General features: G+C 44.3%; 53 protein-coding genes and 2 tRNA genes (1 of these 55 running past the window's edge). 38 read left to right on the top strand and 17 right to left on the bottom strand.

Going from position 1 to position 57,671, the window contains the following annotated elements; genetic code table 11:
* Positions 1-268: 268 nt before the first annotated feature.
* The 11 genes from L1D37_RS21455 to L1D37_RS21505 all read left to right on the top strand — a co-directional run bounded on the left by L1D37_RS21455 (position 269) and on the right by L1D37_RS21505 (position 14,089).
* Entirely contained in the window at positions 269-1,081 is an 813-nt protein-coding gene (locus tag L1D37_RS21455; RefSeq protein ID WP_239849116.1) for a crotonase/enoyl-CoA hydratase family protein, read from the top strand.
* 93 nt (positions 1,082-1,174) lie between these two features.
* Positions 1,175-2,338: an outer membrane protein transport protein gene (locus L1D37_RS21460; RefSeq protein WP_239849117.1), complete on the top strand. Its 1,164-nt coding sequence runs from the start codon at positions 1,175-1,177 to the stop codon at positions 2,336-2,338.
* Positions 2,338-3,027 carry a hypothetical protein gene (locus tag L1D37_RS21465; RefSeq protein ID WP_239849118.1) on the top strand — a complete coding sequence of 230 codons (690 nt, stop codon included), beginning with the start codon at positions 2,338-2,340 and terminating at the stop codon, positions 3,025-3,027. Before L1D37_RS21460 ends, L1D37_RS21465 begins: the two co-directional genes overlap by 1 nt.
* Before the next feature lie 273 nt (positions 3,028-3,300).
* Positions 3,301-3,936, top strand: coding sequence for an SDR family NAD(P)-dependent oxidoreductase (locus tag L1D37_RS21470; protein ID WP_239849119.1), 636 nt, complete (start codon positions 3,301-3,303; stop codon positions 3,934-3,936).
* A gap of 261 nt (positions 3,937-4,197) precedes the next feature.
* Positions 4,198-5,310 (top strand): NADH:flavin oxidoreductase, encoded by a 1,113-nt coding sequence (locus tag L1D37_RS21475; protein ID WP_275665554.1) that lies wholly within the window; start codon positions 4,198-4,200, stop codon positions 5,308-5,310.
* A gap of 378 nt (positions 5,311-5,688) precedes the next feature.
* A complete protein-coding gene (locus L1D37_RS21480) occupies positions 5,689-6,336 on the top strand; it encodes a CatB-related O-acetyltransferase (protein ID WP_239849120.1) in 648 nt (215 codons plus the stop codon).
* Between the two features lie 157 nt (positions 6,337-6,493).
* On the top strand, positions 6,494-6,958 hold the full coding sequence (locus tag L1D37_RS21485; RefSeq protein WP_239849121.1) for a hypothetical protein: 465 nt from the start codon (positions 6,494-6,496) through the stop codon (positions 6,956-6,958).
* Positions 6,959-7,057: 99 nt separating this feature from the next.
* Positions 7,058-8,500: a TolC family protein gene (locus L1D37_RS21490; protein WP_239849162.1), complete on the top strand. Its 1,443-nt coding sequence runs from the start codon at positions 7,058-7,060 to the stop codon at positions 8,498-8,500.
* Between the two features lie 10 nt (positions 8,501-8,510).
* Positions 8,511-10,238, top strand: coding sequence for an efflux RND transporter periplasmic adaptor subunit (locus L1D37_RS21495; protein WP_239849122.1), 1,728 nt, complete (start codon positions 8,511-8,513; stop codon positions 10,236-10,238).
* Positions 10,235-13,378, top strand: coding sequence for an efflux RND transporter permease subunit (locus L1D37_RS21500; RefSeq protein ID WP_239849123.1), 3,144 nt, complete (start codon positions 10,235-10,237; stop codon positions 13,376-13,378). Before L1D37_RS21495 ends, L1D37_RS21500 begins: the two co-directional genes overlap by 4 nt.
* Before the next feature lie 105 nt (positions 13,379-13,483).
* Positions 13,484-14,089, top strand: coding sequence for a cupredoxin family protein (locus L1D37_RS21505; protein ID WP_239849124.1), 606 nt, complete (start codon positions 13,484-13,486; stop codon positions 14,087-14,089).
* A gap of 101 nt (positions 14,090-14,190) precedes the next feature.
* Here L1D37_RS21505 and L1D37_RS21510 read toward each other — a convergent pair whose 3' ends face one another.
* On the bottom strand, positions 14,191-14,448 hold the full coding sequence (locus tag L1D37_RS21510; RefSeq protein ID WP_176679532.1) for a hypothetical protein: 258 nt from the start codon (positions 14,446-14,448) through the stop codon (positions 14,191-14,193).
* 299 nt (positions 14,449-14,747) lie between these two features.
* Here L1D37_RS21510 and L1D37_RS21515 point away from each other — a divergent pair, with 299 nt between their 5' ends.
* Positions 14,748-17,033, top strand: a complete 2,286-nt coding sequence (locus tag L1D37_RS21515; protein ID WP_239849125.1) for a glycoside hydrolase family 9 protein — start codon at positions 14,748-14,750, stop codon at positions 17,031-17,033.
* A 177-nt stretch (positions 17,034-17,210) separates the two neighbouring features.
* Here L1D37_RS21515 and L1D37_RS21520 read toward each other — a convergent pair.
* Positions 17,211-17,285, bottom strand: a tRNA-Gly gene (locus tag L1D37_RS21520).
* 38 nt (positions 17,286-17,323) lie between these two features.
* Positions 17,324-17,398: transfer RNA gene (locus tag L1D37_RS21525), tRNA-Gly, on the bottom strand.
* Between the two features lie 520 nt (positions 17,399-17,918).
* On the opposite strand from L1D37_RS21525, the gene L1D37_RS21530 reads away from it, so the two are divergent.
* From L1D37_RS21530 to L1D37_RS21560, 7 genes are all read left to right on the top strand, one after another.
* Entirely contained in the window at positions 17,919-19,082 is a 1,164-nt protein-coding gene (locus L1D37_RS21530; protein ID WP_076654024.1) for a threonine/serine exporter family protein, read from the top strand.
* Between the two features lie 198 nt (positions 19,083-19,280).
* Complete coding sequence (locus L1D37_RS21535; RefSeq protein ID WP_132745611.1) at positions 19,281-19,619, top strand: zinc ribbon domain-containing protein YjdM; 339 nt, start codon at positions 19,281-19,283, stop codon at positions 19,617-19,619.
* Between the two features lie 101 nt (positions 19,620-19,720).
* Positions 19,721-20,143: an N-acetyltransferase gene (locus tag L1D37_RS21540; RefSeq protein ID WP_239849126.1), complete on the top strand. Its 423-nt coding sequence runs from the start codon at positions 19,721-19,723 to the stop codon at positions 20,141-20,143.
* Positions 20,144-20,194: 51 nt separating this feature from the next.
* On the top strand, positions 20,195-20,689 hold the full coding sequence (locus L1D37_RS21545; RefSeq protein WP_239849127.1) for a GNAT family N-acetyltransferase: 495 nt from the start codon (positions 20,195-20,197) through the stop codon (positions 20,687-20,689).
* Positions 20,690-20,810: 121 nt separating this feature from the next.
* Positions 20,811-21,242 carry a GNAT family N-acetyltransferase gene (locus tag L1D37_RS21550; protein ID WP_239849128.1) on the top strand — a complete coding sequence of 144 codons (432 nt, stop codon included), beginning with the start codon at positions 20,811-20,813 and terminating at the stop codon, positions 21,240-21,242.
* Positions 21,243-21,382: 140 nt separating this feature from the next.
* Positions 21,383-22,744: a DUF1800 domain-containing protein gene (locus L1D37_RS21555; RefSeq protein WP_239849129.1), complete on the top strand. Its 1,362-nt coding sequence runs from the start codon at positions 21,383-21,385 to the stop codon at positions 22,742-22,744.
* Between the two features lie 8 nt (positions 22,745-22,752).
* Positions 22,753-23,991: a DUF1501 domain-containing protein gene (locus tag L1D37_RS21560; protein WP_239849130.1), complete on the top strand. Its 1,239-nt coding sequence runs from the start codon at positions 22,753-22,755 to the stop codon at positions 23,989-23,991.
* A gap of 20 nt (positions 23,992-24,011) precedes the next feature.
* On the opposite strand, the gene L1D37_RS21565 is transcribed toward L1D37_RS21560, so the two are convergent.
* Positions 24,012-24,941 carry a VirK/YbjX family protein gene (locus tag L1D37_RS21565; RefSeq protein ID WP_239849131.1) on the bottom strand — a complete coding sequence of 310 codons (930 nt, stop codon included), beginning with the start codon at positions 24,939-24,941 and terminating at the stop codon, positions 24,012-24,014.
* 294 nt (positions 24,942-25,235) lie between these two features.
* On the opposite strand from L1D37_RS21565, the gene L1D37_RS21570 reads away from it, so the two are divergent.
* On the top strand, positions 25,236-25,793 hold the full coding sequence (locus tag L1D37_RS21570) for a hypothetical protein (protein ID WP_239849132.1): 558 nt from the start codon (positions 25,236-25,238) through the stop codon (positions 25,791-25,793).
* Positions 25,794-25,850: 57 nt separating this feature from the next.
* Here the strand turns inward: L1D37_RS21570 and L1D37_RS21575 are convergent, their stop codons facing one another.
* A complete protein-coding gene (locus tag L1D37_RS21575; RefSeq protein WP_239849133.1) occupies positions 25,851-26,459 on the bottom strand; it encodes a LysE family translocator in 609 nt (202 codons plus the stop codon).
* A gap of 101 nt (positions 26,460-26,560) precedes the next feature.
* Between L1D37_RS21575 and L1D37_RS21580 the strand changes: the two genes are divergently transcribed.
* Positions 26,561-27,448: a LysR family transcriptional regulator gene (locus tag L1D37_RS21580; protein ID WP_239849134.1), complete on the top strand. Its 888-nt coding sequence runs from the start codon at positions 26,561-26,563 to the stop codon at positions 27,446-27,448.
* Positions 27,449-27,468: 20 nt separating this feature from the next.
* Here L1D37_RS21580 and L1D37_RS21585 read toward each other — a convergent pair whose 3' ends face one another.
* Positions 27,469-28,635, bottom strand: coding sequence for an AraC family transcriptional regulator (locus tag L1D37_RS21585; RefSeq protein WP_239849135.1), 1,167 nt, complete (start codon positions 28,633-28,635; stop codon positions 27,469-27,471).
* A gap of 79 nt (positions 28,636-28,714) precedes the next feature.
* Between L1D37_RS21585 and L1D37_RS21590 the strand changes: the two genes are divergently transcribed.
* Positions 28,715-30,721 (top strand): TonB-dependent siderophore receptor, encoded by a 2,007-nt coding sequence (locus L1D37_RS21590; protein WP_239849136.1) that lies wholly within the window; start codon positions 28,715-28,717, stop codon positions 30,719-30,721.
* A 193-nt stretch (positions 30,722-30,914) separates the two neighbouring features.
* On the opposite strand, the gene L1D37_RS21595 is transcribed toward L1D37_RS21590, so the two are convergent.
* From L1D37_RS21595 to L1D37_RS21620, 6 genes are all read right to left on the bottom strand, one after another.
* Positions 30,915-31,859, bottom strand: coding sequence for an ADP-ribosylglycohydrolase family protein (locus L1D37_RS21595; protein WP_239849137.1), 945 nt, complete (start codon positions 31,857-31,859; stop codon positions 30,915-30,917).
* 218 nt (positions 31,860-32,077) lie between these two features.
* Complete coding sequence (locus tag L1D37_RS21600; RefSeq protein WP_239849138.1) at positions 32,078-33,001, bottom strand: amino acid ABC transporter permease; 924 nt, start codon at positions 32,999-33,001, stop codon at positions 32,078-32,080.
* A gap of 139 nt (positions 33,002-33,140) precedes the next feature.
* Positions 33,141-33,950, bottom strand: coding sequence for a transporter substrate-binding domain-containing protein (locus tag L1D37_RS21605; protein ID WP_176679545.1), 810 nt, complete (start codon positions 33,948-33,950; stop codon positions 33,141-33,143).
* A 12-nt stretch (positions 33,951-33,962) separates the two neighbouring features.
* Positions 33,963-34,760, bottom strand: coding sequence for an amino acid ABC transporter permease (locus tag L1D37_RS21610; RefSeq protein ID WP_239849139.1), 798 nt, complete (start codon positions 34,758-34,760; stop codon positions 33,963-33,965).
* A complete protein-coding gene (locus tag L1D37_RS21615) occupies positions 34,760-35,506 on the bottom strand; it encodes an amino acid ABC transporter ATP-binding protein (protein ID WP_017631248.1) in 747 nt (248 codons plus the stop codon). Before L1D37_RS21615 ends, L1D37_RS21610 begins: the two co-directional genes overlap by 1 nt.
* A 253-nt stretch (positions 35,507-35,759) precedes the next feature.
* Positions 35,760-36,908, bottom strand: a complete 1,149-nt coding sequence (locus L1D37_RS21620) for an iron-containing alcohol dehydrogenase (protein WP_239849140.1) — start codon at positions 36,906-36,908, stop codon at positions 35,760-35,762.
* 193 nt (positions 36,909-37,101) lie between these two features.
* On the opposite strand from L1D37_RS21620, the gene L1D37_RS21625 reads away from it, so the two are divergent.
* The 9 genes from L1D37_RS21625 to L1D37_RS21665 all read left to right on the top strand — a co-directional run bounded on the left by L1D37_RS21625 (position 37,102) and on the right by L1D37_RS21665 (position 43,273).
* Positions 37,102-37,986 (top strand): AraC family transcriptional regulator, encoded by an 885-nt coding sequence (locus tag L1D37_RS21625; protein WP_239849141.1) that lies wholly within the window; start codon positions 37,102-37,104, stop codon positions 37,984-37,986.
* Positions 37,987-38,152: 166 nt separating this feature from the next.
* The gene (locus L1D37_RS21630) at positions 38,153-38,503 is read left to right on the top strand and encodes a hypothetical protein (RefSeq protein WP_239849142.1); all 351 of its coding nucleotides are present in this window, start codon (positions 38,153-38,155) and stop codon (positions 38,501-38,503) included.
* 622 nt (positions 38,504-39,125) lie between these two features.
* The gene (locus L1D37_RS21635; RefSeq protein WP_239849143.1) at positions 39,126-40,373 is read left to right on the top strand and encodes a RidA family protein; all 1,248 of its coding nucleotides are present in this window, start codon (positions 39,126-39,128) and stop codon (positions 40,371-40,373) included.
* 224 nt (positions 40,374-40,597) lie between these two features.
* The gene (locus L1D37_RS21640; protein ID WP_176679551.1) at positions 40,598-40,954 is read left to right on the top strand and encodes a hypothetical protein; all 357 of its coding nucleotides are present in this window, start codon (positions 40,598-40,600) and stop codon (positions 40,952-40,954) included.
* Positions 40,955-41,047: 93 nt separating this feature from the next.
* A complete protein-coding gene (locus tag L1D37_RS21645) occupies positions 41,048-41,197 on the top strand; it encodes a hypothetical protein (protein ID WP_165886753.1) in 150 nt (49 codons plus the stop codon).
* A gap of 113 nt (positions 41,198-41,310) precedes the next feature.
* Positions 41,311-41,775 carry an acyltransferase gene (locus tag L1D37_RS21650; protein ID WP_239849144.1) on the top strand — a complete coding sequence of 155 codons (465 nt, stop codon included), beginning with the start codon at positions 41,311-41,313 and terminating at the stop codon, positions 41,773-41,775.
* 70 nt (positions 41,776-41,845) lie between these two features.
* The gene (locus L1D37_RS21655) at positions 41,846-42,364 is read left to right on the top strand and encodes a GNAT family protein (protein ID WP_239849145.1); all 519 of its coding nucleotides are present in this window, start codon (positions 41,846-41,848) and stop codon (positions 42,362-42,364) included.
* Positions 42,365-42,408: 44 nt separating this feature from the next.
* On the top strand, positions 42,409-42,696 hold the full coding sequence (locus tag L1D37_RS21660; protein WP_239849146.1) for a YciI family protein: 288 nt from the start codon (positions 42,409-42,411) through the stop codon (positions 42,694-42,696).
* A gap of 100 nt (positions 42,697-42,796) precedes the next feature.
* A complete protein-coding gene (locus L1D37_RS21665; protein ID WP_132936138.1) occupies positions 42,797-43,273 on the top strand; it encodes a hypothetical protein in 477 nt (158 codons plus the stop codon).
* 104 nt (positions 43,274-43,377) lie between these two features.
* Here the strand turns inward: L1D37_RS21665 and L1D37_RS21670 are convergent, their stop codons facing one another.
* Positions 43,378-43,824, bottom strand: coding sequence for a DUF417 family protein (locus L1D37_RS21670; protein WP_239849147.1), 447 nt, complete (start codon positions 43,822-43,824; stop codon positions 43,378-43,380).
* A 250-nt stretch (positions 43,825-44,074) separates the two neighbouring features.
* On the opposite strand from L1D37_RS21670, the gene L1D37_RS21675 reads away from it, so the two are divergent.
* A complete protein-coding gene (locus L1D37_RS21675; RefSeq protein WP_239849148.1) occupies positions 44,075-44,437 on the top strand; it encodes a RidA family protein in 363 nt (120 codons plus the stop codon).
* Positions 44,438-44,589: 152 nt separating this feature from the next.
* Here L1D37_RS21675 and L1D37_RS21680 read toward each other — a convergent pair whose 3' ends face one another.
* On the bottom strand, positions 44,590-46,176 hold the full coding sequence (locus tag L1D37_RS21680) for a BCCT family transporter (RefSeq protein WP_239849149.1): 1,587 nt from the start codon (positions 46,174-46,176) through the stop codon (positions 44,590-44,592).
* Positions 46,177-46,627: 451 nt separating this feature from the next.
* Between L1D37_RS21680 and L1D37_RS21685 the strand changes: the two genes are divergently transcribed.
* The gene (locus tag L1D37_RS21685) at positions 46,628-49,795 is read left to right on the top strand and encodes a glycosyl hydrolase family 18 protein (protein WP_239849150.1); all 3,168 of its coding nucleotides are present in this window, start codon (positions 46,628-46,630) and stop codon (positions 49,793-49,795) included.
* Between the two features lie 373 nt (positions 49,796-50,168).
* Positions 50,169-51,632, top strand: coding sequence for a sensor domain-containing diguanylate cyclase (locus L1D37_RS21690; protein ID WP_239849151.1), 1,464 nt, complete (start codon positions 50,169-50,171; stop codon positions 51,630-51,632).
* 161 nt (positions 51,633-51,793) lie between these two features.
* On the opposite strand, the gene L1D37_RS21695 is transcribed toward L1D37_RS21690, so the two are convergent.
* Positions 51,794-52,048 carry a YgjV family protein gene (locus L1D37_RS21695; RefSeq protein WP_017068159.1) on the bottom strand — a complete coding sequence of 85 codons (255 nt, stop codon included), beginning with the start codon at positions 52,046-52,048 and terminating at the stop codon, positions 51,794-51,796.
* 268 nt (positions 52,049-52,316) lie between these two features.
* Here L1D37_RS21695 and L1D37_RS21700 point away from each other — a divergent pair, with 268 nt between their 5' ends.
* From L1D37_RS21700 to L1D37_RS21710, 3 genes are all read left to right on the top strand, one after another.
* Positions 52,317-52,913 (top strand): DUF4136 domain-containing protein, encoded by a 597-nt coding sequence (locus L1D37_RS21700; protein WP_239849152.1) that lies wholly within the window; start codon positions 52,317-52,319, stop codon positions 52,911-52,913.
* Between the two features lie 172 nt (positions 52,914-53,085).
* Positions 53,086-54,270, top strand: a complete 1,185-nt coding sequence (locus L1D37_RS21705; protein WP_239849153.1) for a D-alanyl-D-alanine carboxypeptidase family protein — start codon at positions 53,086-53,088, stop codon at positions 54,268-54,270.
* 165 nt (positions 54,271-54,435) lie between these two features.
* On the top strand, positions 54,436-54,729 hold the full coding sequence (locus L1D37_RS21710) for a YkgJ family cysteine cluster protein (protein ID WP_123300761.1): 294 nt from the start codon (positions 54,436-54,438) through the stop codon (positions 54,727-54,729).
* 54 nt (positions 54,730-54,783) lie between these two features.
* On the opposite strand, the gene L1D37_RS21715 is transcribed toward L1D37_RS21710, so the two are convergent.
* Positions 54,784-55,680, bottom strand: coding sequence for a LysR family transcriptional regulator (locus L1D37_RS21715; RefSeq protein WP_239849154.1), 897 nt, complete (start codon positions 55,678-55,680; stop codon positions 54,784-54,786).
* A 129-nt stretch (positions 55,681-55,809) separates the two neighbouring features.
* Between L1D37_RS21715 and L1D37_RS21720 the strand changes: the two genes are divergently transcribed.
* A complete protein-coding gene (locus L1D37_RS21720; protein ID WP_239849155.1) occupies positions 55,810-56,169 on the top strand; it encodes a DoxX family protein in 360 nt (119 codons plus the stop codon).
* Between the two features lie 95 nt (positions 56,170-56,264).
* Here L1D37_RS21720 and L1D37_RS21725 read toward each other — a convergent pair whose 3' ends face one another.
* Positions 56,265-57,671 carry the 3' portion of an RluA family pseudouridine synthase gene (locus L1D37_RS21725; RefSeq protein WP_239849156.1) on the bottom strand. The gene runs 276 nt beyond the window's last position, so only the last 1,407 of its 1,683 coding nucleotides appear in the window; the start codon falls outside the window, past its right edge — the gene reads right to left on this strand; it ends in the stop codon at positions 56,265-56,267.

Below are 57,671 nucleotides of genomic sequence, written 5' to 3' on the forward strand. Positions count from 1 at the left end.
GAAGTCATTCGACGATATGTACGGCACCAAGACAAGCAGGACATAGAGTATGAACAACAACTGCAGTTATTGAAGAACTGATAGCGCGGACGCCCCCTTCTAGGGGGTTATAAAGCAAAACCGCCTTCTAAGAAGGCGGATATTTTTTGGGCTCTGTGTTTCCTAGACCAAGTGTTAGCCAACACAGCTCTCGCTTCTAAAGCGTTAATTTTGCATATGTGATTAAGATGGCTACGCTAAAGGTCTGACCACTTTATTGGATAGCCAAATGCCTGAACTTGAACGCCTTACATGCTCTATTGATGAAAACCAGATCGCAACGGTTGTACTGAATCGCCCTGACAAGCTGAATGCCATTGATATGGCGATGTTTCAAGGGGTGAACAACATGGTCAGTCAGTTGAAAAAGAACACCGAGATTCGCGCGGTGATCGTAACAGGCAGTGGGACAGACTTTTGTTCGGGGCTTGATGTGAAGTCCTTGCTTACCAGTAAATCTGGCGCAATGAAGTTGTTGTTCAAATGGCTCCCAACATTACCAAACGCCGCCCAACGCTTTTCTTTAGGTTGGCGAGATATTCCATGCCCCGTGATTTTTGCGATTCACGGACGTTGCTGGGGAGGTGGCCTGCAATTGGTCAGTGGTGGTGACTTTAGAATCGCCAGTCCTGACGCCAACTTCTCTATCTTAGAAGCTAAATGGGGGCTGATCCCTGACATGGGTGGCGCGATTGCCTTTCGAGAGTTGATGCGAAAAGATCACACCCTAGAAATGGCGATGACTGCCAAGGTGATCGACAGTGAGACTGCCAAAGAATATGGGCTGGTCACAAAAATAGCCGAAGATCCGTACGCTGAAGCTTATGCCTTGGCACTGGAGTGTGCGAATCGATCGCCAGATGTGGTCGCCGCCAATAAGAAGCTTTATAACAAAACTTGGTGGTCTAGCCCCGGTATCGCCTTGTTTTATGAGACTTGGTATCAGATTAAAGTTGCCCTAGGTAAGAACCGAGCGATAGCCGCTCAGCGTGAAATCCACAGTGATAAACCACGCGCTTATGTGGTTAGGAAGTTTAAATAGTGTTTGTACAGGAATAATCGATATTCCCTTTGTTTATCGGGCTTTGCGGTAACCTTAGCGCAATTTAATGTCTAAGGCTGAATGAGCACTCTGATGAACAAAACTTTTACCTACTCTCTAGCTGCCACCGCAATATTTACAAGTTTGAACGCTTTCGCAAGTGGTCTGTTTTTACAAGAGGCCGTTGTTGCCAACGCTGGTACTACTGGCGCTGGTGACGGTGTTTACACGCGATCTGCTGCTGCGATGTGGACGAACCCTGCCACCATGTCTCATATGGGCGAAAGCAAAACGACCATCAACACCATGGCGTTTGATCTTGAGATGAAATATCAAGACAACCTAGATTCAAGTGATAACGGCAAAGCTCATTCTGTAATGCCGTCATTTGGTGCCTTTCACGCTCACCAAGTGACTGACAAATTACACCTTGGTATTGCGCTGGGTGCAGTAGGTGGTTCTAGCCTTGATTACGGTAGTGAGTGGGCGGGAAGTCCTTTACTTGAAGATATTACCCTCACAGCGATGCAAGTGAACCCGTCACTGAGTTACCAACTTAATGATCAGTGGTCAGTGGGTGCAGGTATTCAATTAAGTTGGGCTGCGTTGCAACAAACAACGTCTGCATTAACGATAAAGCAGGATACTGACTGGGCTTATGGTTATAACCTAGGTGTCATGTACACACCGACGGACAAACTAAAATTAGGCGCAAGCTATCGCTCTAAACTGGAGCATGAATTCAATAATGATGTAAATGGCCCTACAGATTTTGGCGTACTCAACTCTTTGGCTACCGATATAGCGCTTCCTGAAATTGTAGATGTGAGTGCGAGCTATGCATTGAATTCTCAGTTAGATCTACTGGCAAGTGTTCAATTACACCGTTGGAGTGAGTGGGATACGACAGTTTTAGATTTTGGCTCTCAAATTGGTGGGATTCCAATCGAGCGCGATTGGGATGATGTGTGGAAGTTTGCAGTAGGTGCGGACTACCAATTGAACTCTGATTGGCGTTTAAAGGCGGGCTTCTCTTATGAAACTTCTCCGCAAGATGATCCGACACTGCAGTATGTTGATTTACCTGTTGGTGAACAGTACCGCTACTCAGTGGGTGCATCTACCTACTGGGACGACATCTTAATTGATGTGTTCTATGAATACGCAGATTTAGGCTCAGTTGATATGGACCGATTTATGGTTGATGGCTCGTTCGACGGTCGTATCCACTTTATCGGTGTTAGCGCGACCTTCTAATGACATTACGTAATCTATTAATCGTTAGTTCGGTAATACTAGGCTCAACAGGTGCTTTGGCTGAAGAGAAGCATCCAGATGATCCGACTAAGATCGTAACCAAAGCGGGCGTTGCTTATAACGAAGAGCTAAAGTTTTCGGGCTCTATCGGGCTTGATGAAGCACGAATGATCAACGCTCGTGTCAATGCTGATGGCGAAGAGTGGCGAGTGGGTGGTTCATGGCTATTGCCTTTGGGCATCGTCAATTTCAACTTTAGCCGCTCTGAATACGACAACGATGCTTATAAGAATAACTACAGTATCGGGACATTTGTTCCTCTGAGCTATTTTGATATCGAGCCGTTCGGATGGCAAATATTCCCTATGGCTGGGTACAGCTATAACGATGGTGAAGTGGCGGTGTTCGATGATCAGAATGTGGGTTCTGATTATGTGCTGATGCCAAGTTCAACGCATGGCGGTTATATTGGTGCGTTTGGCCTAAAAACGATTACCGATGAGTGGTCGATCATGGGCTTTGGTGGCGGTTCAATGGGCTCTGATGATTATTCTGGCTATTGGACAGGTGTCGGCGCGAGCTACAAATTGAGTGACGCCCAGTCGTTCAATTTCTTCACTATTTTTGCCGAGGATGATTTCGGCGAGAACAACAGTGTCGGCGCGTCTTATACCTACGAGTTCAACTAAGCTTCAACCCATCTCCCCATAAATAAAAAGCTGAGTGTAGGTTGCCTGTTTAGGCAGACTTACACCCAGCGCTTGTTGTGTTTCTGCTGCATCACTTCCATCTCGAGATATTTCTATTCTCTGTTAAGGTTTCTACTGAATCTCGTTAAACATTAGTTGGTTTATGGATGAACTTTTAATATTGAGACTTATTCGCATTTATTGATCTAAACGAAAGAACCGATTAGATTGTGTCGTTAATATTAGGAACAACATGATTTTTTTGAGGTATTTATGAATACAGTCGTTGTATGGGGAGCAGGTAGCGGTTTGGGTGCAGCAATGGTCGAGCACTTTCATCAGCAAGGTTTTGAAGTGATTGCGATTGCTAGAAATCCAGAGAAGAACCCGCGCTTAGCAATTCTTGGCGTAACTTCACTTAGCTGTGATGCGACCGACAAGCAACAAGTGGAAAAGACGGTGGCTGAGTTACCGAAATCGGCATTGGTTGTTTCAAGCATGGGCAGTTTTAGAGCGGATGTTCCGGTTGACTACATCGGTCACCGATATGTGATTGATGCTCTAGAAACCAATGAAATTAAACGCTTTGTGCTGGTGACGTCTTTAGGTTGTGGTGATTCATGGCAGTACCTATCAGAGCGTTCTAGAAAAGGGTTCGGTGCTGCAGTTCGTGAAAAATCATTGGCGGAAGCTTGGTTAATGTCGAGCTCCCTTGATTATACGATTCTTCGCCCAGGTGGCTTGCTAGACGGTGAAGTGACTGGTAATGGTGAGCTTTCTCAACAAGTGGAAGTGCATGGTGTGATTTACCGACAAGAAGTAGCACGCCTTATCGAAACCCTATTGGCGAACGAAGCGAGTATCGGCCAAGTGTACCAATGTATCGACCCTACGGTTAAATACGGCTAACTCTTTTGAAGCGTTAATCTGAGGTATATCTACCTTGTCATAAACTTCTAAAGCCGTTTAGCCTGACTGAACGGCTTTTTGCTTCCTTCCTATATTTTCTCTACCTCCTCTCTTTTGAATTCATTTATTGCCTGTTTCTTATATTAGAGTGCCGCTCTCTTAATCTAGATTAAGTTTTGCCAGCCATATTCTCTGTAGTATCCGCGTCAATCAGCCCCGTTAGATGGGCACTTGCGTAACACGATTGAGTGAGGAATAGATTTGAGTACTTTGTTTGCAGAAACCCGCATTGGCACCATGACGCTTAAAAACCGCTTTATGAGAAGTGCGACGTGGGAAAATATGGCGACCGAAGATGGCCATATGACAGATAAACTTTACGCTATCTATGAAGAGTTGGCTCAAGGTGAGGTTGGCTTGATCGTCACGGGTTACGCGAACATCGTTGAAGAAGAAAAGCCGAATGCTGGCATGATGGGTATGTATAACGACTCGTTTATCGAGGAGTATAAAAAGCTAACTCAACAGGTCCATGACAACGATTCTAAAATCGTAATGCAATTAGCTTATGGCGGTACGAAAACCACGTATGAACTTGGTGAGCGAGTGATCTTTGCACCGAGTGAGGTTCCAGAAAAAGGGACTCAAACACTGGGTAAAGCGATGACCAAAGAGGAAATTGATTACATTGTTGATGCTTTTGCCAAAGCGTCACTAAGAGCGCAACAATCGGGTTTTGATGGTGTTGAGATTCATGCGGCACACACATACTTGATCAATCAGTTCTTGAGCCCTTATTACAACCAGCGTGAAGATGAATACGGCGGTAGCTTAGAAAATCGCATGAGATTCTTGCTTGAGATCTACACGGCAACACGCAAGCTGGTGGGTGAGGATTTCCCTATCTTGGTTAAGTTAACCGCCTCTGAATTTTTTGAGGGCGGCGTGACCTTTGATGAAACACGCTTAGTGTGTAAAAAGCTCGAAGAAATTGGCGTTAATGGCATTGTGGTTTCTGGCAACATTCACGGCAAAGCCGACACCATGATTGGCGAGTCTCACGACGGGTTTACCATCCAAGAGGAAGGCTACTTCCATGAGTATGGCCATGCAATTAGCCAAGATGTCGACATTCCTGTTATCACGGTGGGCGGCTTAACCGATTTTGATGCCATTGAAGCTATCGCGAACAATACGGGCATTGAGTACTTCGCGCTTTCACGTCCACTACTTTCTGAACCGCATCTAGTGAAGCGTTGGAAAGAGGGTGACCGAAGCCCAGTAGAGTGTGAGAGATGTTCTAAGTGTCGTACTAAGCGCGGTAACTTCTGTGTGGTAAACAAAGACAGAAAAGTACAGCTGGCGCGCATGTAGTCGCTGTACCCAGATTCAAGCCTGAGCCTGTGTAATATTGCAGGCTCATGTCTTTATGGATATCCATGAACCGATATTTGAAACCTAATTAATCACATGTCCATGTCAAATTAGTGCGATTAAACAGATACAGTTCAACTGTAAATCTTCCAACCGAGTTATCGTTACTATACTGAGCACCACGTGAAATTACTTCCTCTCTTAAAGCAACCTCGAATCCACTGACGCCTTTTCGTTTTAGCGACATTGCTGTGATTTAAGCGTGATACTGACTATTTCCCCCTTAACTTCTGTGTATATGGGGCACTCGTTTGTGCACCTTAGATCAACATTGTCGATTTTTTGATATTAAAACGAATAAGTTAATCAGAGGTAGAAATGCAAAGTAAGCATTGGTCTAAATTCGAACTGCTCCATGAAGTCGTTACCAACCCCAACATTCACATCAAAGGTCAACACAGTTATTACAGCGATTGTTGGGATAACGGGTTTGAGCGCTCAGTCGTCCGTTATCTACATGGGGACGAAGTCAGTCGTCAGTGGGAGCCACGTTGGGAAATCGACGAACTGTATATCGGTGATTACGTCTGCATAGGTGCCGAGGTCGTGATTTTAATGGGTGGCAACCATACCCACCGCGTTGATTGGTTTTCGTTGTATCCATTTATGGATGTGATCGAAGAAGCTTACATTGGCAAAGGTGACACGCATATCAAAGATGGCGCTTGGTTAGGTATGCGTGCCATGATCATGCCAGGCGTAACCATTGGAGAAGGGGCGGTTGTCGCCGCAAACAGCGTGGTAACCAAAGACGTAGAACCATACAGCATTGTAGCTGGCTCGCCTGCGAAAGTCGTTAAACAACGCTTTGATAAGTCTGTTATCGAAGAGTTGATCTCGATGAAAATATACGAGTGGCCAGAAGAGAAGTTTGACGCGTTGAGGAAGCACTTGTGTGATTCTGATTTAACGGCACTTAAGAATGCGATGGCTGAGTATGATACTCATAAGTCGTTGAATACTTAATCGTACTCAAGAGAAGGAGCACTCTGTTGGTTGTGGAGTGCTCCTTTTGTTCATCTATGCAGCAATCAGTATCAATTTCAGCAAATATTTGTCCTTCATCGTTGACCTTACCCTAAGGGGAACCTTTATAGTTACTCTATAAATTTAAAGGTTAGCTATGACAAACACATTCCGAACAACTTGGATTACTGTTTTCAGCATCATCGCGATGTTGATGTCTAGCTATGCCTCAAGCTCATCAGCCATGATGACTGAAGTAATGATGATGGAAATGAGTTCGAGCAAATCGGCTTGTTACCACAGCGATACGTCGGTTAATGATTCCATGGCGGGATGTCATGTGACGAGTGAACAAGCACACGCTGAACACTCTAATATGAGTGCTCATGATTTGATGGCTCAATGCGATATGTCTTCAATGAGCGAAGACGGCGGCCACATGATGGGTAACCATTGTTCGAGTGCCGATTGCTGCGCCTCAGTGTGTTCTGCAACTTCTTATCCAATTCAGGCTGTTCAAGCCGTCAATCTATATGTCTCTTCTTTAGCTCGTTTTCAATCTGTCATTATTGGGCAGAAAGTCGCACGCGCTCAATCTTTGTTGCGCCCACCCACCGCATAAATCTATATCTAAAAACATAGCGATATCAGAGTCATAAATCTGATACGCCAATCTTTTATATGCGTTATTTAACGCTAGATATGGACATTCATTGTGAATATAAAACCAACAACCTCCGTGTTTGGAATAAACGCGAGTGTCGTGGTCGCTGCTGCCTTTGTTTCGAGTGCTGCTTTTATTTCAGCCAGTGCTTTAGCTGCTGCGTCTGCTTCAACACAAGCTGATCAACAGAGCTCAACACAGCAACTCAATACATTGATTGAGATAGCATTGAGCCAAGATAGTAATCGCAAGCAGTACTTTGCTCACTCGCAAGCGATGAGGGAAACCGGTATTGCGAGCGCAACCTTAATGGATCCGAAACTCAAAGTCGGGTTCGGTGGATTGCCAGTCGATAGCTTTCAATTCGACGAAGACCCGATGACCAATATCTCGGTCGGTCTGATGCAGCAATTTGAGCGTGGCGATACGTTAGACCTCCAGCAGAAAAAGGCGGGTCAGCAAGCGGATGGATTAGCGCTTCAAGTTCAGGCTCGTGAACTTACCGTTGCCAATAGCATGACGCAGTTATGGCTTGAATTGGGTTATCAACAAGTCGCTGAAGGTGTGATGCGTGAAAACCGACGCCTTTTGGTTGAGTTAGAGAACTATGTGCAAACCAATTACTCGATAGGTAAAAGCGAAGCGCAAGATCTACTCAATGCTCAGCTTCAAGTCAGTAAGCTTGATGAAAAACTGCAAGCCAACCAACAAGTTCAACGCCGTCTCATCTCTCAACTGTCTGAGTGGTTAGGATCAGACTGGTTAGGGACTCAAGCGATTAGCTCTCAGGGTGTTGATTCACAGACTCTTGATCCTCAAGAGAGACTTCATGCGACTAATCAAATTGATTGGTCGTTATTAGAAAGTAAGTTAGCGACCAACAACGATGCAACCAAGCACTATCAACTGTTGATTGAGCATCCGCTCGTTAAGATCACGGACGCGACTATTTCATCTAATCAAACTCAAGTAGAACTCGCTGAGCAAGCTTATACGCCGCAGTTTGGTGTAGAAGTGATGTACGCCCATCGACAAGCGAACAATATGGCGGGCGAGCCTGCTTCTGATCTTGTGAGTGCTTATCTAACGGTTGATATCCCTCTATTTACGGGTAACCGACAAGACAAGAACTTGTCAGCAGCTCAGTACCAAGTTGGCGCGGCTAAATCCCAAAAAGACACCTTACTTGCCCAAATGAACGCGCAAGTGAATGCGTTATTGGTAGATAAGGCGAACCTCACCCAACGTTTAGAACGTTACCAAAATTCCTTATTACCTCAGACGACGGCACGGATCAGTGCAGTTGAAAGAGGTTATCAAAACAACACCGCACAATTCAACGATGTGATTTCTGCAACAGCAGACGAGCTTGCTTTGAAACTAGAGCAACAGCGTTTGATTACCGATCTCAATATCGTGAATAGCAAGCTCGCGTCACTCGTCAGTGGCTTTGATTATCAAGTTGAACAACCACAACTTACCGCGACAAACCATCAATAAGGAACAGACAATGAAATCAGTAAAAGTAGCAACAATCGCTTTATTGGTCGGTGGCGCATTAGGTTTTGGTGCAAATCACTTTCTCTTTAATTCAACTCACGATATGTCGGCTATGGCTGCTTCTAGCGAGACAAGTTCAGCGGCCAGTTCAAGTGATGACCCACTTTATTGGGTTGCACCAATGGACCCAAATTATCAGCGTGACAAGCCGGGTAAATCACCGATGGGTATGGAGCTAATTCCTGTTTATGCCGATGACTTAACTGGAGGTTCAGACAAAGCAGGAACTGTGTTTATCGACGCCTCTGTGGAAAACAACCTTGGCGTTAAAACAGCAAAGGTAGGGTTAGAAGCTTTGTCGCCACGTATTGAAACGGTCGGTTATGTGGCGTTCGATGAAAGTACATTGTGGCAAACCAACGTCCGCGCTGCGGGCTGGGTGGAGAAGCTGTATATCAATGCGGTTGGCGAGAAAGTGAATAAAGGCGATGTCCTCTTCACGCTTTACTCTCCAGAGCTGGTTAAGGCACAAGAAGAGCTGCTGAGTGCATACAAAACGGGTCGCAAAGGATTGATAAAAGGATCGACTGAACGCTTGGTGACCTTGGGCGTCGATAAAGCGCAGATTCACTCGATTACTCGTCAAGGTAAGGCATCGCAAACCATAGAAATCAAAGCGCCTGCAGATGGCGTTATTGCTAGCCTCAACATTCGTGAGGGTGGTTATCTTTCGCCTGCTCAAGCAGTCATCAGTGCAGGGCCATTAGATGAAGTTTGGGTCGATGCAGAAGTGTTTGAGCGCCAAGCACACTGGATCTCATCAGGCAGTAATGCAGAGATGACACTTGATGCGATTCCGGGAAAAGAGTGGCAAGGCAATGTGGATTACGTATATCCGATTCTTGACCCTAAAACTCGAACCTTACGCGTTCGTTTGAAGTTCTCTAACCCTAATGACGAGCTCAAACCGAACATGTTCGCCAATATCGCACTGAAACCAATCAGTGATGATCAAGTTCTTACCATTCCTAGATCTTCGGTTATCCATTCCGGTGGCATGACTCGTGTTGTGTTGTCTGAAGGTGAAGGTAAATACCGTTCAGCACGGATTGAAGTAGGGCGTGAAGCGGGCGACAAGATCGAGGTGTTGCGAGGGCTTACACAAGGCGAACAGATCGTCACTTCAGCGCACTTCATGCTCGACTCGGAATCTAGTCAATCAGCGGATTTGTCACGAATCAATGGTGTGGAAGAGCAAGCAGAAACAGCTTGGGCAAAAGGTGAAATTGCAGATGTTATGCAAGGCAGTCGTATGGCGACCATCAATCATCAACCTGTTCCTGAGTGGGATTGGCCGGGCATGGTGATGAACTTTACCTTCGTTGAAGGTTTGGACATTAGCCAGCTTAAGCGCGGACAAGTTGTTGATTTTGAAATGATGAAAACGGAGTCAGGCCAGTATGAAGTTGTTGATTACAAGGTCAGCGAGCATCAAATGGCAGGTGAAGTGTGGGTGAAGGGCGACATCACCATGCTAATGCCGGATTTCGGAATGATTACTGTAAACCACAAGCCAGTACCTGAGTGGGATTGGAAAGCGGGTGAAATGAACTTCCAAGCCAGTGACGACCTTGATTTATCCGAGTTTGCCGAGGGTCAAACCATCCGGTTTCTAGTGGTAAAGCAAGGTTCAGATTATGTGCTCAAATCTTTAGAAGCGGGTGAGGGCACATTATGATCAATGCAATTATCCGTTGGTCCATCAGTAACCGATTCTTGGTTCTGGTCGCAACCGTCGCCATCGTGTTTGGTGGGTTATACAGCGTGAAAAATACGCCCGTTGATGCAATTCCTGATCTGTCTGATGTACAGGTGATCATCAAAACCAGCTATCCGGGTCAAGCACCGCAAGTGGTTGAAGACCAAGTAACGTATCCACTCACCACTGCGATGTTAGCAGTACCGGGTGCCGAAACGGTTCGTGGTTACTCGTTCTTTGGTGATTCTTACGTCTATATCATCTTCAAAGATGATACTGATATGTATTGGGCGCGCTCTCGCGTGTTGGAATACCTGAGCCAAGTAGCACCTAACTTGCCATCAAGTGCTAAGCCAACATTAGGGCCAGATGCAACTGGGGTGGGCTGGGTTTACAGTTATGTACTGCAAGACAAAACTGGTAAGCACGACTTAGCGGATCTTCGTAGCCTGCAAGACTGGTTCTTGAAGTATGAGCTGCAAACCGTTGATGGCGTGTCTGAAGTCGCGACGGTAGGTGGCATGGTGAAGCAGTATCAAGTACAGATTGATCCTGCCAAATTACGTGCTTATGACCTAACACTTCAACAGGTCAATAAGGCGATCCAAGATGGCAACCAAGAAACCGGTGCTTCAGTGGTTGAGATTGCTGAAGCGGAGCACATGGTTCGCACTACGGGTTACCTCACAAGCATTGAAGATATTCAATCACTGCCACTAAAAGTGACCGACAAAGGTACACCGCTGTTATTGGGCGATATTGCTGACATTAACCTTGGTCCTCAGATGCGTCGCGGTATCTCAGAGCTCAATGGTGAAGGCGAAGCGGTTGGTGGTGTTATCGTGATGCGCTTTGGTGAAAATGCCAGTGAAGTGATTGATTCTGTTAAGAGTAAACTCGCAGAGCTACAAGCGGGATTACCAGACGGGGTCGAAATTGTCGCGACCTATGACCGTTCAACCTTGATTGATTCTGCGGTTGAAAACCTATGGAAGAAGCTGGCTGAAGAGTTCATCGTGGTTGCGATCGTGTGTGCATTGTTCTTGTTCCATATTCGTTCATCACTGGTTATCGCGCTTAGCTTGCCTGTCGGTATTTTAGGTGCGTTTATCGTGATGCATTGGCAGGGTATTAACGCCAATATCATGTCTCTCGGCGGTATCGCGATAGCGATTGGTGCGATGGTCGATGGTGCGATCGTAATGATAGAGAACGTTCATAAGCACATAGAGCGAACGCCTCTGACCGATAAAAACCGTTGGCAAGTAATAGGCAAAGCGGCAGAAGAGGTGGGTGCACCGCTGTTCTTCTCGCTGATCATTATTACCTTAAGCTTTGTTCCGGTATTCGCATTAGAAGGCCAAGAGGGCAAGATGTTCTCGCCACTCGCGTTTACCAAAACGTATGCAATGGCAGCGGCTGCAGGCTTGGCTATCACGCTTGTGCCAGTGCTAATGGGTTACTTCATTCGTGGCAACGTGTTACCTGAACATAAGAATCCAGTGAACCGCAGCTTAGTGGCTATGTATAAGCCATTGCTTAATCTAAGCCTCAAGTATCCGAAAGTCATGATTGTGATTGCATTGGGTTTGATGGCTTCAGCGTATTACCCAACCAGTAAGCTTGGCAGTGAGTTCATTCCTCCTTTGGATGAAGGTGACTTGATGTACATGCCGACTACTTATCCGGGGATCTCGATAGGTAAAGCGCGTGAGCTGCTGCAGCAAACCAACAAGTTAATCAAAACCATCCCAGAAGTTGAAACCACATGGGGCAAGATTGGGCGTGCGGAAACGGCGACCGATCCTGCACCACTCACCATGATTGAAACGGTTATTCAGCTAAAACCTCGCGACGAATGGCGTGACGGTGTCACTACGGAGTCGTTGCGTAAAGAGTTCGATGATCTGATTCAGTTCCCCGGTTTGACTAACGCATGGGTTATGCCAATCAAGACTCGCATCGACATGCTAGCGACCGGTATTAAAACGCCAATCGGAATCAAGATAGCAGGGCCAGATCTGAGTGTTATTGAGGATATTGGTTCTCAGCTTGAGCCTATCTTGAACGGTGTCAGCGGCACGGCTTCTGTGTATGCCGAACGTGTGGCTGGTGGTCGTTATGTGACGATAGACATCAAGCGCCGCTCCGCTGCTCGTTACGGGTTAAGCATCAAAGAAGTTCAACAGGTTATTTCGACTGCGGTTGGTGGGATGAATGTCGGCGAAACGGTAGAAGGGCTAGAGCGTTACCCAATCAACGTTCGATACCCGCAAGATTACCGTGATTCTGTGGTGAAGTTGCAGAACTTGCCACTCGTTACGCCAAACGGTGCTCGTATTGCTTTGTCTGATGTCGCTGACATTCGTTATGAAGATGGCCCACCAATGATCAAAACAGAGAATGCACGCCCCAACGGTTGGGTATTTGTGGATATTGATGGTCGTGACCTTGGTTCTTACGTGGCAAAAGCGCAGCAAGTGGTTGCCGAGCAAATCGTATTGCCTGCGGGCTACTCACTCGCATGGTCAGGTCAATACGAATACATGGAACGCGCCAAAGATCGCCTAAGTGTGGTTGTGCCTATCACCATCGCCATCATCATGTTGCTGTTGTATCTGAGCTTCCGCCGTGTCGGTGAAGTGATGATGATCATGCTGACATTGCCGTTAGCCATGGTCGGTGGTTTGTGGTTGATGCATTACCTCAATTACAACTTCTCCATTGCGGTTGGAGTTGGCTTCATCGCGCTAGCGGGCGTTGCGGTTGAGATAGGTGTGATCATGTTGGTGTACCTCAACCAAGCGTGGCATTACAAAAAGCTCGATGCAGAGCAGAACCAACAAACACTTCAACAAGCTGATCTCACAGATGCCATTCGTGAAGGGGCAGGGCTGCGTGTGCGTCCAGTCATGATGACAGTGCTTACCGTGATCATTGGTCTAATTCCAATCATGTATGGCGAAGGTACTGGTTCGGAAGTGATGCAACGAATTGCCGCGCCAATGATTGGGGGAATGGCGTCTGCACTGCTGCTTACTCTATTGGTGCTTCCTGCGATCTTTAAACTTTGGAAGCAGCGTGAGATCACTAAGCTCCAAAGCGAGAAAAGTAAATAACGTACTGACTATAAAGCCCTTACTTGCGAGATAGGAGTAGGTAAGGGCGCACCACATGAACATATAAAACTAACAACACAAACAGAATTAATCTAAGGAACGACTATGAAAAAGACACTGATTGCTATCGCCCTAACACTGACTACTGCAACGGCTTTTGCTGCTATGAACCATTCAGATGGTGACCATTCAAATATGGATCACTCAGGTATGGACCACTCGATGATGAAGAGCGGAGAAATGGATCATTCAAAGATGGATCACAGCATGATGAAGGATGGAAAGATGGACCATTCAATGATGATGAACATGGATGGAATGATGGATATGGAAGGTATGTCGGAAGTGGGTATGCCAGCTCAAGGCGCGAAACCCGATAAAGTGGTTCATGTTCTACTGAGTGACGACATGAAAATCACCTTCAAAAACAAGGTCGATATTGAGCCTAATGATGTCGTTCAGTTCGTTGTGATGAATACAGGCAAGATCGATCATGAATTCTCAATTGGTTCTCCCGCAGAACAATTAGAGCATCGCGAAATGATGAAAAAGATGGGTAACCACCACCATGATTCTGGCAGCACAGTCACGGTGAAACCGGGTAAAGCGAAACAGATGCTGTGGCATTTCCACGGTGACAATCACGTAGAGTTTGCCTGTAATATCCCAGGGCACGCAGAAGCGGGCATGGCTAAGTCGATAACGCTGTAGGCATTATCTAATAGAGCTAGAAGTAGCTGCTAGACAAGTACAAGAAAGCTTAAAGATAAGTCTTAGCTCATCGCGTAGTTGAGACTTATCTTTCTTGGCCACTACTGTAATAGGATCGATGTTTCCAGTAGGTGCTGAGCTTCACCACTTAGGTGCGGTAGCTCTGACATGATCTTCTTAAGCTTGTCGTCGATCGATTCCACTTCACTTAAAGAGCGAAATGCAAGAACGGCTTGCTCTGGTTCGTTGCTCACATAACCCTTCAACGTATTAAGCTGAATTTTGTTCGCATTTTCGACTTTTGACAGTGCGACATTGATTGCTTCGATGTTGATTGTTAACTCATTGCTTTTAAACATTTTTATTATTTTTTGGTTGTTTCTAATTGGCGCACATTAACACAACCATTTTTTCGGATATTGACCAAGATTATTAAACCAGCATTTTTGTGAAACTCTTGGCTAAATCAAAAGTACCGTCACAAACTCGTTTTGGCTATCCATGCAATTGATTCATGAGCTTGTTCCTTAGTGTTAAACATCACAAGAAATCATAAGATTTATTTTTACGAGTCTGTTTTTTGCGAATGTTAACTCTCTATTATTGAATCTATTTAGTTAGTTTCCTTGGATATATGAAACATCTCTAAGGAAGAATGATGCAAAAAGGAACGTTATCTCTCGCGATTGTCATGATTTTATCTTCTAGATCGATACACGCAGAAGAGCAGATTAGAAATAGTAACTTCGAAGCCAATATGAATGGTTGGTGGAATGCAGGAGCCGATGTAACAACAGAAAGCAACGAAGCTTGTATTGATATTAAAAACCCAGGGAACAATTCTTGGGATGTAATTTTAGGCCACAGCGGTATTGGTTTAGAGCAAGGTCAGAAATATCAGGTATCGTTCGATATATATGCAAATACTGATACTGAGATGAAAGCCTTGATCCAACATGAAGGGCCTCCTTATACGCATTATTTTCTAAGTGACGTGGGTGTATCAACAGACAAGCAAAGCTATACGTTTGATTTTGTGCAAGAACTTGAGAGTGACGCCGATACAGAATTCCAGTTTCAATTAGGAGCACAGAAAACGGGTGTCATCTGTGTTGATAACGTTTCTGTTGTAGGTAAGCCATTTGTAAAAGTAGCGACTAAGATGCCTATTCGAGCTAACCAAGTTGGCTTCTTACCTCAATCCGACAAGTATATCTTTGTTGAAAACTCGTCAACTGAACCTCTTAAATGGACATTAGTATCTCATTCTGGGATCAGCCTCGATCTCGGTAAAACAGAAGTGTTCGGCCTGAATAAAGCGTCGGGTGAGCACATTCACCGAGTTAACCTTTCAAACTATACAGAGACAATGAACGGATTAACGATCAAAGTCGGCGATGATGTCAGTTATCCATTCGATATTAGAAGTGATGTTTATAGCCAGTTAAAGATCGATGCCTTGTCTTACTTTTATCAAAATCGTAGCGGTATAAAGATAAAACCTGAGTTCGTTCAACGCGACGATCTCGCGAGGCCTGGTGGCCACATGTCCGACAGGGCGACATGTTTTGATAAAGTCGATAGTTGGGGAAATAGATGGCCTGGCTGTGATCTGACTATTGATGCAACCGGTGGTTGGTACGATGCGGGCGACCATGGTAAGTACACAGTAAATAGTGGTATTTCAACTTGGACGCTCCTGAATTTATATGAGCGAGGCAAGTTTTTAGAGAGTAAATCGCTTCCGTTTTCTGATGGGAAAGTAAAAATCCCTGAAGCAACCAATGGCGTTAACCCGCTGTTGTCTGAAGCTCGCTGGAACATAGAGTTCATTTTAGCGATGCAAGTTGACTCTGACACGCCTATATCTGTCCCTATTGGTAATCAATCTGCCAGTAAACAGCTAAAACTTACCGAGATTAACGCGAGAGGGTTGGCATTTCACAAGATCGGAGATGAGTCTTGGACTGGTATGCCATTACCGCCACACAAAGATACTCAGAAACGTTATGTTGGTTATCCTACTACTGCAGCTTCATTGAATCTGGCGGCAATCGGTGCTCAGTGCGCACGTATTTGGAAAGATATCGACAGTGATTTTTCGCAGTTATGTTTGGATTCAGCGACCAAAGCGTGGAACGCAGCAAATCAACATCAAGATATCTATGCTTACGATAACTTCACCGGTTCTGGGCCGTATGATGATATCGAATTGAGTGATGAGCGATACTGGGCTGCGGCCGAGCTCTTTATCACAACCAATGATGAGGTTTACAAAAAAGTATTGATTGATTCTCCACACTATCTTGAAGTGCCGAAGGGGAACATCAATGCCGATGGTGACATGTATTGGCAGTATATAGCGCCCGCGGGCACCGTGAGTTTAGCCGTGGTACCTAACTCATTGGACAGCCAAGTTATTGAACAAGCACGTAAGAACATCATTAAAACGGCAAAATCTTATACCAAGCAAGTTGCCAATGAAGGCTACAACATCCCTTATACAGTCGAAGAGTATTCGTGGGGCTCAAACTCGAACCTTGTAAACCGAAGTATTTTTTTGATTTACGCTCACGATTTTTCTAATGATGTTCGATACATCAAAGCGGCGGCTAGTGCGATGGATTATATCCTCGGGGGTAACCCGATGAATATCTCTTATGTTACTGGTTATGGAACGAAAGCTGCTGAGAATCCTCATCATCGATTCTGGGCTTACGCTGCTGATGAAAGTTCACCAAAACCAGCGCCGGGTGCGTTAATTGGAGGCCCAAATTCGGTAAGTTTTAGTGATCCTATTGCCGCTGTGATGAAAGGTAAGTGTGTTGGACAAACGTGTTACAGCGATAATATTGGAGCTTGGACGTTGAACGAGATAACCATCAACTGGAATGCGCCACTAGTATGGGTTACTTCTGCTTTAGATGAAGGCCAGCTTGATTGAGGTAATCAATTAAATTAAGAATATTCAAAGAGTAATATCATTTGGTATTGCTCTTTTTAATACAAAAATCACACAATGAAGTGCGCAGTTCTAATTATTTTAGGTTTTGAAGCTAAGATGAGATGGAAAATCTAAAGGGATATTGTAAATAAAGAGAATTTGAAACTAAACAGAAGTTGGAGCGTGCAGCGGGAATCGAACCCGCATCATCAGCTTGGAAGGCTGAGGTAATAGCCATTATACGATGCACGCACACTGTCTTAAGAGTAAGACTGAGGCATCAAGAAGACTGGAGCGTGCAGCGGGAATCGAACCCGCATCATCAGCTTGGAAGGCTGAGGTAATAGCCATTATACGATGCACGCACATCGTCTTAACGAGTTTGATAATGCCACATCTAACTGAAAACGAAACCTTTTTCTTTCATTTTTATTCTAAGTGCTCGCATAACCACCACTCCGCTAGTTTTTCAATCATGTCTGGCGTTTAGAGAGTGAATAAAATGTGACTAAACTCTCGTTAAGCCCAAGATTCAAACGGGTGCTGACTTGATAGTTTAAGAAAAGGGGAAAGGGATGAATTTATAAACTGATATCGGATGTTATTTCCTCATCAACACAGGCAAAATCTATGGTTTAACGTGTTAACATAATCGAAATTTGAGCTGAATTTATAAGTGCGTTTATAACAATGTGGATGCATAGATTTAACTTACGAACGACTCGTATTATTCACTAAACTAATCCCAAATGAGTAGAGTGATACACGCCTCTGTGCGTTCGCAGAAAAAAGTAACGAATTTAGTTGATAATTCACGCAAAAGTCTCGTCATTCCGTCTGTCGTTTGGTACATTTGCCGCACATTTTGTCTCGCCTAAAATATCCATGCCTTCTCAGTTCAGAATTAACAAAATTGTTGAAATTGGTGACACTCTCCACCGCAGCGGCTGTGCGCCCTATAAGCTTGAAAAGTACACACAATTCTATGCAAAAAAGCATGGTGTGGATGTGATGATCCAAGCAACGCCAACCGCGATTAATTATCAATTTCCAGACGATAACAACGCCGTTATTCTCAAGCGCCTAAAGCCTGCTTCAATTAACCTGAGTTTGTTGGCAAATACCATCATTCGTATTAACCAACCGAGCAGTGAGCCAGTGCCAGAACCTGTCGGCTACTCTAAATTTGTTACTGCCCTAGCTAATATGGGTATTCCACCTGCGTATTTGATGCTAGTCGGCAGTACGTTGGAAGCGGTTGGCTTTTCTGCGTTATTGGGCTTGATGGTTTGGGTATGTCAGCAAGTCCTGCATTCACGTCGCGCAATTGCGGTTGAATTTATCTCAGCATTATTGACGGGTATCTTTGTAGCGTTTTTGGCAAGTACAGGTTTGCCGATCCCTGTGTGGGCGTTGTGTATTGCGTCAATCGTCTTGTTCGTCCCCGGATTATCAATAGCTAACGCATTAGAATGTTTGGCCTTCAACGATCTCGTCTCGGGTACCAGTTTGCTAGGGCAGAGTGCATTAACGCTCATCAAGCTGTTTGTTGGGATTATCATGGGTCTCAATATTGGTGAAGCGATATGGGGACAAGCGGTCTCCATCGACTATACCAATGCGGTGCCAGTGTGGATGCACATATCAGGCTTGGTGTTGATCTCTGTGTCTATCGGTGTGATGTTCAATGCTCGCCCTAAAGACATCTTACTTGGCTTGCCTGTTGCGGTTCTGGGTATGTGGGGTCCATTCTATCTCGGTTTTGATAGTGGTTGGGTTGTGGGTACTTGGGTAACCACCGTTCTTATTACTTTGTACGGCACTTGGATTGCTAAAAAAATGGAGCTCACAGGTTCTATTTATATCGTGCAAGGGATCATCATCTTGGTTCCGGGTAGCCGCGTATTGGTGAGTGCGAGCCAATCGGTGTTTGAACAATCTATCTTGCCAATCCCAAGCATCGGTTTATCGGCGCTGTTTATGTTCTCCGCGATTGTGGCAGGGCAAATCACAGCGTATTCGATCTACTCACCAAAAGTAGAACGTTAATCTGACCAGATTCCAACTGCCGCTCAGGCAAACTCGTTTCTTAAACAAACACAGCTTAACGGCTGTGTTTGTTCGTTTTAGAACAGCTCTTTTTCAACGTTAGGTTTATCTTGAGATAATTGGCTAGATTTGTGCTCGCTAAGCCTAGCAAGAGTCATTAAAATGGACGCAAATTCTATTTAAATGAAGTATTAACGTATGTCTTTACCTCCTTGTCCGCAATGCCAATCTGAATATGTCTACCCAGACCAAAACAACCTAATCTGCCCTGAGTGTGCCTATGAGTGGAACCCAGAAGAAGAGCGTTTAGAAAGAGAAGCTGCGCGTGTAAAGGACGTTAATGGTGCAGTGTTAGATACCGGTGATAAAGTCACCTTTATTAAAGATTTAAAGGTGAAAGGCAGCTCTAGCGTACTGAAAATCGGTACTAAAGCGGTGATTCGACGCATCAATGAAGGCAAAGATCATCAGCTAGATTGTAAGCTTGATGGTGGCGGTGAAATGCTGGTGACTGCAAAATACGTGAAAAAGCAGTAACCATCTTTTCGGACGATTGTCGTAAATGTTCAATGCTTTTGGGCCGTTGTTGAGCATACTGACTAGCAAACAGAGTCAAACTTAAACGTTAGAGAATCAAGATGATCAGAGAATACAGCGCAGCCGACACCGAAACGGTCCTAAATATATGGCTCACGGCTTCCATTAAGGCGCACAACTTCATGGCACCTGAATTTTGGGAGTCACAAGTGGGCAATATGCGCGATATCTACCTTCCTGCGTCACAAACCTATGTGTTCCAAGTTGATGGGGAAGTTCGTGGGTTTTATTCGCTTTATGAAGGGATATTGGCTGCGATCTTTGTCTGCCCTGAGCATCAAGGGAGTGGTATCGGGAAACAGCTCATGCAACATGCCAAGCTGGAATGCCCGAACTTGTCATTAAATGTGTACAAAGAGAATCAAGCAACCGTTGAGTTCTACCTTTCTCAAGGCTTTAACATCGTAAGTGAACAAGCCGACGAGCACACAGGGCACCAAGAGTACGCCATGCATTTAGCCTAACGTTGGGCTTAGTGAATAGTCAGACGAGCATTAGGTAGGAATAGAAGTTATATGGATATAGTCAAAGCCGACATGGCGCACTCGAATGCGTTCCACCATTATGTAAAAGCTTGTATCGATGATGGACTCGAAATCTATACCGGTATTACCGATGGCAGTGATGCTTACTTAGAAAGGCGAATAGCTTATTCAAAAGGTGAGTGTTTGCCAGAAGGTTGGACGCCAGCTTCTACTTACTTTTGTATTGAGTCTGAGCAGATTCTTGGTGTGATCAGAGTTCGTCACGGCATCAGTGAATACATTCATGACGTTATCGGGCACATCGGCTATGAGACTCTGCCACAAGCAAGAGGGCGAGGTGTCGCCAGTCATATGCTGTCTTGGGTTCAGCGTTATATACTTATCGAAAGCGCTATTATTACCTGTGATTGCGACAATGTTGCGTCGCAAAAAGTGATTGAGAAGTGCGGCGGCCACTTTTTAACTACCTTTTATTCAGAGCAAGATCAGCAAGAGGTGTTGCGCTATCAGCTAGACCCAAAATGAATACTAAAGCATGGCACTTGCTTATGTTCGCTTACTTCCGTTAGCGAGATTTTATTAAATTGAAGCCACCATTGATGGTGGTTTCTTTGGTTATAGTTCATCGATTATTGTTGGAGATATTTTGAAGTATTCGACAAGACCTGCTCAGTCATCAGATTATGAATTTCTGTTCGAGCTAAAAAAGGCGGCTGAATTTGAGCCAATCAAGGCTGTTTTTGGCTGGGATGACCAAATTCAACGAGATATACACGCCGAAGAGTGGGCAGAGGAAAGGCCTGAAATCATTGAGTATCAGGGCAAAGCGATTGGCAGTGTGTTGCTGCAAGACAAAGGTGACCACTTCTACTTTTGCCGATTCTTCTTGTTGCCTGAATATCATGGCAAGGGCATTGGTAGCCAAATCCTCACCGATTGCTTAGCTCACGCAGACAAGCTAAGTAAGCCAGTTGAGTTGTGTTACCTGCAGGGTAATCGAGTTGGAGAACTGTATTTAAGATTTGATTTCGAAATCACCTCGCAAAACGACCAGTTTGTATATATGTGGCGTAAATAGACATTCATTCAAAATGATCACACCGTGTCTGTAACTTGATAGGCACCTGACACCCATCTAACGTAAAACCTTGTAAAGCTCCCTATGCTTGATGACTAAGCGATTACACTTAGAACAGATTGAGCGTAAGGGAGTGTGCAATGAATTATTACCCAACTTTAAAAATCGTGGGTGAGCAAAGGTTTGGTTTTGGGCCTAGATTAGGTCAAATAACCTATTATTCGCCTTTAGAACAGTTGGATAAAAAGCCATTTATTCATCAGTCCATTCAAGCTTTACTCACAACCGAATCTATCCTGATAACCGTCGGCGAGAATCGTCAACAGCGAAAGAAAGCCAAGGGTGATGAGCAAAAGATGCAAGCAATGAAGAAAGAGGCACAGTCTTTTCTTCGTACTCACTACCGACAACAAGCTCAAGCTCGCCATCTGCAAAGCGTTGAAACACCTTATGGTTTTCAAGAGCGCATCATTCAGTTTTGGAGTAACCACTTTGCCATCTCGGTCGACAATCGAAAGCTGATGCCCTTAGCTGCAAGTATTGAAAATGATGTAGTTCGCAAGCATTGGAATGGTAATTTCAGCGACATGCTGATGGCATCTTCAAAACATCCAGCCATGCTTTTGTATCTTGATAATCAACTCTCCATTGGGCCCAATTCCAAAGTCGGTAAGCGCCGTGATAAGGGGCTGAATGAAAACCTCGCTCGCGAAATTCTAGAGCTCCACACCCTCGGTGTTGATGGTTCCTATAACCAACAAGATGTAATTGCCTTGGCCAAAGCGATCTCGGGGTGGGGTATTAAATTCCAATCTCCAAATGCTGGTTTTCGATTCGCCAATAACCTCCATGAACCAGGCAGTATCACCTTACTTGGAAAATCCTACGCCCAATCAGGCATCTCGCAAGGGGAGTCGTGTTTAAAAGCCTTAGCCACCCACCAAGACACAGCGAAACATTTGGTTGATAAGGTTTGCCAGCACTTTATTGGTGACACGCCTAAAGCTCTCTCAGAACAGATGGTTGCTGCATACTTAAAAGGTAATGGTGATTTGCTACCTGTTTACCGCTTGTTGCTTAGTAGCGAAGAGGCTAATGAACCCAAGCCCAATCGATTCAGACCGCCGAAAGAGTGGCTATTTGCGGTGCTTCGCAGTGCCGACATTCCTCTTAACGATAAGCAAGCACTGAATACTCTCAACACACTAGGCCAACCACCTTTTAAACCGGGTTCACCTGCAGGATGGTCGGATCAAGACAGAGACTACAACAGCCCTTCGGCATTAACTCAACGTATGCAAGTGGCTAATAGGCTGGCCTCAATCGCGATAAAGTCGGCTAAGGCGTCTGGTACAAAACCAAAGGTAGTCGTGGATAACGTTATCGCAGCTTTGTATGGCGATGCGATTGATGAGCATACTCAAATTGTATTGAGCAAAGCCGACAGCGCTGCAATGCAACTTTCCCTGTTGTGGTTAAGCCCGCAGTTTCAATATCGTTAGGAGTGGGTATGAAAAAGACAAACGGTTCGCAGAGTATTAAGTCGCAGAGTCGTGATCCACACAATCAAGGCCTAGAAAGTATTAATCGACGTCAATTTATGGGCATGGCCGCAGCTGTTGGTGTGAGTGCGATGTTGCCATTTCCAAGCTTTGCCAAAACACGTTCAGACAATATCTTTATTTGGGTCTCACTGCGTGGCGCGATGGATGGGTTAAACGTTGTGGTGCCTCATGCTGATCCTGATTATGCAGATCTAAGACCGAATATCGGCTTAAAACCTAATCAGCTACTTAAGCTAGATAGTTTCTTTGGGTTACACCCTTCGCTTAAAAGTTGCCATCAATGGTATGAAAATAAAGAACTTAGCTTCGTTCATGCTTGTTCAACCGCTTATCGCGAGCGTTCTCATTTTGATGGACAAAAGATATTAGAAAACGGCACTTCCGACCCTTTTAACACCGAGGGGTGGCTTAACCGTTTGCTCGCGCTGAGCTCAGAACAATACGATGGAATCGCGATTGATTCAGGCCTGCCGCTCATCATGCAGGGTAAGTCTACCGTGGCAAGTTGGTATCCAAACCGCTTAAAAACACGTGACAAACAAACAGAGCTACTTGAAGAACTCTTCCAAAGTGACCAAATGCTGTCATCCAACTTTGAAAGCGTCATGAAAATCGATGAGCTGGTGGGTGACCAAGGCGTTGGCAAACAATTCAAGTCATTGATGAGTAAAACGGGCGACATCTTATCTGCTGATAAAGGGCCAAATATCGCTGCATTAGAGCTAGGCGGTTGGGATACCCATGCCAATCAAGGCAACGCAAATGGTAGGTTGAGTAACCAACTCAAAACTCTGGATACAGGGTTAGCGGCTCTGAAGGAATCGTTAGGGTCACGTTGGAATAACACGGTGATCATCGCTGCCAGTGAATTTGGCCGAACAGCTAAGGAAAACGGCACAAAAGGCACCGATCATGGCACTGGTAACGTCATGTTGGTTGCTGGTGGTGCGATGGTTAGCAAGGCTTCAGGTTTGTTGAGTTCAGATTCTTCTGGAGGGAAAGTTATCGCAAGCTGGCCGGGATTAAGCCAAGAGAATCTGTACCAAGGGCGAGATCTTAAACCAACCACAGACATGCGAGGCGTAATCAAAGGCGTGTTGAACCAGCATCTGTCGATAGAAGAAAAGCAGATCGACACCATCTTCCCTGATAGTGAAATGGTAAAGCCACTGGAAATCATCTAGCAGGGCGTTTCTCTTAACAATTAATGTAACTTGGGAGTAGATTTAATGTCGTTTAACCGAGAAATGATCTGCTCTTCAGTTTGCTTGAGCCAGTCATAGCGTTTTGTGTACAAGCGGCGTTTAGTCTTTTTTAGTGTGCCGGCATCTTTACGAAGAGGCTTAATGGGCAAGGAAAACCAATGTTTATCGACCAAAGCTCCGCCATTTTCAGTCCACAACGTGTCGTAATCAAAAGTTATAGCTCCACGTTTAGAACCGATATAGCGCATTGCTTGGTAGATATGACCTTTATTCGAAACAGCTAGAATCTCATCAACTTTCATATAATTAGCAAACATAATTGCCAGTTCAACCATGAGTGACTTTGGTCTTAGTCCATGCAATGAACGCGTCAGTTCTTTGATCTTCTCTTGGCTGTTGGCAATACGCTTGTTTGTACCTTGTAGACAGCCGATGTGCATGGTTCGACGCCCATTATTATCAGAGACATTAAAGGTGACCGAGTAAATGGTGAGCCCGGTGTTGGCCTCCACGAGTCGGATCCCTAGTGAGCCTTCACGAGACTCTCCCGAGAAAGTCTCAATTCTGAACTCATCTCCATTTCTGTCTGCAAAGGTTAGAAGTTCTACGTTAGAAAGGTGCAAATCCACTGTATTTGAACCAAATGTTCGTTCTAAAAGTTCGAAGTGAGAATGCAGTAACGAAGCACGTGTTTTAGGCTTGATGCCAACACAGATAAATGGCTTCAGCGGCTTTTCAAAGATCTTCGGATTCTGCTCTAACAGGTTTGAAAGGTTGTTTTTCTCTTTAAGCTGACGCACCTTGTGAATGATCTTTGGGTTCATAACGCCCCATAGTGTAAAGCGCATATTTTTCTTGATTCGGGTTAAACCTTTGGTATTTGGGTGTACAGCATTTGAAAGCTCAACGATTTGACGAAAGTTTTGCACGTTTACCTCGACTTAGAAAAAAAGCATCGTTGAAAATAAAGAACGACGCTCCATAAAATGATAAGTAGGTGTTAGTGAAAAATTCGTGAAACCTGACTAGTTGGTTTCTATCAATCACAATAGTTAAACGCGATTAGAGAGAGTTTGTTTCGAGAGGGAGCTAAATAAGAGAAGTGTCAGTATTCTTATAAAATAATGCTAAACATATCAATATTTTATCAATTGGCGTTTTCGGTTTGATTTTTTAATGATAGGGTCGCCGAATAATTATATTGATAAGAATAAAGGTTTTATATGAATAAGTTTCTGGGTGTCGCGTTAGTTGCCGCTATGAGTATTTCAGGTTGTAAAAGTATTCCTACGTCGGCTACGGACACATTGTCAGAACCGCAAGGTAACGGCGCATTAGCTATCGCGACCGATATATCTAAGCACGATTCAACTTACCCGTGTGTGACATTCTCGTTTGATATACAAGAAAAAGTCGATGGTAAATTAGTTGATTCTGAACCACAGACCTTACGTGTATTTGTGTATGAAGATACAAAGTACGCACTGTTTGATGGTATTAAACCGGGAAACTATGTATTAACGCAGTTTCGATGCAATATGCGTCGTGGTCTTGTTGCCAACGATGGAAGATCGTTTCTTAGTCTTGATCTAGAAACTGAGCATACGATTAGGGCTAATACAATAACGATGTCTTCAAACTTCATTCACGCGACTCAAGATGAAGATCGTTCCTTTGCTTTACACGTTGGTATTTGGCAACCACATGATGCTGTGCATTTCCAGAATCTACTGACGAACGAAGTGAGTAATAAATGGGAAGTGAGTGACTTTGAAGGTTAGTTAAGTACATCACTATGGCAGCCTCCATCGCTGCCATAGTGACTGTGAGTGAACGAGTTATTTTAATGCTAACGCTAAACCAAAAGATACTAATCCAACCCCACACGCTTGATTGAGCCTTTTCTTGGCTTTCAACAAGTGTTTTTGTAGCGTCTTCGAAGTAAATAACATTGCGACAATTCCAAACCACAAGCCGTGAAGAATAATCATGTAAAGCCCGTAACCGAGTGCGACATGTTGGTTCGCAGCGTCAGGTGAGATGACTTGGCTGAAGATGCTTAAGAAGAACAACATGGTTTTAGGGTTGAGCACGTTACATAAGAAGCCTTGTGCCAAGTAGCGCCAGATACTGATACTTTGCATCGTTCCTTCCATAGGTCCGAGTTTACTGTCTGCGCTTAGGATGCCCTTTATGCCTAGGTAAATAAGGTAAGCGGCACCTGCGTATCGAATGATGTCGAAAAGCTGCTCATTCTGTGAGATTAAGTAACTAATGCCTAGCATCGAATAACTGATGTGAACACAAATCGCTAAGCTGACACCTATTGCAGTCCAAATACCGGCTTGTCTTCCTTGATTAACACTGTTCTTCAAAACCAAAACGAAATCAGCACCTGGGCATATAACAATCAATAGTCCTAACACCGCCAAGCTTAACCACTCCATAAATACTCCAATTCTCTTATTTGATGAGCCGTCATTGTATGGTTTTTGTTTGCTGCCTATAATCGAAATGAATTCCATTTATATGTGAGAAATAATCACACATGAGGCATCTTAAAGCATTTCATGTTTTCCATGTCGCAGCTCATTCTACGAGTTACAGTGAAGCGGCAGAAAAACTCAATATTACCCATGGTGCGGTGAGCAAACAGATCAAGGTTCTGGAAAACCATCTGTCTCAAACTCTGTTTTATAAGCAGGGTCGTAATGTATATTTGACCAAAGAGGGTGAGTTACTCAAAGGCTACACAGAGCAAGCGTTTCAGGCGTTGGACACAGGCGTTCGAAAGCTCAACCAACTTAACAACCATGCACTCGAGGTGTCGTGTGAACCAACATTAACCATGCGTTGGTTGATGCCACGTTTAGGTGATTTTTACGCCGAGTCGGGCATTGATGTTCGTTTGTCTACCGCTGGTGGGGCTGTGAATTTAGATGCGACTGGGCTCGATATGGCGATTCGCCGAGATGACTTTAAATTAACCGAAAGTTACGAACAGATACCGTTAGTTGAAGAGTGGGTAGGCCCTGTGTGTTCCCTGGATTACTGGCAACAGGTAAAAGATAACTTAGGTGATGTGAAATTACTGCACAGCAGCACGCGACCAAATGCTTGGGGTGATTGGGGAGCTATCACTGAAGACACAGGTAATAGCGGAGAGCTGTCAAAATCTACTGCGAGCCAAACATTTGCACACTTCTACTTTTGCTTTCAGGCGGCTGTCGATGGGTTAGGCATAGCGCTTGGGTCGTATCCACTTGTCGCCGATGATATTGAAAGAGGTAACTTGATCGCGCCGTTTGGATTTGTATCTTCTGGCCATCAGTACATATTGCTCACACAAGATAGCAATCAGGATGAGTCAGGGCATTCGTTCGTGACTTGGTTGAAGAGCGAGTTGTCGCAGTGTGTTCCAGTTACTAAAAACTAATAGTATCTCTAAGTCAGAAGTTAATTCCCCCTTGATGTTGAGTGTTTCGCAAGTGCATGAGGCGGAACACCAAACGCTTTCTTGAAAGCATTGGTGAAGTTTGAAGGGTGCTGATAACCTGCTTCATAGGCGGCTTCAGTTATTGATACCAAGCCACGTTCTAAGTGTTGGCGCGCGATATCTAAGCGTCGGTGGCGAATGTAGCCGTTGATCGTCAGGTTGTAAGACTGCTTAAATCGACGTTGTAAGTTGGAGATACTCATTGAGAATCGACCTGCGATGCTTTCCAGACTGAGTGGCTTATCTAGGTTAATTTCAATGTAGCTGATGATGTCTTCAATCTTGGCATCGAACCCTTTTTCAGCCGACACTTGGTTATCGTTTTGGTCCAAACCAACGTTCTTATCCGTGCCATTTGGACTAGCGTTAATATCCTCAGACGTGCACTCTTGGCAACATTGAATCGGCATCTGAGACAAGGTTTGAGCAAGCAACTGCTGAGTCAAAGTCTCTACGACAAGCTTGTCTTGAAAGTTGGTCGGTGTCGCTTGGCCAGTGAGTGTATTGGCGAGTTGAATGATGTCAGCGTTGAACTGCACATCGTAAAACGCCTTGTGTGAATCTAAGAATGATTTGCTTGAACAGTGGTCACTTAAACGTGGTTTTACCCATTGTGGCTTAACCAAGATGTTGATCTTATTCATCTTGTTATCTTGAATTAATGAACGCCTAAAGTTAGCTGGTTTGGCTAAGTTGACGACCACGCCTTGTGGTCCATTGCTGGCATCGAGATCGAACTCGAGATCATCGTAGCCAAAGGTGAGTTTTCCTTCGAGAAGAATGGTAATCAAGATTGCGGAGTGAGCCGTTGAAACGATGTTGCTGTCTACCAATTCAATACAGCGGCCGCCATGCACAAAAATTAGGTCATTGTATTGATAAGAAAGGAATTGACCTTCAGCAAGTGAGGTCTGCTTGGTTTGACCTTGTGTCACAATGATCTGCTTTTCAGTCTGCTCTAGCTTTTTGGTTAGAGCGACTTTTTTCGTTAACGCAGGCTTATTCGTTAACACAGCTTTCTTGTTTAACTCGACTCTTCCAGTCATAGCCGTTTCGGCAAGTTTAGTTTGCTCTGACGCTACTTCACCCATTTGACCTTTCCTCATAACAGCTATGCGTTTTCGCATAAGCAAATCATCTGTTCATTTATAAACTACAACCCTATCATGTTTGCGAATTATTATCATTTACATCTAGGATTGAATTATGGAAAGCCCAGTCAGCTCAACAATCAAGCTTTCAACCCTCTGTATTGCCATAGCCAGTGCGTTTAGTAGCCCTGTGATGGCAGAAGAGAGCACATCGCACTTTGATGAAGTGGTGGTGTGGGGAACGAAGGTATCCAGTAACACCGAATCTATCATTGCCGATGACATGTCACTTAAACAAGCAGACCATTTGTCGGACTTACTGCGTGAAATTCCCGGTGTTGATGTTGGCGGAACGCACTCGGTCAACCAACGAATTACCATCCGTGGTTTAAGTGAAACTGACTTAGATATTCGACTCGACGGTGCTTCTCAGCACGCGAACATGTTCCACCATATTGGTAACCTCACTCTTAACCCAGACATTTTGAAATCGGCCGATATCCAAGTGGGTAACAACTCGGTCACGCAAAATGGGTTAGGCGGTTCTGTGCTATTTGAAACCAAAGACGCAAAAGATCTGCTTCGTTACGATGAGAGCTTTGGCGCCCGTGTTTATGGTGGCTATGCCACGAATGCAAGCCAGCAAGGTTCATTAACTGTGTATGGCTTATTGTCAGATAACGTCGATGCCATGCTCTACAGTCACTACATGAGCCGTGATGATTTTAAAGACGGCGATGGCAATGAAACCTTTGGTTCAGAAGGGGATGTGTACAACATCCTCGGTAAGATTGGTTTTGAGCCGAGTGACTTACACCGTTTTGAGCTCGCTTATGATCTCTACCGTGATAGCGGTGATTACAGCCCGCGTCCAGATATGTCGGGTGGTGCGAATGAAGGCTTGTCTAACGATATTCTCATTCCCACCGATTATGACCGTGACACAATAACGGCGAGCTATGAACTACGAGGTGAAAGCCATAAGGGTAACGTTACTCTGTATAACACAGAGACCGAGATTCAGCGTGATGAGAGCGTTATGGCACCGCGTTGGCCATCGAATCGCTTGTCTAACAACACTGCGAAGAACCAAAACTTTGGCTTGAATGCTAAGTTCCAATCGGACTACCGCTTAATGTCGTTTGATAATATCGCGACCTATGGCTTTGACTATATGGACAAGTCATCAAGCAGCTATTATGGCAGCAGTAAGTTTATGGACGAGTCAGCAATTTCTACCGCACTTTTTGTTGAAGACCAGTTCTACTTTACTCAAGCCTTTTCTATCACCGCAGGTGTTCGCTTTGATGATTACCAGCGTAAAGCTGAGACAGGAAACGACGATTTTGACGACGTAACATGGTCGTTGGCAACACAATGGGATGTGACTCAAGATTGGACCTTGTTTGCGAGTACGCGTTCATTGTTCAAAGGCCCAGAGTTGATGGAAACCTTTATTGCTTACCAAGATGTCGCGTATCTGGCGGACGATATCAAAGCTGAAACAGGGCAGAACACACAAGGTGGCGTGCGTTTTGATAAGCGTATCGATGATCACTTCGTTGGGGCTAACCTAACCGTGTTCCAAACCAATATTGATGATTACATTACTGAAGAGTACCAGGCTGCAAGCCAGAGTTACTTGATTTACAACTTGGGTGATGTCGAGATTAAGGGCTTCGAGGCAAGCTTGTCTTACGGTTACGAGATGTTTAACAGTAAGCTGTCTTATGCGCGTTCAGATACTAAGAACAAAGACACAGGCGGCGCTGTCGCGGGTGGCAATGGTCGCAGTATTGATATGGGCGGTAGCATCACGTTGACTCTGGATTACCAGTCTGAAGCGTTGGAAACGATCTTTGGTTGGAACTCGATGTTTGTTAAAGACGAAGACAATGTATTCGATGGTCAGCCAATTAAAGAAGGTTACGATGTTCATAACCTTTACGCACAATGGGTGCCATCAAATGTTGACGGACTGTCTGTTACCTTTGGTATCGATAACGTGTTTGATGAGCAATACACCTCACACGCATCTCGTTCAGGAACAGCAAGAGGCTTTACTTTGGATGACTATGAACCTGGCCGTAACTACAAGCTTTCCGCCGCGTATCAGTTCTAGGAAAGACATAAACTCGTAGGTTTGGTTAGCGCGATAGACTCACGGTCGTAGGGATCCGCAAAGTTTATCGTTCGAAATTGAAGTTATCCGTTTAAGTCATTCGTTCTAGTGAAAAGAAAAGCGCTTCTAGAGCAAGGAATCGAGAGGTGCTTTAGTTTTTGATTGTCTGGGCAGTTAATCAGGCTCCATAATGCTATTCAATAGGCAGAGACAAGACACCACCATTGAGTTCGACTTGGTTTAGCCATTCTGTTGGAATCGCGCCGTCTTCTTCATAGAAGCAAGCTGCTAATACTGCGCCAATTACAATCGCACGCCCGCAGCTATCACCGCCACATAAGATGTTGTCGCGAATGCCTTGTTTAAAACTCTGAGCGCCAGCAATAATGCGAATCAGTAGTGGGAAAGCGGCGCTCAATTCACAATGTAATCCGAACTTTTTCGCGGCATCTGTTATTGAAAGCTCGGGCTCAGCCAGTGCTTCATCGATTTGATCGTGTATAAACTTGCTGCAGGTTTGTCGCACCATTTCTACCGATTGAAGTGGAGAGTTGCCTTGAATAGCAGCTTGAATCAGTAGAGTAATCGCTTGTGCCCACTCTACCGCTTTATCATTATTATTAGTGACTCGAACCGCACTTTCGACCATAGCCGGTAAGGTGTGAGAGGTGTAGGTACATGCCACTAACGGAATAAGTTTTGAAACCGCAGGTAATTGGGTGTCATCTGCGCCACAGGCTGTGATTGGAGCATCAGCTAGCTCTAGTTGATGTATGTTCAGCAAGCTCATACGAGTCGCTTTATCAATGTAACCTTGCCAACTACCACCAAAATCAAACCAGAAACGGAAGTGCTTAATGTAACTCGCTTCGTCGTAGTGTTGATTATCGACTAGGCTATCGACCATCGCCAATAACTGAGCACCGTATTGTGATTGGTCGCCAGCGGTTTTACCTTGGTGGGCGAAGTAGCCCTTGTCTTGATAATCGAACTGGTTTGGTGAGCGAAATTCTGGTTCAAACCCCGCCACGTGTAAGATCCTCTCTTGGTCATACAACCAATGCAGCCCCATGGAAGCGGCGTCTCCAACCAATGCGCCAACAACGGCGTAAAAAGCTCTTTCTTTATGATTGTCCATGCTGAGTGAAGTCCTTGAGAAGATCCAATGGAATTTGATACTTCAAGTATAGTGTCTAAATGATGGGTTTGCTGTGTTTCAGTAGAGAGTTTTTAAGCAATTAATCCTGATTGGTCAATGGGTTAAACCAATCAGGATAAGTGGATGAATATTATGACTTAGGTGGCTATGTTGGCATCTAACAGACGCTTGAATACACGTCTAAATAAACAGTGACACTAGCGGTTAAGGTAAACACTCGATCGTTGTTCAATGACTTTGAAAATACGTGAAAGCGTGAAACATAACGCGAAGTAAACCGCGCCAACAATCAGCCAGATCTCGAAGATCAAACCGGAAGAGTTCGCCATTTCAGTGCCAACAAATGTCATTTCTTGAATCGAAATCAGCGACACAATCGAGGTATCTTTTACTAGAGAAATTGCCTGACCCGCTAAAGGTGGTGTAATTGCGGTTAATACCTGTGGGCCAACCACATATCGATACTTAGAGAATGCAGACAATCCGAGTGAATCAGCCGCTTCCCATTGGCCTTTAGGGATGCTTTCTAAGCCAGCTCGAATAACCTCAGCGATATAAGCGGAAGAGAGCAGGCCAATACAGATTACGCCAGAGGCTAAGTTTTCCCAAAGGTTTGCAGGCCCGAATAGGAAATCTTGAACAGCGTTAATTTCACCATTGTGTTCACGTAAAAGGGTTTCTAAACCAAGCAAAGGGATCAACTGGTTAGAGACAAAGAAGTAAAAGATAAACACAAACACCAATGGTGGAATGTTTCGAACCAACTGGATGAAAAGCAGCGCCGGTGTTTTGAATAAAGCGATCTTAGAGTGTCTTGCTACTCCTAACAGTGTGCCGAAAGAGAGTGCTAAGACCATGCTCCATAAGCTCAAACGCAATGTTGCGACCAAGCCTTGGAAGAAATAAGGAATACTGCCTTGAGACGGTGGAATAAAGATTAACGTGAACGCGTCTTCCCATCGCCACTGATAATTAATACCGACAGCAGAGCGATAATAAAGCCAACCTGCGAACGCACAAATGATGGCAAACAACACTCCATCTAATAGATTGAGGCGTTGATACCAAGGCTTCGAGTGAAGGTTGGGCTTGGGCGTTGATAATGCGCTAGTACTACTCACGTCATTCCTGTTTAAACGATGATAATTAATGTGTTGTGAGAGGTGGCTACGAGTTTATAGCTATCTCGGGTGTTTCTTAAAAGGCAGTACCAGCAAGGTACTGCCTTGATTAGTTATTTAGCGAATAACTAGCTTTAGATTACTGACCTTGAGCAATCTGGTCTTGCCAATCTAGAGTAGAGAACCAGTACTCGTAACGCTCTTTCAACCAACCGTCTTCAGTACGTGCTTTGATCCACTCGTTGAAGAACTCAGTTTTGTCTGTTTCGCCTAGGCGCACAGCAAATGCTTCGTTACCTTTTGACAGACGCTCTTCAAATGGAATGAATAGTGTGTCTGCGTTTTTGATCGCTTCGTGCTCTGGTTTCGGGCTAGAGGCGATAACCGCGTGAGCATTGCCGTTTAGCACTTCTTGGAACGCTTGAGCATCGTCATCAAACTGAAGTACTTTTGCTTTCGGGAAAGTTTCACGAGCCACTTGAACCGTGAATGCGCCGCGACGAGCTGCAATTTTCACACGGCGAGAATCGAAATCAGAGATTTGAGTAAAACCTTCAGCCAATTCTTTGTTTGCTGCTAGTTGAACACCTGAATGAGAGTAAGGTTCAGTAAACAACACACTCTTAGAGCGTGCTTCAGTGATCGACAAACCACCGATGATTACATCAAACTTGTTCGATAGTAGAGAAGGAATGATGCCATCCCATGCCGTCGGTACGAATTCAACTTTCCAGCCTGAATCTTCAGCGAGGCGTTTTGCTACATCGATTTCAAAGCCAACTAGATCGCCTTGTTTGTTGCGCATTGCCCAAGGTACAAAAGTCGACATACCAACACGTAGAGAGCCACGTTCGTTGATTTTATCTAGGTTAGGCGTTTCAGAAGCAAGTGCAGGCAAACTTACGGCAAGCGCAAGTAGAGCTGTAATTGCGGTTTTAAATAGCTTCATGCTGATAAATCCTTATTGTGTTCGCCAGTTAGCTCCGAGCTTATGCTCAAGCCAAGCTGCAACGGCAGAAAGTGAAAGTGTAAGTGCGAGATAAATGATCGCCACAGAGAACCAGATCTCAAATGGCATCGCGGTTTCAGAAACAATGTTTCTGGCTTCGGTTGTCAGGTCAAAAATAGCCATGACACTCACAATCGAAGAGTTTTTGATAAGGGAGATAACCTCATTCGTTAAAGGTGGCAACGTGCGTTGTACCACCTGAGGAAGAATCACATCCCAATAAGTATAGGTCTTTGATAAGCCCAAAGATTGAGCGGCTTCAAATTGTCCTTTAGCAATGCCATTTAAACCGGCTCGGAATATCTCGGCAGTGTATGCCCCTTGGAAAAGTGCCAAGGCTAAAACAGCCGTGCTAAAGCGATCCAGCCCTAATACGGGGCCAAACACAAAATAGAGCAAGTAAATTTGTACTAACAACGGCGTATTACGAATCAACTCGACATAGCTGATAGCTAAGGTTCGCCCAACCACAGAATTGGAGTTGCGTAGCAGGGCTGTGGTTAAACCAATAGCCAACGTAGCGACCAAAGAAATCAGAGAGATATTGATGGTGACGAGTAGCCCTTCCATCAATTCTGCAGGCCACCATTCGCCGTCTTCGTAAAAAGCGATGTAGTCGGGCACGCGTTCCCACTGCCACCTGTACCCCATAGCTTGTGCGCCAGAGTCGAGGATCCAGATAACAGCTGCCGCGAGCACAACAATTTGTATCAATGCAGACAGGGCAGGTTTCACTATTTTAAGCAGCATCAGTAAGTCAGAATCTGATTTAGGAACGCTTGAGTACGCTCGTGTTGAGGATTCTCGAACAGGCATTGTGGTGTATTGGATTCCACGATTTGTCCTTCGTCCATAAATATGACACGGTCCGCAACACGTTTCGCAAAGCCCATTTCGTGTGTCACACACACCATGGTAATCCCTTCACTTGCAAGCTCAACCATCACATCAAGCACTTCATTGATCATTTCCGGATCAAGAGCAGATGTTGGTTCATCAAACAATAGAAGTTCTGGCTTCATACAAAGAGAGCGAGCAATCGCAACACGTTGTTGTTGGCCACCAGAAAGTTGAGCTGGGTACTTATTCGCTTGCTCTGCAATGTGCACACATTCGAGATAATGCATAGCCGTTTTCTCTGCTTCTTCTTTGCTTTTCTTGAGCGTACGAATTGGGGACAGAGTTAGGTTTTCAAGCACAGTAAGATGGGGGAACAAATGGAAGTGCTGAAACACCATTCCGACTTGACCTGGCGTGTTGAATTTGCACGGAAGCGCTTGTTCTAGCACGGAAAGCTCGCCACTTTCGAAGGGTTCTAGCTGATTGATACAGCGGATCAAAGTTGATTTCCCTGAACCTGACGGCCCGCAAATCACCACTATCTCTCCCTGTTCAATATTTAAATCGATATCCTTTAGGGCATGAAAATCACCATACCACTTGTTAAGTGACTTAAACTTAACCATTTCCTTGAGATTGTTCAAATCGTTGTTCATACCTAGTAAAGAGACAGGTTTACCTTAACAATATAGAAATATGATTGCACATAAAATTAGGGACTTATGAGAATTTAATAGCATCTTGTAGGGCAAATAAAAAGCAGCGCCCGAAATGGACGCTGCTTCTGATATACGTAGGGCCAAAGTATTTGGTTCAGTGTGATGCCATAAATCTTGTTTACGGCACTTCACTTGTTCAAATTGTCTTTGTCATTCTATGTTGTACGGCTTTGTTTAAGCTTTAGTGAGCTTAGTGAATCGCAGACTCTAGAATCTCACGTGTTTTCTCTGGCGTGATTGCTTGGTTCTCACCAAGTTGCAGGTAACCGTGTGATTCAAGCTGAGCAACAACGTTGTCGATTGCTGCTGCTTTAGTTGCTTCGTAGCCGTCAAACATAGTTGCAACGTCTAGGCTGTGGTAGAACGCTTCGATTGCATCGATAGTGCGCTCCGCTAAATCAGCACCCGCTTCTAGAGCAAACACGTTACGACCCATTTGCTCTAGCTTGCCACGCTTCGCTTCGATTTGGTTACGAAGTAGTGAAGGTTGAACAATCGCAAGAGAACGCGCGTGGTCTACGTGCCATAGTGCTGTGAACTCGTGGCCAATCATGTGTGTTGCCCAATCTTGAGGAACACCCGTACCAATCAGGCCGTTAAGTGCTTGGTTTGCTGTCCACATTAGGTTTGCACGCCATGCGTCGTTGTCACGCTCGTCGTATTGCTTACCCAGTACAAGTAGGTTTTTCAGCAGTGTTTCTGCGTAACCGTCCTGAACCATCGCGTCTGTTGGCATTGTGATGTACTGCTCACACACGTGGACCCAAGCATCAACTAAACCATTAACTAGCTGGCGTTCAGGCAGAGACTTCATTACATCTGGGTCCATTACCGCAAACTTAGGCTGTACTGCAGGGTTAAGGAAAGCCAGCTTCTCTTGAGTCGCTTTACGCGTGATTACCGCACCCATGTTAGATTCAGAACCTGTAGCAGGAAGCGTTAATACTGCGCCGATTGGCGTTGCTTCTGTTACTTGGTGTTTGCCCGCTAGGATGTCCCAACCGTCACCGTCGTATTTAGCTGCTGCAGCCACATACTTAGAACCATCGATTACCGAACCACCGCCAACAGCGATAATGAATTCTACGTTTTCTTCTTTAACAAGAGCGACGGCTTTGTCTAGCGTCTCTTTCGTTGGGTTTGCTTCAACACCAGAAAACTCAATCCAAGCATGATCTTTAAGAGATGCGACTACTTGGTCGTAAACACCATTGCTCTTGATTGAACCGCCACCGTAGATGACAAGTACTTTCTTTGAAGTATCAACCGCTTGGCTGATAGCGTTGATTTGGCCTTGGCCGAAGTGAATTACTGTAGGGTTAACATAAGTAAATTGCATTGTAGGTTCCTTGTGTAAAGCTAGATTTTTTATTCTGATTTATTGCTCAATTTCTATATTTGCATATTAGTACAGGAATTTAGGGTGGTGAAGGCCAGTTCCTCCAAATTAATTGCCTATTTCTACAAACTTGTTATTCTTTTTGGGCTTTTGTGCAAATACACTCCGCACCTTGAATGGAATATCACCAGTTATGAATACACTCGCTCAGTTAATGCAGTCTTACGTTGAATACAAAGGTTGGGATGATCTCGAAGGGATCAGAGAAACTGAGATCGAGGGTGTCTGGTTTTACCGAAGTAGTGGTGGTAACCAGCGCCAACCTTTTACCTATCAGTCTGGCATCATCATGCTCGGGCAGGGTAAAAAGAACATCTATATCGGCGAAAGGCCTGTTACTTACGCCGCGGGCGACTACCTCGTCGTTGGTGTGCCAATGCCATTAGAGTGCGAAGCCTTACCCGTCGATGGAGACCCCTTGCTTGGTTTGTCTATTAACATTGATTCTCAGCGTTTACACAGCTTGGTGAAAAAGCTAGAAGACCAAGGCTTTCTCGAAAGTTACTGCAACAAACATAAGCAGAACTCGAGTGGTTTAGAGTCGACCCCTATGGAAGATAGGATGCTAGAAAGCTTTACTCGACTTATCAAGACGCTGCATTGCGATATCGAAGCCAACATATTGGGCGATGCGCTTGTTAGCGAAATTGTTTATCGCGCGCTTACAGGTTCAGAGGGGCGTGTGTTATTCGATCTTGCCCATCACGACGGCCATTACGCACGCGTTGCCAAAGCACTGTCTAAAGTACATGAAGAGTATGACCAAACCATTACCGTTCAATCGTTAGCCGATGAAGCGAACATGAGTGTGTCTGCTTTCCATAATGCTTTTCGTAACGTCACCTTTGAATCACCACTTCAATACTTGAAGAAGGTAAGGCTCAACAAAGCCAAAGAGTTGATTCAGTTAGAAGGCCTACGAATTAACGATGCCGCACGCCGAGTCGGCTATTCTAGCCCGTCCCAATTCAGCCGCGAATTTAAGCGTCACTTCAATACCACCCCAAGAGCTGTTTAGCCTTTACTCAATATCTATGTTCCGAAACGTGCGGTATTTCATGATATACGATATCACACGTATTTTTCGGTTGATCGAGGAGTATTTATTTTATAAATACTTGTTCGTGTATAAATCATAGTCATTTGAAGAACACCTAAATTACATACGTTCTCTAGGAGGTAGTTTGCTCGATCTATTGAAAAAAGTAGCGCTAATTAATTTAACAGCAGCGTTGATTGTTTTAGCGCTTTCTCAGTTTTTTCCTTTCTTTGCCACAACAAGGCTCGTCGACTTCTTGTTTTTTGTAGTCATTGTTATCTGGGTTCTAGCAAAGTTAATGTGGGAAGGTGGTGTTCAGAGTAAAACGACACGCCTTGATGACCCAATTACAGATAAAGTCTACAAAATGGTCGAAGGGCATGACTTTGATAAAGACCAACAAGAACACTACCGAATGAATTACCAGACAGGCTTAGTGTTGTTCATCGCTGGTTTACCCGCTTTCATTGCTTGCTTTGTTCTGCAATTTCTTTGAATTGAAGGTTAACCAGACCCAATGGCGTCTATGGCGAGTCTTGACGCCATCTTCATTTCAGAAAACAGCACTTCTTAGTATCACAACCAACTTTCTCACGCAGTTATCCTAAACATGTCACTTGTTTAATTATATGAGTAAATGTATCTAACCATGGGCTTTGTCCGATTGTTGGTATTTGATTATCGAACATATTATTAACTTACTCGTATAAAATAGCCTCTTAAAAATAATTAGTTAAATAGCTTAAGAGTTTATTCATAATGTTTTATTAGTAGTTCAGTGGTCCTGATAATAAGGCTGTTTTATTGTGAACAACCTATCAAACTGCATCTAAATTTCGTAAATTACTTATCACACTACTTGAGAGAGTATTCAGGATTATTGAATAGTTTAAAAATTAAAGAGAATTTAGCAGTTGATAAAGCCAAATGTGACGGATATTTAGTCGTGTGATGACTAATTATTCTGTAACTTGCTGAATTATAGTCACCTTAGAGTCTGACGGGTATCACGTTTACCCTAAAATAATTAACTTAACATGGCGCTACTTTAATCATTCTTTCCAATACGATTGTTCAAAATAAACACGTATTCCTATATTATTAAAAGGATAATTTCGATGAGTAGCGATATCATTAAATTTTCAAGAAATACTGAAAACGCACCAACAAATTCTGTATCTACACAAACGGTCGCTTTTTCTCATTATAATAACTTTTCAGCTCAATTACCTGTCGATCCTAAAACAGGTGAAGTTGTGATTGGTGATATTAAAGACCAAGCAGCACAATGCTTAAATAATATTAAGGCTATTGTTGAAAGCATCGACCATGTTATGGATGATGTTGTGAAGATTAATGTTTTCGTTAAGAATATTTCTGATATCGATGCTATCGATGAAGTTTACAAAAGCTTCTTCCAAAACAGTCTACCTACACGCACTGTTGTGGGCATAGCTGCGCTTCCAAACAGTGACGCTTTAGTTCAAATGGATGCGCTTATTTCAAACGGCGAAGGCACTAAACCACAAGCACCTTGCGCTCTAGTGAAGGTATCAAGAAATACAGATAACGCCCCTCAAAGTACTGTATCGACGCAGACAGCGGCTTTTTCTCACTACAACAACCTTTCAGCTCAATTGCCTATCGATGTAAATACAGGTGAGTTGGTTTCAGGTGGTATCACAGAACAAACGACACAATGTTTAGCAAACATTAAAACGATTCTAGAGAGCATCGGTCATGTCATGAACGATGTGGTTAAAACCACGATTTACCTTAAAAATATTGAAGATGCAGAAAAGGTAAATGAAGTTTGCGCTAAGTTCTTCCCAAGTTATGTACCAGCAAGAACACTTGTTAATGCTGCTGAACTACCAATGGGTGCTTTAGTTCAAATCGATACGTCCGTTTCACACGGCGATGGCACACCGCCACAACTGCCAGAAGACACTCGCTTACTGATTATTGAAGCTAATAATACGGTGGCTGCACCGTTTATGCCTTATTCGCACACTGTTGCTTTCTCTCACTACAATCATATTTCTGGTCAATTACCTGTAGATCCGAAAACCAATGAGGTGGTTGCTGGTGGCATAAAAGAGCAAGCTGAACAGTGCCTTAAGAATATTCAGACGATCATTGAAAGTGTTGACCACAGCATGGACGATACGGTGAAAATTAATGTTCAGCTTAAAGATGTTTCAGATATTGATGTAGTGAACGAGATTTACACCACATTCTTTAATGCTGAATTACCGGCAAGAACGGTGGTAGGGGTTTCAGAGATTCCTATGAATGCTCTAATTCAAATTGATGCCGTCGTTTCTAACTGCGAAGGCACACCTCCACAAGACGTTGTTGCTTAATTCACTGAACCCAATTCGAATATAGCGATCCAAGGTCGGCTCTAACTTCTGAACAAGGAGTTAGAGCCGATTCTCTGATTAGCTAACCCTATTTAAATACATAACCCCTTTGTTAAGCTTCACTACACAACTCACTCTAAACAAGCTTCTGCCAACGTATGGCGTTTATTGATGCGAAGTGTTTTAATATGAAAAACAGACGCTTAACGTAAGAAAACCAGTTTATGCAATTTCGAGTTATTTTAATGTTGTGCCTAGCTATGATGGGGTGTTCATCCAATCAAGTGTTAGCACCTGAACCAACCAGTATCACGTTGTTTTATGGAGATACATCGATCTCGGCAGGTGTGCTAGAAGATAAAACATTTAATTCTGTACTCGCGGACAGGGTTGAAAGCGTGACTTTTTCAGGTTCAATACGAAAGCAAGACTCTGGTTACTTGGTCGATATGCTCGTGATTCGAGAAACGAAAGAGCCACGCTCAACTCGACAACTAAACACGTCACTTCATGTGAAAACTGGAGAGTTAGTGGACGTAGGTGGTGTGAATAACGATGTCTTTAGGGTAATCCTTGAGTAACAAAATAAAGTGTTCAATTAATCTGAATTTTTGCTTTACCTCAACCTTACTTCAAGTCTTAAGCTTCTCTTAATCATTGAAAAGGAGCTTATTATGCAAAATAACTACGTAAAAGAACTTGCCGTCAAAACTTATCAAGAAGAGCTTCAGAAAGAGTACGTAAAATCTAAAGCTCGCCCATTTCATGCCCCAAGTTTTATCGGAGGCATACTGTTGTCAGTCGTGTTGGTTGGCTTGTTTTAATTTATGCAGGATCTTTGATCTATTGCCAACTCTTAATATCTCTATTTGAGGCACTTTAATGCATACGGCACAATCGCTTATGTTGAATTGTGACGCTAATGTCGAGAGGAAGTATGGCAAGTCCTAGAGTTTTAAAGGCGCAGATTACTGATATTACGTGTGGTGAGAATGTCACTATCATCGAACCAAGCAACGTTTATGGTTGTGAGCTTAAAGACGATGTGTTCATTGGCCCATTTGTCGAGATTCAAAAGAACTCCGTGATAGGTGAGAGAAGTAAGATTCAGTCTCACACCTTCATTTGTGAGTATGTGACTATCGGAAGTGACTGCTGTGTTGGGCACGGTGTGATGTTCGCAAATGACTTGTTCAAAGAGGGTAAACCAGATCCAAACCCAGACAGTTGGGGGCGCACCGTTATCGCAAACAACGTTACCATTGGTTCCAATGCGACAGTATTGTCTGTCAGCATTTGCGAAGGGGTAGTGATTGGAGCGGGTAGTGTGGTGACCAAAGACATCACTGAGAAAGGTATCTATGCAGGCAACCCTGCTAAGAAGTTAAGAGACTTACCTTAAATTCAAGAGACAAGCTGAGCAGTATGAATCATAAGGTGCGGCTTTTTAGATAAGCGACAGAGTATTGATTATGGATGTATTTTTACACTTACTTCACCCAAGCGATGTCAGTGCTTTGTTGGAGTTTGAAGTTGAAAATAGAGAGTGGTTTGAGCAATTTGTCCCTGCTCGGGAAGACCGTTTCTATTCCAATGCGGGTGTTGCCGAGCAAGTCACGAGCTTTCTAACAGCGTATGACAATGGCGAGATGATTCCTATGTTGATAAAAGAAGCTAATGGCACTATTTGTGGGCGAATCAACGTTCGTGATATCGACCAGAACACTGAAGGTGGAGAACTAGGTTATCGGGTAGGCCACGCATTTGGTTCTAAAGGTGTTGCGTCTAACGCAGTGATGAAATTACTTATCTACTTGGCCGAGCACTCTTCACTTAAATATGTTGATGCCTATGCGTCAGTGGGTAATGTTGGCTCAAATAAAATCTTATCTAATACAGGTTTTGAGTTAGTTGGGCCTGTAGAGAACTACGCTGTATTCAAAGGGAAAAATCAAGACGCCAATTACTATCGTAAAGCGTTATCTGTTTAAATAACTTTCTCAACATCACTCATATTCTGAAATAAGGAATTATTATGTTTATTGTTTCTCTCGAATACCAAGTGCCGATGGAAGAGGTAGACCGTTTCATTCCTGAACATGTTAAATTTTTGAATGAGCAGTATGAATTGGGGTATTTTCAGCTGTCTGGGCGTAAAAAACCTCGAACAGGTGGAGTTATCTTATCTACGCTCAGTAATCGAGAGCAACTAGATGCGATTCTTACTCAAGATCCATTTCATCGTGAAGGTATAGCTAAATACGAAGTTATCGAGATGCTACCAACGAAAGCTTCAAAAGAGTTTAAGTTTTTGGTTACATAATCGTCGGATATCGGCAAATCCTTTTACGAACACTGAGATAATGAGTGTGGTAAATATACGTTCACATGAATTGCAGAGTGAACAATACAGAGATCAGTTTATGAACATTGTGACAGTCTATAGTGGGAATCAGCAGGTATACGCGAATCTATATCAGGGTTATGCAGCCGAGTTTTCAAAGATCATCGGAGATAAACCAGACGAGTATGGCTTGTTTGAGATTTACCCGACGCTTGGTGAGACCGTAACGGGTTACCTACTCTACATTGATGGAGTTCCTGCGGCGTTAACCGCCATTGAAACCAAAGCGCCAAACGAGTTTGAGATCTGTGATTTCTATGTTGTGCCTTATTTTCGGAAAAACAAAGTAGGGAAACGGTTTATCTGTGAGCTGTTTGAACATCTAAAAGGCAGTTGGGAGATCAAGCAAGTATTGGGCGCTGAGCATGCAGTTAAGTTCTGGAGAGAGGTCGTTAATGACTACACATCAGGTAACTACGTGGAAGATCAATATCAGGACGAAAAATGGGGCTTGGTAACGAGACAATGCTTCAATCACGATGCGAGTGCAGAGTAAAACTTTATACATTAGAAGCTGGCAGCGTCCTTCTAGCCAGCTTCGAGTCTTTTCATTTCAAGGTTTAAAGTTACTTCTAGTTACGGCCACTTATAGATTTACGGTTACTTCTGAGGTTTGTTACGTTCGATTACGCTAATCGCGATCGCCAAGAACAAGATGTCTTTCACTAGGAAGAAGTTAGTGACTAAAATGCCATCCGATACTTTCCAAGCATTCGGCGTTGTAATCAGGAAGCTGAGTGTCACAACAAAGATAGCCGCTGCAGCAATACCTGAATAGAAGGCAACTGTAGGCTTCTTAAATCCAATGATCAGTCCAATTGCGACAATGATCTCCGCACCACCCACCATGTTAGACACAGCCTGTACTGAGAACAGATTGTAAAGCCAGTTCATTGCAGGATGATTGGCGATTAACGGTTCAATGAGCATCGCTTCGGTTGGCGTAAACTTGTAAATACCAATCCAAGCTAGCACTAATGCTACGCCAACCACTCCAAGGTTATATCCCACATTAGTCTGTTTTAAATCATAGGTTTGAACATGCATAAAAGTACTCCATTTAATAAAATCCCTGAATATGACCGCATGAGTACAAAATTAATTTCGCTGTGAGAATAATACTTAATCTTTCTTAACGAGTGCAGACTGGAGCCCTCACTAATTGGGTTGAAAAGTGGCTGGTTGCAAAGGGCCGTTTTAAAGCAGGAAAAGGCCCGTTCTAATTTTTGTTTTCAATATTAGGAATTTGGATTAGATTACGCTGACGTAAACCCTAATCATAAGAAGAGACTCGCTCGTGAAAATCCATAGAATTAACCCGACCAAACGTTGGTCTGATGTCACTGTATTTAATGGCATCGCAAGCTTTGTTGAAGTACCAGAGACGGATACATCGGCGGGAATTAAGAGTCAGGTTCAGCAAATTTTTGACCAAGCTGAAGAAATGATGAGCTTGGTCGACAGCGATAAATCTCGCGTATTGTCGGTGACAATTTATCTGACAGATTTCGCTAACTTCGATGAACTGAATGAAGTGTGGGATTCGTGGTTCCCTGAAGGTAGCGCACCAAGCCGAGCGTGTGTAAAGGCTGAACTGGCAAACCCAGAGCTATTGGTTGAGATGTCGTTTATGGTTGCTGCGGGTGAAAAGTTTCAATAAGCCGAAATATCTCTAGAAGTAAGCATTAGTCGATATCAACGCTAATCAGCTAATCAATTAGGCAGCGAACAGATAAAACAAAGCCACTCAGGTGAATCACTTGAGTGGCTTTTTCGTTTTATACGCTAACCCAAACTAAATCGGGTTAGGTATTAAGCGATGCCTTGATCTCTTGCCATCTGCTTCGCGATCTTCGGCGCGTGCCATAAACACGGCAGCAAGATGAAGGATACAGGAACGGCTGTAATCACAATGAATGACTGTAGCGCAGAGATGCCACCAGAGCCCATCGAGATAAGTGCAATAGCTACCGCACCCATGATGATACCCCAGAAGGTACGTACTGCTGCATTCGGCTCTGTTGTGCCCGTCATTACTACACTGATTGTGTAAGTCATTGAGTCACCTGTCGTCACGATGAACGTGGTCGTCAGGATAAGGAACAGAATCGCAATCAAAGTAGGAAACGGCAGTTGCGCAGTAATTGCTAGAAGAACAGCTGGAAGGTTGAACCCTTCGAACGCGCTAGAAATCACACCTGGATTTTCTAATTCAAACGCCAAACCACTACCACCGACGATGCTGAACCAGAAACACGTCACAAGTGGTGCAACGATGCTAATAGAAACGATCATTTGGCGAATGGTACGGCCACGTGAGATACGAGCAATAAAGATTGCCATCATCGGACCATAGCCTAAGAACCAGCCCCAGAAGAATACCGTCCAGCCACCTAGCCACGCCGTATCTTGGCGGTAAAGCGCCATTGGGATGAAGTTATCAACCATTTCGCCCATGCCTTGTAGGTAACCGTCAACGATGAAGCTCGTTGGGCCTACTAGAAGGATGTAGCCAATTAGGCACACAGACAAGATGATGTTGTAACGGCTAACCAGTTGGATGCCCTTGTTCACACCACTTAATGCAGACAATGTGTACATTGCGATGGCAAACAGGATAACCACGCTTTGAGTTGCAAAGCTGTCTGAAATACCAAACAGTTCGCTCAATGCGTAGCTGATTTGTAGACCAAGGAAACCGATAGGGCCGATAGTACCTGCGGCTACAGCAACAATGCTGCATGCGTCGACTACGTTACCCACCCAGCTGTTGATTGCCTTGTCGCCAAGTACTGGGTAAAGCAGAGTGCGAGGCTTAAGAGGAAGGCCTTTGTCGTAATGCAGATGCATTAACACGATAGAAGACAAACCACCTAAGATTGCCCATGCAAGGAAACCCCAGTGCATGAAAGATTGTGATAGAGCGTTAAACGCCATCGCTTGAGGATCTGCGTTGCCATACAGTGGCGGAGCTGAAACAAAGTGAGCAATAGGCTCTGCTGCTGCCCAAAACACACCGCCGCCAGCTAGCAGCGTACATAGGACGATAGACATCCATTTAAAGGTGCTCATTTCAGGGAGAGCAAGCGTTCCTAAACGAACGTGGCCTGTGCGTCCTAGTGCAAGCACTAAGCCGATGATGAAGTTGAGTAGTAATAGGACTTGCCAGAAAGCACCGAACCACTTAGTTGAGTAACTAAAGCCGATGTTAACAAGTTCGGACAACACGGAGGTGTTGGTGAAAGCGAGGATGACAAAGAGGGTTAAAAAACTGCCACTAAGCCAAAAGACTGGGTTTCCGAGTTCCAGTTTTTCACCCAAAGATTGAGCTTTATTGAAATCGATAGAAGTAGATTCTGCGTTGATGTTTTCGTTGGCGACTTGCGTCAAGTTGGACATTATTTCTTCGCTATATTTGGCTCTTTCAAGCCTATGTATTTCTCCCACACTTGCATAGAAATGTGAGGTTCGTCAAAAAAGCCGCCGATACTAACACATTTGTTATCAAAAAGTGGGCGAATTCTAAAAAGAACATCAAATCGCCTATAAATCTCTACTTTTTGGTTAGATTTAATGCGAATTTTTTTCTCAAACCTGAATCACATTTCCGATTTTTGAGACATTATTTTTTAGCTTTCCGAAATAAATTAATATTAGTTGTTGGTGCAAAATAAGTGTCGACTCATTGCATGCTATAAACAAATTAATGCGAGTCATTTTATAAATACTGAATATTTTAGGTGTTTAATTGGCGCTGTTACCTACAGTTGTTTTGCGAAGAGATTTAAGTGGTGAGGAAAATGCCATTTAGATTAAACATCTTGAAACAACAACTTAAGGGATAGCTAACATGCACCTAAACCAAGGAAGAGTGGCCAAGAAGGTTTTTACACTCAGTACTCTCACCGCGTCATGCTTAATGGCGTTCAACAGTTATGCGGCTGTTGATTGTTCAACGTTAGAAACGTGGGACTCAGCCACGGTTTACACCGGTGGTGATCAGGTTTCACATGACGGCAGCGCGTACTCAGCGAATTACTGGAATCAAAATAACAACCCGAGCCAATTTGAAGGTGATTACGCACAATGGAAAAAACTGGATGTGTGTAGCGGTAATGGAGGCGGCGGTACACCAAATGAAGCGCCAACAGCCTCGTTAACAGCGCCAACCGCATCCGATGTGATTGTTGAAGGCGATAATGTGGTACTTAGCGCAACAGCACTGGACTCTGATGGCAGTGTCGCTTCGGTAGAATTCTTTGTCGATGGTTCTTCGGTTGCAGTAGTGACAGCGGCACCATTTGAAGCGGCTTGGGCAGCAACGTCTGGTAACCATCAAGTTTCGGTTGTTGCAACGGATAATGAAGGCGCAGCAAGTGTTGCAAGTGCGGTTTCTGTTTCTGTTGATTCAGCGCAACCAGGTAATGAGGCACCGACAGTTTCAGTGGCACTTTCAGCAACATCTGTGGATGTTGGTGGTGTAGTCACACTGACAGCAACGGCAGCAGACAGCGATGGCACAATTGATAAGGTTGATTTCTACGTAGCGGGTGCTCTTGTGGGTACAGCAGCGACAAGCCCATACACGCTAGATTACACAACCACTCAAGCAGGCTCTCTAGCGGTTTACGCGAAAGCGACAGACAACCAAGGCGCAACAGCGGATTCAACACTGGCCTCTTTGACGGTGAATGGCGCTCCAACGGTGAGCACTTGTCGACCTGATGGCTTGTATCAAACGCAAGGCATCGATGTCCCTTACTGTACGATTTACGATGATGAAGGCCGTGAGAAGATGGGTGCGGATCACCCACGTCGTGTGATTGGTTACTTCACCAGTTGGCGTGCAGGGGATGATCCACAAGCCGCTTACCTAGTAAATGACATCCCTTGGGAACAACTTACACACATTAACTACGCTTTCGTGAGCATCGGCTCAGACGGCAAAGTAAATGTGGGTGATGTAAATGATCCGAATAATGCTGCTGTCGGTAAAGAGTGGCCGGGCGTGGAAGTTGATCCTGCATTAGGTTTTAAAGGTCACTTTGGTGCACTCGCAACCGCGAAGAAAAAACACGGTGTTAAGACTCTAATCTCAATCGGTGGCTGGGCTGAAACGGGCGGTCACTTCGCGACAGACGGAAGCCGAGTTGCTGATGGTGGTTTCTACACCATGACGACAAATGCTGACGGTTCTATTAACCATCAAGGCATCGAAACATTCGCGACTTCAGCGGTTGAAATGCTTCGCAAATACCAGTTCGATGGTCTGGATATCGATTACGAATACCCAACCTCAATGGCGGGTGCTGGTAACCCATACGACAAAGACTTCATGGAACCACGTCGTCAGTACCTATGGGCTTCGTACCAAGTCTTGATGAAAGTGTTGCGTGAGAAGCTTGATGTGGCGTCTGCGGAAGATGGCAATCATTACATGTTAACGATCGCGGCTCCTTCTTCTGGTTACCTATTGCGCGGTATGGAAACATTCGATGTCACCAAGTATCTCGATTACGTAAACATCATGTCTTACGACCTTCACGGTGCGTGGAACGATCATGTTGGTCATAACGCTGCCTTGTTTGATACAGGTAAAGATTCAGAGCTAGCACAGTGGAATGTTTATGGCACTGCGGCTTACGGTGGTATCGGTTATCTGAACACGGATTGGGCTTACCATTACTTCCGTGGTTCTATGCCAGCAGGTCGTATTAACATCGGTGTGCCTTACTACACGCGTGGTTGGCAAGGTGTAACGGGGGGCGAAAATGGTCTTTGGGGCCGAGCTGCGCTACCAAATCAATCTGAATGTGCGGCGGGTACAGGCGAAGGCGAGAAGAACAACTGTGGTCATGGCGCAATTGGTATCGACAACATGTGGCATGATACCGATCCGAAAGGTAACGAAATGGGTGCGGGTTCCAACCCAATGTGGCACGCGAAGAACCTAGAGAAAGGTATTTGGGGTTCTTATGCGGATGCTTACAAGCTTGATCCTGTCAACGATCCAACGGATGTTTTAACGGGTACTTACACGCGTAACTACGACAGCGTAGCGGTTGCACCTTGGTTGTGGAATGCTGAGAAGGGTGTATTCCTTTCTACAGAAGATAAGCAGTCTATCGATGTGAAAGCGGACTACGTTATCGATAAAGAAATCGGCGGCATTATGTTCTGGGAACTAGCAGGGGATTATAACTGTTATGTACTCGATGCGAGCGGCAACCGAACTTCAATCGATACCACTGAGCAAGCATGTAACAGCGGTAACGGTGAGTTCCACATGGGTAACACAATGACGAAAGCTATCTACGATAAGTTTAAGTCTGCAACCCCATATGGAAACAAAGTAGCGACGGGTGCTATCCCAACAGAAGCGCTAGATATCTCGGTATCGGTTGGTGGCTTCAAAGTCGGTGACCAAAACTACCCAATTAACCCTAAGATCACGTTCACGAACAACACAGGGCAAGCACTTCCGGGCGGAACTGAGTTCCAATTCGATATCCCAGTATCAGCTCCTGATAACGCGAAAGATCAATCGGGCGGTGGTTTGTCTGTGATTGCTTCGGGTCATACTCGTGCGGATAACATCGGTGGATTAGACGGTACTATGCACCGCGTAGCGTTCACGTTACCTGCATGGGAAGATCTTCCTGCTGGTGGTGTGTATGAGCTAGATATGGTGTATTACTTGCCAATTTCAGGCCCTGCAAACTATGCAGTGAGCGTGAATGGCGTCGACTATGCCTTTAGCTTCGAGCAACCCGATTTACCATTAGGTGATATCAGCTCTGGTGGTGGTAATCCTGGTGATGGTGGCACAAACCCTGGTACATGTGACATTGCGGGTTTAACGGTTTACCCAGATCTACCTCAGAAAGATTGGGCAGGTAATCCAAGCCATGCAAACACGGGTGACCAAGTGGTTCACAACGGTAGTATTTACCAAGCTAACTGGTGGACAAGCTCTGAGCCGGGTAGCGACGGTAGCTGGACTCAGGTTTGTTCTTAATAAAGACGAAATGGGTTAAACCAATACGTTAACCGTGCAGTACACGACTGTTGGATAAGTGAATGTAAGAGCGCATTTAAACATCGTGTACTGAGCTTAAATAATGCTAAAGGTAATGATAAAAGATAATAAATACGAATGGTTTTGAGTCTATTTATCAGTACTTTAGTGTGATTTAAACATACAACTCAAACGTAAAATCAAAACGCCGAACTGAATTCAGTTCGGCGTTTTGCTATAAGTCACAGATTGCGTATAGAAATCTCTCAAAATATCGACACTCGTTCAGTAAAAAGTACAACTATGATATAAAACAGTCTGCTTATCACAAAAATAATAGCGTTCCCTAAAATTAAAAAGCTACGGGGTCATTTTGAAAGTCAGACGTAAATACATTCTTAGTTTTTCAATTGTGCTGGCCGTAGTTTCTTTGATCCTTTCTGCTGTTCAGTTCAACCGAACGAAAGATTCACTATTAGAATCCAACCAGTTCTTCTTTCGTACCATTGTGAACGCGAGCTACGATATCGTAGACACCACCGTCAATGAAGCGATAAAAACCTATCTCAAAGGGGTGACTGATACTGTCGCTTCTCATACCGTGTATGTCAATCCAGAACAAGAAGTCGACGAGGTCATACGAATTGCTAATGAATTAGTGATTGGAGAGTCTGGCTATATCTATCTAATGTCGCCTCAAGGTGTTCATCTGTATCACCCGTTTCTACAAGGGCAAAATCGTGCGCACCTAACCCATATCCAACAACAACTGAGTACAAAGTCTGGAATGACTCAGTATTCTCATGCCAATCCACATGAAGTCGGTAAGCGTGCGAAGGTTGCATATTCAGTGAGGCTTCCGAGTGGTAATACATTGGTGGCGACCACTTATAAAGATGAACTGATGTATCTGGTTGATCTTGAAGCGCTTAAAGACAAGTTGAGAAAGTACTCTTATGGCGATAGTGGTTATGTGTATATCGTTGATTTACAGGGTGAGTTAGTTCTTCAACCTAACTTTGAACACCAGCATTTAAAAGCCTTGATTGAAGACTCTTCAGAGTTGCTGCTCGATAAGGTTGTGGCTGAACCTGAAGGTCACTTTAGCTACTCAATCTCCACGGAAGATGGCACGACAAGCAAAAACATCTTCTATAAGTTCTATCCATACCTGAACTGGGTTATTTCAGCGGGTGTGTTAGAACAAGAGCTCAACAAAAACCACAGTTTATTGCTAGCAAGCTTAATGACGTTGGTGGTTAGCCTGTTAAGTATTATTGTGGTTCTGATCCTTTACCTGCGGCACCGTCACCTAAAGATCTTAGATGTGGCGAGCCTTGATTATCTTACTGGATTGCACAGTAGGCGCAGTTTCATTGAGCAGATTAAGCTGAGAATATCGGATAACTCGCCTTATCCCTTACAAGGTGTTGGCGTTATTCTATTAGATATTGACCACTTTAAATCAGTGAACGACCTACACGGACATGCGCAGGGCGATAGGGTGATTTGTGCCGTCGCAAAAACCTTGAAGCAGTTTACAAATGATCATCGCTTGATTGCTCGTTATGGTGGCGAAGAGTTTATTCTGGTGACGTTTGACTGTGATGAACGTCAGCTGTTCGAATTGTCAGAAGCGTTAAGACGCAGAGTCGAACAAATACAAGGCTTGGTGTCACCAGTAACGGTGAGTGCGGGGTGTTGTTATGCTCAGGTGTTGTTTCAGATAGAAGGCACAATCGAAAAAGCCGACAAAGCGCTATATCAAGCCAAAGAGAGTGGCAGAAATAATACTCAGATGTACCGAGAGAACGAATATCGCATTGCTTATACTTGATGCACTTTCAACGGGGTCGTTTGAAGGCAGCTTTTAAAACGACAGATCAAGCGATTGATAAACGACAGACATAAAAAAGCCCAAACTGTGCTTCTGTTCTTACTAGAACGAGAGGAACCGTTTGGGCTTTTTCACAATTTTTTGAAATGCGAGTCGCTAATTTAAGCTTTCGCTGCTTTCATCGCTTCCGTTTTTTTTTCCTTTTGCATTTTTGCAAGGAAGTAGATGTTTACACAAGCGATAAAACCGTTGGTTGCAGCAACTGGCCATGCGTCAATCATTATGCCGTAAGCTGTGAAGAGAGCACAACCGATAAAGTTAAGGACACGCAGACGAACGATATCTTTCATTGTTAATGAAATTGCGACCATAATAGACGCAGCGTAACCTAAAATTTCAACCATATTGAATTCCATTGTTTGACCCTCTTAAATTTGCCGATACTTTGTCGGTACCAATTCTTCTCTTCATGAGATGATTGAGGAAGCTCCGTGCCTCGAATGGTCTGGTTTTGTTTAACGGGGTAGACTATACCAACTCTGTTTTTGTGATTAAACCCCCAAAACTGGCAGAAGTGAAGGTTAGCGATTACGCAAACGTTTAATGACCTTTCTATTAACATAATTACTAATTATGTTGGAGGTTGAATTGATAGTTATTCTTATATAGGTAGGGACTCCGCGAATGATAAAACGATCCATTTGTGCAACAAAAAGCATAAAAAAAGTGGCACTGTTGGCTTTGATGGCGGTTGGACTGACGGCTTGTACCACACAAGAACAACCAGCAGCACATGACTATGGTGTAGTGACAAGCGGTGACTTCGAATTCATGAAAGATGGTGTGACGACATACTCGTGGCACCCACAGTCGGAACAGGTCTATCTTTCTCAAAAATACGATGAAACCTTGGTTACCGATATGGTACGTGACGCAATTGAAGAGCAATTGTCTGAGAAAGGATACCGTTTAGAACAGGACGGCAGTATTGGTGATGTAGTGGTTGGTTTCGGGCTTGCGGAAGAATCGGAACTTAATGACAATTCGATTTTTGATGCGGTTCAGCTTTCTACCGGCGTACCTTTCTATGATGGCAAAGGTAAATTGGCTGAAAAAGGATCTCTGTATATCGTGTTTTCAGTACCAAATTCAGAAATGATTCAATGGCGAGCACTAGCGCAATCTGGTATTCAACCACAACTGGAATCTGGCGAAAGCAAACAACGCATTTCAGGCTTTGTTGAGATGCTATTTAGACGCATGCCCGAGCGCTTAAACTAAGTATTAAATATATTCATTGAGTCAATATTATCTGTCTAAAAAACGGACAGATCGCAGATTATACTTTTTTATTTGTAACTAAAGGTACGTTTGCGTAAAGCAACGTAAAGTTCGCGCTTCTTTTGCTAACATTTGTCTATACTGGACAAAACGTTAACTTAGGTTTGATTCAATGAAACTGTTCTCCAAATACTCTCTCCCTATATTAAGTATATTCATTGTAAGTAACGCCGCGATGGTTAGTAATGCCGCCATCGCAGCACCTTCTATCGTACCGACGCCACCTAGCTTAGGTGCGAAAGGGTATGTGTTAATCGACTTTAATTCTGGTGATGTGCTTGTCGAAAACAATGCACACACTAAGTTAAACCCAGCAAGCTTAACCAAGCTGATGACCAGCTATGTTGCTGGCCAAGAGATGAAGCGAGGCAACATCTCTGCTGACGACCAAGTTCGTATCAGTGAAAACGCATGGGCGAAGAACTTCCCGGACTCTTCAAAGATGTTCATTGAAGTGAATACCGATGTGGCGATGATGGACCTGTATCGTGGTTTGATCATTCAATCGGGCAACGATGCCAGTGTTGCGATTGCCGAGCACGTAGCGGGTTCACAAGATGCTTTCGTTGATTTGATGAACTCTTGGGCGACTTCTCTGAAATTGGAAAATACCCATTTCGCTAACGCACACGGCCTAGACGCCGAAGATTTATATTCAACGCCTTATGATATCGCGCTGCTTGGCCGAGCGATTATTAAAGACCTTCCTGATGTGTACGGCTTATACAGCGAACGTTCTTTTAGCTATAACGGCATCACACAACACAACCGTAATGGCTTGCTTCGTGATAGAAGCTTAACCGTTGATGGCATGAAGACAGGCTACACATCCGGCGCAGGTTACAGTTTAGCAAGCTCAGCGACACAGGGTGAAATGAGACTTATCGCAGTGGTTATGGGCGCATCGAGCGTTAAGAGCCGTGAGTCAGACAGTAAACAGCTATTGAGCTACGGCTTCCGCTTCTTCGATACGCTAAACCCGCATCAAGGTGGCGACCAAGTAGCAGAAGAGAAGGTGTGGTTTGGTGATCAAGACACATTGAAGCTTGGTGTTGCGGAAGATACGTTTATTACGCTGCCTAAGTCAGACAGCAAAAAGCTGACCGCGTCTATCGAGTTGAACTCTGAACTGAAAGCGCCGATTGCCGAAGGGCAAACTTTAGGTGTGGTTCACTACACAGTCGATGGCGAAGATGTTCAAACTCAACCTTTGATTGCGCTTGAAGCGGTCGAGCAGGGCGGGTTGTTCAAGCGTTTAATGGATTACGTTAAGTTGTTCTTTGCGAGTCTATTCTAGATAGAGCTTCTATCTAGCTAAATGAAAAATCTAACGGGCGTTGTGAGTCAATCACAACGCCCGTTTCTATTTTTGCCCGTATGAAAACAGTATTGTTAGCTTTCTTTATTAGCCGTAGCGAGCGGTTTCGATTACTATACGCAAAATTTAGCAGTGTAGTCACTTATGACCATAGATATAAAGAACATCACCGAACCTGAAGTAACTTGTGCCAATTGTCAGGCGTGCTGTTGTCGTTTAGAGGTTATGATCATCACAGACACTGGCGTTCCAGAAGAGCATATCGCTTACGACGAATGGGGCGGTGAAACCATGAAACGTCTAGATGATGGTTGGTGCTCTGCGGTAGATAGGGAAACACTGATGTGTACCATCTACGAAAATCGACCATGGATTTGCCGTGAGTTCGAAATGGGCTCTTTCGAATGCGTTGACCAGCGCAAAGATGTGATGGGTTAAGCGTCACCAAAGTAATGTATTAACTATTACCTGAGCTCTATTGTTCGTAGAGCTCTAATTATCAGTGGAGCTCAAGCAATCTGCGAGAAAATCGATAAATACACGAATTCGCTGAGGCAAATAATCACTTGCATGGTACACCGCGTACATCGGCAAGCAGTCGTTATTCCAACCTTCCAATAACGGCGTTAATTCTCCTTTCTCAACAAACTCGTTACTCATCCAATCCGGTAACGCAACCACGCCTAAACCTTGTCGAGCCATAGTCAGCAGCATTTCTGGGCTGTCTGACGTGAAAATCTGGTTTACTTTCACGCTGGTGCTTTGGTGATCTTTATCGGTGAAACGCCATTCGCTTGCCGGATTCATCAAAGAATAGGTTAAGCAATGATGTTGGCTCAGATCTTGTGGGTGTTCAGGTTTCCCGTACTTACTTAGGTAATTCGGTGATGCAACGTATTGGACTTTATTGTTGAACAAGAAGCGAGCCTTTAACCCTGAGTCTTTGAGTTGTGATGCTCGGATAGCAATATCAATGTTGTGGTCATTCAGGTTTACAATGCGGTCGTCGACACTGAGGTTTACACGGATACCTGGATGTCGCTCAATAAAGGCTTGAAGTGGTTCGCTCAATAACATTGTAGAAAAGGCACTTGGTGCTGAGATTTTAATCTCGCCTTCTACGGATTCAGTCTCACGCTTGAGTTTGCTTTCTATGGTAGACATCTCTTCGAGTAAACGGGAGCAATAGGTGAGGTAGTCTTTTCCTGCATGAGTGAGGGAGATTTTTCGGCTGTTTCGTTGAAACAAAGTGATCCCTAAGTCACTCTCCAACCACGCTATCTTCTTGCTCACTGCACTTTGTGTCACGTCTAACTTGTTGGCCGTTGCAGTGAAGCTATTCAGTTGCGCGGTTTCCACAAAGATGCGAATACATTCGATCTTGTCCATCTTACTCGCCTTTGGTTTATCTATTCCAATTTGGAATCTTAACTATCCTAAAGCTAGCATTTATCACCTCAATTATGAATGCTTGAATAGCATCGTTGAAATTAATGTGATTCTTATAGAGGTAGCGAGATGGGTACAGCAATCAGCATTTTGATGGTGGCGTTCTTTGTGTTGGCGAGTTCGATTAAAACACTTGGTTGGCAAAAGAAGGTATTTGAAATCCAGCTTGGTTTCTTTAAAAGTTATGGCTTGAATAGAATGATTATGTTTCTGGTGGGTTTGATCGAACTGACAGGAGCGGCTCTTTTGATTCTAGCTTTATGTGATATCTCACCAGAACAGACTCAAGTGATGGGCGGTGTAATACTGGGGGCTACTTCGTTAGGAGCACTTTACTTCCACTTAAGATTTGATACTTGGAAAGACGGTATTCCAGCAATAGTCACCTTGTTGTGTTCAAGCTTTCTAGTATTCGGTATCTGGTACTAATGATTTGGTATTAAGTTCTATGTAGCGTATCGAAAGCTTACTTGCAGGTTATATCAGAAGAGTAGGGCTCGAAAGCCCTACGCGACAAAGTAGATTTAGAATTCAGAAGGTACTTCAAACTCCATCCATTCTCCGGTTGTTGGGTGAACCAGTTTAAGGTAGCCCGCATGAAGGTGCAGACGTTCGCGTTTGTAGCCATAAAGGTCATCTCCACGAATCGGTACGCTAAGCCCTTGTGGATGAGCACAGTGAACACGCAGCTGGTGGGTTCGGCCTGTTTTAGGGTACAAGTGAACTTTTGTTTTACCGTTGTTGGTGCTGACGGCATGCCAATGCGTTTCAGCGTTACGCCCATGTTCATGGCAAACTAGCTGTCTTGGTCTGTCGCTAATGTCGCCGCGTAGCGGCAAGCAAATATCGCCAGAATCACCGTGGATTTCACCATCAAGCAGTGCCGTGTAACGCTTCTCGACGGTTCTATCGATGAACTGTTTCTGTATATGTTTGTTGGACTCAGCTGTCAGCGCCAAGATCAATAATCCAGACGTCGACATGTCTAATCTATGGATAATCAACGGGCCAGTGGCGTCTGGGTAGCGTGCTTTAATACGAGTGTAAACCGAGTCTTCAATGAACTTGCCCGGAACCGACAAGAACTCTTCAGGCTTGTTCACGACCACGATCTCGTCATCTTCATACACAATATCAAACGACTTACCCACCGCAGGGTTTACGATAAGCGGATTATCTTCTAACTTAATGCCGCTTAGCTGGTGGTCGAGGATCTCGAAGCTTTTGCTCTGGCAAACAGGGTAAAGGTTTCCGTGTTGTCGAATGATATCCGTTGGCGGGACCCCCCACCAAAACTCAGATAAAGCTAATGGTTTAAAGCCGTGCTCAAAGGCAAAGTTAAGCAGCTTGGGTAGACAGCAGTCACCTGAACCGTCTAGTGCGTCTTTGCCATCTAATAATTCAAGCAGGCTCTTTGGCTCTGCTGCTTGGTTGATAAAGCGATAATGAGACAAACGCTGCGTTTCTAATTCAGCAGAAATTGTTTGGTAGTCTTGTTTGCGGCTTTTGAGATCGCTTTCTATGGCATTAACTCGTGACTGACGTTCTGCGATCTTCTGTTTCCACTCAATTCGGAGTGCTTTTAGGTCGCGCTTCTCTTGGCTGCTTTGATTACCCAATTGTTTCAGCAGATGAGCTGCAGACTCTAGGTTACCTAGTTCTTTCTCTTGATTAGCTTGCTCTCTAAGCTCATTACGTTGTGCTTTGTTGGCAGCCATAGTGAGCTGAAAGGTTTCGATTGCTTTACTCGCGTCGTTTTTAAGTTCGCTCAGCGTTGATGTCAGTTCATCTAGGTTGTGAGTTTTCTCTAGGTTCGCAATGTCGTTAGCTAATGTTGTTTTTTGGGCTAAGCCTTGCGTGTTCAGAACCTGAAACTGCTGCTTATCAAAAGCAGAAGGAACGAAGGCGATACTCGATAGCTGAGGTTCCAA

The organism is Vibrio sp. Isolate33 (genome assembly GCF_022397895.1).
In the GTDB taxonomy this organism is placed as follows: Bacteria; Pseudomonadota; Gammaproteobacteria; order Enterobacterales; family Vibrionaceae; genus Vibrio; species Vibrio pomeroyi.

Coding starts and splice junctions, on each gene's coding strand:
- L1D37_RS21455 (WP_239849116.1), top strand. CDS start 269: ATGCCTGAACTTGAACGCCTTACATGCTCTATTGATGAAAACCAGATC.
- L1D37_RS21460 (WP_239849117.1), top strand. CDS start 1,175: ATGAACAAAACTTTTACCTACTCTCTAGCTGCCACCGCAATATTTACA.
- L1D37_RS21465 (WP_239849118.1), top strand. CDS start 2,338: ATGACATTACGTAATCTATTAATCGTTAGTTCGGTAATACTAGGCTCA.
- L1D37_RS21470 (WP_239849119.1), top strand. CDS start 3,301: ATGAATACAGTCGTTGTATGGGGAGCAGGTAGCGGTTTGGGTGCAGCA.
- L1D37_RS21480 (WP_239849120.1), top strand. CDS start 5,689: ATGCAAAGTAAGCATTGGTCTAAATTCGAACTGCTCCATGAAGTCGTT.
- L1D37_RS21485 (WP_239849121.1), top strand. CDS start 6,494: ATGACAAACACATTCCGAACAACTTGGATTACTGTTTTCAGCATCATC.
- L1D37_RS21495 (WP_239849122.1), top strand. CDS start 8,511: ATGAAATCAGTAAAAGTAGCAACAATCGCTTTATTGGTCGGTGGCGCA.
- L1D37_RS21500 (WP_239849123.1), top strand. CDS start 10,235: ATGATCAATGCAATTATCCGTTGGTCCATCAGTAACCGATTCTTGGTT.
- L1D37_RS21505 (WP_239849124.1), top strand. CDS start 13,484: ATGAAAAAGACACTGATTGCTATCGCCCTAACACTGACTACTGCAACG.
- L1D37_RS21510 (WP_176679532.1), bottom strand. CDS start 14,448: ATGTTTAAAAGCAATGAGTTAACAATCAACATCGAAGCAATCAATGTC.
- L1D37_RS21515 (WP_239849125.1), top strand. CDS start 14,748: ATGCAAAAAGGAACGTTATCTCTCGCGATTGTCATGATTTTATCTTCT.
- L1D37_RS21530 (WP_076654024.1), top strand. CDS start 17,919: ATGCCTTCTCAGTTCAGAATTAACAAAATTGTTGAAATTGGTGACACT.
- L1D37_RS21535 (WP_132745611.1), top strand. CDS start 19,281: ATGTCTTTACCTCCTTGTCCGCAATGCCAATCTGAATATGTCTACCCA.
- L1D37_RS21540 (WP_239849126.1), top strand. CDS start 19,721: ATGATCAGAGAATACAGCGCAGCCGACACCGAAACGGTCCTAAATATA.
- L1D37_RS21545 (WP_239849127.1), top strand. CDS start 20,195: ATGGATATAGTCAAAGCCGACATGGCGCACTCGAATGCGTTCCACCAT.
- L1D37_RS21555 (WP_239849129.1), top strand. CDS start 21,383: ATGAATTATTACCCAACTTTAAAAATCGTGGGTGAGCAAAGGTTTGGT.
- L1D37_RS21560 (WP_239849130.1), top strand. CDS start 22,753: ATGAAAAAGACAAACGGTTCGCAGAGTATTAAGTCGCAGAGTCGTGAT.
- L1D37_RS21570 (WP_239849132.1), top strand. CDS start 25,236: ATGAATAAGTTTCTGGGTGTCGCGTTAGTTGCCGCTATGAGTATTTCA.
- L1D37_RS21575 (WP_239849133.1), bottom strand. CDS start 26,459: ATGGAGTGGTTAAGCTTGGCGGTGTTAGGACTATTGATTGTTATATGC.
- L1D37_RS21580 (WP_239849134.1), top strand. CDS start 26,561: ATGAGGCATCTTAAAGCATTTCATGTTTTCCATGTCGCAGCTCATTCT.
- L1D37_RS21585 (WP_239849135.1), bottom strand. CDS start 28,635: ATGCGAAAACGCATAGCTGTTATGAGGAAAGGTCAAATGGGTGAAGTA.
- L1D37_RS21590 (WP_239849136.1), top strand. CDS start 28,715: ATGGAAAGCCCAGTCAGCTCAACAATCAAGCTTTCAACCCTCTGTATT.
- L1D37_RS21595 (WP_239849137.1), bottom strand. CDS start 31,859: ATGGACAATCATAAAGAAAGAGCTTTTTACGCCGTTGTTGGCGCATTG.
- L1D37_RS21605 (WP_176679545.1), bottom strand. CDS start 33,950: ATGAAGCTATTTAAAACCGCAATTACAGCTCTACTTGCGCTTGCCGTA.
- L1D37_RS21610 (WP_239849139.1), bottom strand. CDS start 34,760: ATGCTGCTTAAAATAGTGAAACCTGCCCTGTCTGCATTGATACAAATT.
- L1D37_RS21615 (WP_017631248.1), bottom strand. CDS start 35,506: ATGAACAACGATTTGAACAATCTCAAGGAAATGGTTAAGTTTAAGTCA.
- L1D37_RS21620 (WP_239849140.1), bottom strand. CDS start 36,908: ATGCAATTTACTTATGTTAACCCTACAGTAATTCACTTCGGCCAAGGC.
- L1D37_RS21625 (WP_239849141.1), top strand. CDS start 37,102: ATGAATACACTCGCTCAGTTAATGCAGTCTTACGTTGAATACAAAGGT.
- L1D37_RS21635 (WP_239849143.1), top strand. CDS start 39,126: ATGAGTAGCGATATCATTAAATTTTCAAGAAATACTGAAAACGCACCA.
- L1D37_RS21640 (WP_176679551.1), top strand. CDS start 40,598: ATGCAATTTCGAGTTATTTTAATGTTGTGCCTAGCTATGATGGGGTGT.
- L1D37_RS21645 (WP_165886753.1), top strand. CDS start 41,048: ATGCAAAATAACTACGTAAAAGAACTTGCCGTCAAAACTTATCAAGAA.
- L1D37_RS21650 (WP_239849144.1), top strand. CDS start 41,311: ATGGCAAGTCCTAGAGTTTTAAAGGCGCAGATTACTGATATTACGTGT.
- L1D37_RS21655 (WP_239849145.1), top strand. CDS start 41,846: ATGGATGTATTTTTACACTTACTTCACCCAAGCGATGTCAGTGCTTTG.
- L1D37_RS21660 (WP_239849146.1), top strand. CDS start 42,409: ATGTTTATTGTTTCTCTCGAATACCAAGTGCCGATGGAAGAGGTAGAC.
- L1D37_RS21665 (WP_132936138.1), top strand. CDS start 42,797: ATGAACATTGTGACAGTCTATAGTGGGAATCAGCAGGTATACGCGAAT.
- L1D37_RS21670 (WP_239849147.1), bottom strand. CDS start 43,824: ATGCATGTTCAAACCTATGATTTAAAACAGACTAATGTGGGATATAAC.
- L1D37_RS21680 (WP_239849149.1), bottom strand. CDS start 46,176: ATGTCCAACTTGACGCAAGTCGCCAACGAAAACATCAACGCAGAATCT.
- L1D37_RS21685 (WP_239849150.1), top strand. CDS start 46,628: ATGCACCTAAACCAAGGAAGAGTGGCCAAGAAGGTTTTTACACTCAGT.
- L1D37_RS21695 (WP_017068159.1), bottom strand. CDS start 52,048: ATGGAATTCAATATGGTTGAAATTTTAGGTTACGCTGCGTCTATTATG.
- L1D37_RS21700 (WP_239849152.1), top strand. CDS start 52,317: ATGATAAAACGATCCATTTGTGCAACAAAAAGCATAAAAAAAGTGGCA.
- L1D37_RS21705 (WP_239849153.1), top strand. CDS start 53,086: ATGAAACTGTTCTCCAAATACTCTCTCCCTATATTAAGTATATTCATT.
- L1D37_RS21710 (WP_123300761.1), top strand. CDS start 54,436: ATGACCATAGATATAAAGAACATCACCGAACCTGAAGTAACTTGTGCC.
- L1D37_RS21715 (WP_239849154.1), bottom strand. CDS start 55,680: ATGGACAAGATCGAATGTATTCGCATCTTTGTGGAAACCGCGCAACTG.
- L1D37_RS21720 (WP_239849155.1), top strand. CDS start 55,810: ATGGGTACAGCAATCAGCATTTTGATGGTGGCGTTCTTTGTGTTGGCG.